The organism is Aerolutibacter ruishenii (assembly GCF_007830115.1).
GTDB classification, from domain to species: domain Bacteria; phylum Pseudomonadota; class Gammaproteobacteria; order Xanthomonadales; family Xanthomonadaceae; genus Aerolutibacter; species Aerolutibacter ruishenii.
Window position 1 is genome coordinate 395066 of record NZ_VLKP01000001.1, and the last position, 57671, is coordinate 452736.

Annotated in this window: 50 protein-coding genes and 1 tRNA gene (2 of these 51 running past the window's edge); 11 read left to right on the forward strand and 40 right to left on the reverse strand. The window is 68.6% G+C overall.

Features of this window, described 5'->3' with window-relative positions; all coding sequences use genetic code 11:
• A protein-coding gene (locus IP93_RS01895) for an Lrp/AsnC family transcriptional regulator (protein WP_144811374.1) crosses the window boundary here: on the forward strand, positions 1-276 show its 3' portion. Its footprint begins 216 nt before the window's first position; 276 of the gene's 492 nt are visible here — the last part of the coding sequence; the start codon falls outside the window, past its left edge; the stop codon is at positions 274-276.
• Positions 277-339: 63 nt separating this feature from the next.
• Here IP93_RS01895 and IP93_RS01900 read toward each other — a convergent pair whose 3' ends face one another.
• Positions 340-1602, reverse strand: coding sequence for a serine hydrolase domain-containing protein (locus IP93_RS01900; protein ID WP_144811375.1), 1263 nt, complete (start codon positions 1600-1602; stop codon positions 340-342).
• Positions 1603-1727: 125 nt separating this feature from the next.
• Between IP93_RS01900 and IP93_RS01905 the strand changes: the two genes are divergently transcribed.
• Positions 1728-2894, forward strand: coding sequence for a lysyl oxidase family protein (locus tag IP93_RS01905; RefSeq protein ID WP_158636249.1), 1167 nt, complete (start codon positions 1728-1730; stop codon positions 2892-2894).
• Between the two features lie 135 nt (positions 2895-3029).
• Positions 3030-3446 carry a hypothetical protein gene (locus IP93_RS01910; protein ID WP_144811379.1) on the forward strand — a complete coding sequence of 139 codons (417 nt, stop codon included), beginning with the start codon at positions 3030-3032 and terminating at the stop codon, positions 3444-3446.
• A 32-nt stretch (positions 3447-3478) separates the two neighbouring features.
• Here the strand turns inward: IP93_RS01910 and IP93_RS01915 are convergent, their stop codons facing one another.
• The 13 genes from IP93_RS01915 to IP93_RS01975 all read right to left on the reverse strand — a co-directional run bounded on the left by IP93_RS01915 (position 3479) and on the right by IP93_RS01975 (position 19078).
• Complete coding sequence (locus tag IP93_RS01915; protein WP_144811380.1) at positions 3479-4354, reverse strand: helix-turn-helix transcriptional regulator; 876 nt, start codon at positions 4352-4354, stop codon at positions 3479-3481.
• 321 nt (positions 4355-4675) lie between these two features.
• Positions 4676-6853 carry a carboxy terminal-processing peptidase gene (locus IP93_RS01920; protein ID WP_144811382.1) on the reverse strand — a complete coding sequence of 726 codons (2178 nt, stop codon included), beginning with the start codon at positions 6851-6853 and terminating at the stop codon, positions 4676-4678.
• 249 nt (positions 6854-7102) lie between these two features.
• Positions 7103-8113, reverse strand: coding sequence for a lipoyl synthase (gene lipA / locus IP93_RS01925; protein ID WP_144811384.1), 1011 nt, complete (start codon positions 8111-8113; stop codon positions 7103-7105).
• 138 nt (positions 8114-8251) lie between these two features.
• Positions 8252-8944 carry a lipoyl(octanoyl) transferase LipB gene (lipB, locus tag IP93_RS01930; RefSeq protein ID WP_144811527.1) on the reverse strand — a complete coding sequence of 231 codons (693 nt, stop codon included), beginning with the start codon at positions 8942-8944 and terminating at the stop codon, positions 8252-8254.
• 20 nt (positions 8945-8964) lie between these two features.
• Positions 8965-9243, reverse strand: coding sequence for a DUF493 family protein (locus tag IP93_RS01935; RefSeq protein ID WP_144811385.1), 279 nt, complete (start codon positions 9241-9243; stop codon positions 8965-8967).
• A 136-nt stretch (positions 9244-9379) separates the two neighbouring features.
• The gene (locus tag IP93_RS01940) at positions 9380-10603 is read right to left on the reverse strand and encodes a D-alanyl-D-alanine carboxypeptidase family protein (RefSeq protein WP_144811529.1); all 1224 of its coding nucleotides are present in this window, start codon (positions 10601-10603) and stop codon (positions 9380-9382) included.
• An 81-nt stretch (positions 10604-10684) separates the two neighbouring features.
• Entirely contained in the window at positions 10685-11926 is a 1242-nt protein-coding gene (locus IP93_RS01945) for a septal ring lytic transglycosylase RlpA family protein (RefSeq protein WP_144811387.1), read from the reverse strand.
• Positions 11923-13074 carry a lytic murein transglycosylase B gene (mltB, locus tag IP93_RS01950; protein WP_144811389.1) on the reverse strand — a complete coding sequence of 384 codons (1152 nt, stop codon included), beginning with the start codon at positions 13072-13074 and terminating at the stop codon, positions 11923-11925. The genes IP93_RS01945 and mltB overlap by 4 nt, the downstream gene beginning before the upstream one ends.
• A 101-nt stretch (positions 13075-13175) precedes the next feature.
• Complete coding sequence (gene rodA / locus IP93_RS01955; RefSeq protein WP_144811390.1) at positions 13176-14288, reverse strand: rod shape-determining protein RodA; 1113 nt, start codon at positions 14286-14288, stop codon at positions 13176-13178.
• Entirely contained in the window at positions 14285-16258 is a 1974-nt protein-coding gene (gene mrdA, locus IP93_RS01960) for a penicillin-binding protein 2 (RefSeq protein WP_144811392.1), read from the reverse strand. The genes rodA and mrdA overlap by 4 nt, the downstream gene beginning before the upstream one ends.
• 3 nt (positions 16259-16261) lie before the next feature.
• Positions 16262-16747: a rod shape-determining protein MreD gene (mreD, locus tag IP93_RS01965; protein WP_144811395.1), complete on the reverse strand. Its 486-nt coding sequence runs from the start codon at positions 16745-16747 to the stop codon at positions 16262-16264.
• Positions 16744-17895: a rod shape-determining protein MreC gene (gene mreC / locus IP93_RS01970; protein ID WP_242006687.1), complete on the reverse strand. Its 1152-nt coding sequence runs from the start codon at positions 17893-17895 to the stop codon at positions 16744-16746. Before mreC ends, mreD begins: the two co-directional genes overlap by 4 nt.
• Before the next feature lie 136 nt (positions 17896-18031).
• The gene (locus IP93_RS01975) at positions 18032-19078 is read right to left on the reverse strand and encodes a rod shape-determining protein (RefSeq protein WP_144811399.1); all 1047 of its coding nucleotides are present in this window, start codon (positions 19076-19078) and stop codon (positions 18032-18034) included.
• A gap of 346 nt (positions 19079-19424) precedes the next feature.
• On the opposite strand from IP93_RS01975, the gene IP93_RS01980 reads away from it, so the two are divergent.
• Positions 19425-20357: a carbohydrate kinase family protein gene (locus IP93_RS01980; protein ID WP_144811400.1), complete on the forward strand. Its 933-nt coding sequence runs from the start codon at positions 19425-19427 to the stop codon at positions 20355-20357.
• 131 nt (positions 20358-20488) lie between these two features.
• On the opposite strand, the gene IP93_RS01985 is transcribed toward IP93_RS01980, so the two are convergent.
• From IP93_RS01985 to IP93_RS02075, 19 genes are all read right to left on the reverse strand, one after another.
• The gene (locus IP93_RS01985; RefSeq protein ID WP_144811402.1) at positions 20489-21220 is read right to left on the reverse strand and encodes a hypothetical protein; all 732 of its coding nucleotides are present in this window, start codon (positions 21218-21220) and stop codon (positions 20489-20491) included.
• Complete coding sequence (locus tag IP93_RS01990) at positions 21217-22194, reverse strand: alpha/beta fold hydrolase (protein ID WP_144811404.1); 978 nt, start codon at positions 22192-22194, stop codon at positions 21217-21219. The genes IP93_RS01985 and IP93_RS01990 overlap by 4 nt, the downstream gene beginning before the upstream one ends.
• 3 nt (positions 22195-22197) lie before the next feature.
• A complete protein-coding gene (locus tag IP93_RS01995; RefSeq protein WP_144811405.1) occupies positions 22198-24135 on the reverse strand; it encodes a M1 family metallopeptidase in 1938 nt (645 codons plus the stop codon).
• Positions 24136-24303: 168 nt separating this feature from the next.
• Positions 24304-25092, reverse strand: a complete 789-nt coding sequence (gene ubiE, locus IP93_RS02000; RefSeq protein ID WP_144811407.1) for a bifunctional demethylmenaquinone methyltransferase/2-methoxy-6-polyprenyl-1,4-benzoquinol methylase UbiE — start codon at positions 25090-25092, stop codon at positions 24304-24306.
• Between the two features lie 124 nt (positions 25093-25216).
• A complete protein-coding gene (locus IP93_RS02005; protein WP_144811409.1) occupies positions 25217-26980 on the reverse strand; it encodes a S8 family serine peptidase in 1764 nt (587 codons plus the stop codon).
• Positions 26981-27142: 162 nt separating this feature from the next.
• Positions 27143-28882, reverse strand: a complete 1740-nt coding sequence (locus tag IP93_RS02010) for a S8 family serine peptidase (protein WP_144811411.1) — start codon at positions 28880-28882, stop codon at positions 27143-27145.
• A gap of 206 nt (positions 28883-29088) precedes the next feature.
• Positions 29089-30591, reverse strand: a complete 1503-nt coding sequence (locus tag IP93_RS02015; protein ID WP_199747035.1) for a S8 family serine peptidase — start codon at positions 30589-30591, stop codon at positions 29089-29091.
• Positions 30592-30727: 136 nt separating this feature from the next.
• Positions 30728-32098, reverse strand: coding sequence for an ATP-dependent protease ATPase subunit HslU (gene hslU, locus IP93_RS02020; RefSeq protein WP_242006689.1), 1371 nt, complete (start codon positions 32096-32098; stop codon positions 30728-30730).
• Positions 32099-32100: 2 nt separating this feature from the next.
• Positions 32101-32652 carry an ATP-dependent protease subunit HslV gene (gene hslV, locus IP93_RS02025; RefSeq protein WP_144811412.1) on the reverse strand — a complete coding sequence of 184 codons (552 nt, stop codon included), beginning with the start codon at positions 32650-32652 and terminating at the stop codon, positions 32101-32103.
• 342 nt (positions 32653-32994) lie between these two features.
• Positions 32995-33879: a tyrosine recombinase XerC gene (xerC, locus tag IP93_RS02030; RefSeq protein WP_144811414.1), complete on the reverse strand. Its 885-nt coding sequence runs from the start codon at positions 33877-33879 to the stop codon at positions 32995-32997.
• A 102-nt stretch (positions 33880-33981) separates the two neighbouring features.
• The gene (locus IP93_RS02035; protein WP_144811415.1) at positions 33982-34656 is read right to left on the reverse strand and encodes a DUF484 family protein; all 675 of its coding nucleotides are present in this window, start codon (positions 34654-34656) and stop codon (positions 33982-33984) included.
• Positions 34653-35510 carry a diaminopimelate epimerase gene (gene dapF / locus IP93_RS02040; RefSeq protein WP_144811534.1) on the reverse strand — a complete coding sequence of 286 codons (858 nt, stop codon included), beginning with the start codon at positions 35508-35510 and terminating at the stop codon, positions 34653-34655. The genes IP93_RS02035 and dapF overlap by 4 nt, the downstream gene beginning before the upstream one ends.
• Before the next feature lies 1 nt (position 35511).
• Positions 35512-35766 (reverse strand): LPS translocon maturation chaperone LptM, encoded by a 255-nt coding sequence (lptM, locus tag IP93_RS02045; RefSeq protein ID WP_144811417.1) that lies wholly within the window; start codon positions 35764-35766, stop codon positions 35512-35514.
• Positions 35767-35814: 48 nt separating this feature from the next.
• The gene (locus tag IP93_RS02050) at positions 35815-36207 is read right to left on the reverse strand and encodes a YbaN family protein (protein WP_144811418.1); all 393 of its coding nucleotides are present in this window, start codon (positions 36205-36207) and stop codon (positions 35815-35817) included.
• Positions 36208-36265: 58 nt separating this feature from the next.
• A complete protein-coding gene (locus IP93_RS02055; RefSeq protein WP_199747036.1) occupies positions 36266-38473 on the reverse strand; it encodes a S9 family peptidase in 2208 nt (735 codons plus the stop codon).
• A gap of 84 nt (positions 38474-38557) precedes the next feature.
• Positions 38558-40687, reverse strand: a complete 2130-nt coding sequence (locus tag IP93_RS02060; RefSeq protein WP_144811420.1) for a prolyl oligopeptidase family serine peptidase — start codon at positions 40685-40687, stop codon at positions 38558-38560.
• A gap of 109 nt (positions 40688-40796) precedes the next feature.
• Positions 40797-41162: a hypothetical protein gene (locus tag IP93_RS02065; protein WP_242006691.1), complete on the reverse strand. Its 366-nt coding sequence runs from the start codon at positions 41160-41162 to the stop codon at positions 40797-40799.
• 62 nt (positions 41163-41224) lie between these two features.
• A complete protein-coding gene (locus IP93_RS02070) occupies positions 41225-42088 on the reverse strand; it encodes a patatin-like phospholipase family protein (RefSeq protein ID WP_158636250.1) in 864 nt (287 codons plus the stop codon).
• Between the two features lie 55 nt (positions 42089-42143).
• Positions 42144-43112, reverse strand: a complete 969-nt coding sequence (locus IP93_RS02075) for a helix-turn-helix transcriptional regulator (RefSeq protein WP_144811423.1) — start codon at positions 43110-43112, stop codon at positions 42144-42146.
• Positions 43113-43245: 133 nt separating this feature from the next.
• Between IP93_RS02075 and IP93_RS02080 the strand changes: the two genes are divergently transcribed.
• The 6 genes from IP93_RS02080 (at position 43246) to IP93_RS02110 (ending at position 49864) form a co-directional block, all read left to right on the forward strand.
• The gene (locus IP93_RS02080; RefSeq protein WP_144811425.1) at positions 43246-43869 is read left to right on the forward strand and encodes a hypothetical protein; all 624 of its coding nucleotides are present in this window, start codon (positions 43246-43248) and stop codon (positions 43867-43869) included.
• 43 nt (positions 43870-43912) lie between these two features.
• The gene (locus tag IP93_RS15735) at positions 43913-47056 is read left to right on the forward strand and encodes a molybdopterin oxidoreductase family protein (protein WP_199747037.1); all 3144 of its coding nucleotides are present in this window, start codon (positions 43913-43915) and stop codon (positions 47054-47056) included.
• On the forward strand, positions 47053-47280 hold the full coding sequence (locus tag IP93_RS02095; RefSeq protein ID WP_144811426.1) for a hypothetical protein: 228 nt from the start codon (positions 47053-47055) through the stop codon (positions 47278-47280). The genes IP93_RS15735 and IP93_RS02095 overlap by 4 nt, the downstream gene beginning before the upstream one ends.
• Complete coding sequence (locus tag IP93_RS02100; RefSeq protein ID WP_144811428.1) at positions 47277-48050, forward strand: 4Fe-4S dicluster domain-containing protein; 774 nt, start codon at positions 47277-47279, stop codon at positions 48048-48050. Before IP93_RS02095 ends, IP93_RS02100 begins: the two co-directional genes overlap by 4 nt.
• 66 nt (positions 48051-48116) lie before the next feature.
• Positions 48117-49073 carry a dimethyl sulfoxide reductase anchor subunit family protein gene (locus IP93_RS02105; protein ID WP_144811429.1) on the forward strand — a complete coding sequence of 319 codons (957 nt, stop codon included), beginning with the start codon at positions 48117-48119 and terminating at the stop codon, positions 49071-49073.
• Between the two features lie 137 nt (positions 49074-49210).
• Entirely contained in the window at positions 49211-49864 is a 654-nt protein-coding gene (locus IP93_RS02110) for a DUF481 domain-containing protein (protein ID WP_144811431.1), read from the forward strand.
• Between the two features lie 7 nt (positions 49865-49871).
• Here IP93_RS02110 and hemC read toward each other — a convergent pair whose 3' ends face one another.
• From hemC to IP93_RS02130, 4 genes are all read right to left on the reverse strand, one after another.
• The gene (gene hemC / locus IP93_RS02115) at positions 49872-50789 is read right to left on the reverse strand and encodes a hydroxymethylbilane synthase (RefSeq protein WP_144811432.1); all 918 of its coding nucleotides are present in this window, start codon (positions 50787-50789) and stop codon (positions 49872-49874) included.
• 109 nt (positions 50790-50898) lie between these two features.
• Positions 50899-51627 (reverse strand): LytR/AlgR family response regulator transcription factor, encoded by a 729-nt coding sequence (locus tag IP93_RS02120; protein WP_144811434.1) that lies wholly within the window; start codon positions 51625-51627, stop codon positions 50899-50901.
• 11 nt (positions 51628-51638) lie between these two features.
• Complete coding sequence (locus IP93_RS02125) at positions 51639-52631, reverse strand: sensor histidine kinase (protein ID WP_144811541.1); 993 nt, start codon at positions 52629-52631, stop codon at positions 51639-51641.
• A gap of 72 nt (positions 52632-52703) precedes the next feature.
• Positions 52704-53390 carry an alpha/beta hydrolase gene (locus IP93_RS02130; RefSeq protein ID WP_144811435.1) on the reverse strand — a complete coding sequence of 229 codons (687 nt, stop codon included), beginning with the start codon at positions 53388-53390 and terminating at the stop codon, positions 52704-52706.
• 102 nt (positions 53391-53492) lie between these two features.
• Between IP93_RS02130 and IP93_RS02135 the strand changes: the two genes are divergently transcribed.
• A complete protein-coding gene (locus IP93_RS02135; RefSeq protein WP_144811437.1) occupies positions 53493-55754 on the forward strand; it encodes a methyl-accepting chemotaxis protein in 2262 nt (753 codons plus the stop codon).
• 56 nt (positions 55755-55810) lie between these two features.
• Here the strand turns inward: IP93_RS02135 and IP93_RS02140 are convergent.
• The 3 genes from IP93_RS02140 to rpoD all read right to left on the reverse strand — a co-directional run.
• Positions 55811-55883, reverse strand: a tRNA-Ile gene (locus IP93_RS02140).
• A 22-nt stretch (positions 55884-55905) separates the two neighbouring features.
• The gene (locus IP93_RS02145) at positions 55906-57474 is read right to left on the reverse strand and encodes a sensor domain-containing diguanylate cyclase (protein WP_158636251.1); all 1569 of its coding nucleotides are present in this window, start codon (positions 57472-57474) and stop codon (positions 55906-55908) included.
• Between the two features lie 154 nt (positions 57475-57628).
• On the reverse strand, positions 57629-57671 hold the final stretch of the coding sequence (gene rpoD / locus IP93_RS02150) for an RNA polymerase sigma factor RpoD (protein WP_144811440.1). The gene runs 1814 nt beyond the window's last position; the window shows 43 of its 1857 coding nt (coding positions 1815-1857); the start codon falls outside the window, past its right edge; the stop codon is at positions 57629-57631.

Genomic DNA, 57671 nt, shown 5'->3' on the forward strand with positions numbered 1-57671 from the left:
CTGGTGGCGATGGAGCGCGAGGGCGCCAAGCGCCATGCCGCGTTCACCGCGCGCATGCGCGCCGCCCCCGAAGTGCAGCAATGCTATGTGCTGGCCGGCGACTGGGACTACCTGGTGATCCTGGCCACCACCAGCCTGGCGCACTGCCGCGAGGTGGCCGAGCGGCTGTTCGTGGACGAAGGCACCATCCGCCGTTACGAAACGCGGATGGTGTTCGACGTGGTCAAGGCGGGGTTGCAGTTGCCGACGCGAGTGGCGGGGCGGCGGCGCAGGTGAGCGCAGGATACGTCCGCCGGGCGTCGAGGCACCGCCCCCTGTCGACCCGCCCGCAAGTTCCGGCTAAAGGTCGTTGGACAGCAAGTCGTGTCCGGTGGTCGCCCGCACCACCCGCTGGTGGACGAAAGCCCCACTGCCGCCATTGGTCAGCACCACGATGCCGCGGCCTCGTTGCGCATCGCCGATCGTGAAATTCCTGAAGATGCCGCCGTTGCTGCCCGCGTGGTGGAACACCGGGCCGTAATGGGTCTCCTCGATGTTCCAGCCCAGGCCTTTCTCCGTCCATCGACCGGGGAGCTTGATCTGTGCCGTGAGCATGGCCTGGCGCGAGGCCTCGGTGATCTCCCACGTTGCCCGCTGCCTGCGCGTCATCATCAGGGCCAGGAACGTCGCGTAGTCCCGCGCGGTGGTACGCAGGCTCGCTGCTGCATTGGCGAGGATATCGCCCGGCCACGTCACCAGCCCGGCCGGACCAAGCGCCAGCACCTCGGGCAGCGCGCGCTCGGCATCCTCGTATTTCCACGTAGACAGTGGCTTGCCCCAACGGTCGGCGACCTGTTGGGCGACGCTCCACTGCTCGCGGAACATCTGCCGGAGCATGCCAGCACCCGCCTGGTCGTGTGCACGATGGCCGTACACCGATCGCGCGCCCAGGTCCGGATTCCAGGTGTAGCTGCTGTCCTCCATCCCAGCCGGAACGAACAGATGCGCCTGCATCGATTCGTCCAGGCTCTGGCCGGTGACCGCTTCCACCGCCAGCTGCAGCCAGAAAAAGGCCTCGCCGGAATAGTCGATCCGGGTACCGGGCTTGACCCTGGGCACCAGCTTCTCCGTCATCGGTGACGTGCGCCAGTTCGGCAGCCCGCTGGTATGACGCAGCACATCGCGCGGAGTGACCAGCGCAACCCACGGATGGTCGGCCAGGTACTCAGGGCGCCGGTATTGCACCAGTGGGCGATCCAGGTCGATCAACCCCCGGTCCGCCAACTGCATGACCAGATAGGCGAACACCGGCTTGCTCAGCGAGGCATCCTCGAACACCGTCCGCTCATCCACTGGTGTGCCGGTCAGCGCGTTGGTTACGCCGAAACCGCGACTCCACGCCACAACTCCGTCATCGACCACGGCGATGCCGATACCGGGAACGGCGAATGCCTGCATGATTCCAGGCAGTTGGGCGAGGAACTCGTCACCGGGGATCCAAGAGCTTTCCGCCGTATTGCAGGGTGTCGCCAGCACGCGGCCCCAAGGCAGCGCACCCAATGCCCCAAGCTCAGCAGCGCGGGTAATGAAACGGCGGCGGCCTGGCACGGGACGGAACGGCATGACTGCATTGGATAGGCTTATGCCGGTTACATCAAGTGCATGGGGTCTTTCCTGGTTGACCAGGTCATTGCGGAACTGGACTTCGCCCGGCGTCGCAGTTGCCGATGCGGGTGGCTGGTCGAAGGATGAAGGAGCTCCAGCGTTGTCGCACACGAATACATGACGGCCGCGCCGCGGATTCCGCAACTTCCCCTTTTGAGGAATTGCCGGCGTTGGCCAGCCCTGACAACTTCGGTGGCCAGGAACCTGCCGTCGTCGTTGGAGGTGTTGCCATGAACCCGCATCCTCTTCGCATGCGCGCACCCTGGCGGGCAGCGGCCATCATCGCTCTGGCGTCAGGTGCCGGCGCCGTCGCTGCGCAGACGGCCATGCCCCCGAACCTGGTTCCACGTGGGGCCGGGGCCATCACGTTGACGACCGATTCCGGCAGCCGTTCCACGCTGCGATTCAGCACCACCAGCTGGAACGCCGGTGTCGGACCGCTGGAGCTTGCCGCCGGCGACGTTGAAACCGGCTCGGGCAAACTGCAGGTGTACCAGGTCGTGTACCAGACCAGCGGCCCTCCGGACCTGCGCTTCGCGGGCGCCTTCGAGTACCACCCCGCGCACGAGCACATGCACTTCAACGACTTCGCGCTGTACACGCTGCAGCCGGTCAATGCCCCTGGCGGATCGTCGCGAACCGGCGTCAAGACGACGTTCTGCGTGATGGACACGACTCCGATCAACCTGGGATTGCCAGGCGCTCCCGGGCGCGCGTTCTACACGCAATGCGGGCGCGACCTGCAAGGAATTTCGGTCGGGTGGGGCGATACCTACGGCGCCCACCTCGCCGGACAGGAGATCGACTTCACCGGCAATGCCGACGGCATCTACCAACTGAAAATCGAAGTGGATCCCAAGAAGGTGCTGCTCGAGACCAATGAAAACGACAACGTGTCGTGCGTGCTGCTCAGCATCAGGAAGCCGAGCACCGCCACCGTGCTCGACAGCAGTGGCCAATGCTCATCGGTCGCATCGATCACCCCGAGTTCGACGCGCACGGGCACCACCGTACAGGTCGCCATCACCGGATACGGATTCGCTCCGGGCATGGGCGTCACCTTTGACGGCGGCACCGGTCCCCGGCCAGTGGCCAGCAACGTGCAACTGGCCTCGGACACTGAAACGGTAGATCTGATCACGGCGACTGTGACGGTGCCGTACAAGAAACAGCCCGGCAAGCGTCCAGTATGGAGCGTGCGTGTCGGCGGCGGCGGTGTCCTGGCCAACGCGTTCACGGTCACCCCGTAGCAGACCAACCACTTTGGCGATTCCGGCTGTGGCACCGTGCGGCCGGGATCGGATAGACACACGGGCATCGAGTCATGGCAAGCGCGCCCAACGGGATCCGACGCCGGATCAACAAAACCAGGAAAGGAGAGTGAAATGATTGGCCTGACCAAGAAGTCACTGACAATTGCTGCACTGGGTCTGAGCGGGGCACTGGCGGCAGGTGTCGTCTGTGCCGGCGAGACAAAGCCGCCACCGGAAAAACTGCTGCTGTGCCATAACATCGGCGGGCCACGGGACCTGGGCGCCAACTGTGAAGCCACCGGCAACTGCTCGGTCGCCCTGGAAGGCGGTGGTTCAATCATCCTGACCGCGAACCAGTTCCTTGGGATCGTGATCGGCGCCAGTGACACGGCCGCCGCCGCCCATCTCGCCCATGGCGATGGCTGGGTCGAGGAGCTCTTCGATCCGCCGTTGCACCTGGCATCGGTCATCGGTCCGCATCAAGCATCCAATGTTGACTGCCTTGCGACGCGGGAAACGACCACGCAGGAACCCGAACCCGGCAACTGACCGGGCCGCGGTTGAATGAGCGGGGCCTGCCACTACTGACGAGGGCAGGCCCCCTCGACTGGGCTGGATCGCGAAGACAATGACGACTTGAGGATGACCTGGGCACGACGGCGCACGCCCAGCTTGGCGAAGACGCTCTTCAGGTGCTTCTTGACCGTGTCTTCCATGACCCCGAGCTCGCGCGCAATCTCCTTGTTGCTGCACCCCCGACGCAATCGCGCAACGACCTGGAGTTCCCTCCGCGTCAGCGTGGCCATGGCGTTGGGACTGGCTGGAACGACTGATTCGTCCGCGCAAGCGAGCCCCAAGGGCCAGCTCGGATCGCTGATGACCTTGGCCATCAACCAGCGCGACAGCCACAGTTCCCCCCTGCTGACGGCATGGACCGCCTTGAGGCGGATAGCTGGCGGACTTGTCGCCGGCAGGAGCCCGTGGAACCGGTGGCGCAGCACGCCGGTGACCGCGTGATGACACGCGTGCTCCACCACGAGCAGCACGCGCACATGAGGATTGCAGTGCATCCATCGCAGCGACACGGCGTCAAGACGGTCCAGCAACGCCCTGTCGAGCAGCAGCACCTGGGGATGATGCTGTTTCAGGCAGGTCAACAAGCGAGTCGCGTCGGCGACCGCCTCACCCTTGATCTCGATGTCGAACTCGTTCTCCAAACCAGACCTCCACGCCAAGGCCATGGCCTTGTGCGCGAAGGCGATCATTACCGTGATCGATGCCGGTGCCTCCGCGAACTCTGCTGGATGGAACGGTACCGAATTAGCGGCTTCGCCCGACCACACGCCACGTTCCTGTTCTGCATGCATCGTCATTGTCCTGTTGTGCGCTGCGTCTGGTGAAGCCGCGCGCGTGCACGAACCAACCACACGACAAACGCCGGAATCGACGTCAGCCAAGCGGAAGGATGTGCGCTGCCGAACCTGGCCGGCGGAGCCTGCGAGTTCCCTCACGCTTAACAACGCGCGTTGCAGTGACGGTCGGACTGCATCCCCCGGTTGGGTGACCTGGCGTCACTTGTTGCCCGGGGCTGCCGACGCGTGCGGCCGGCATGCCGCACCATCGCCGCGCGCGGGCCGGAAGGGTACAGCTCCTCGCGAAAGTGCGGTTCCAATTCGAGGAGCGCATACCCCCAAATGAAAAAGGCGGCCCCAAGGCCGCCAATCTCTCTTCCGACAAGCTTCACCCAAGCTCGGCCAGGCCGCCAGCCACAGGCTCGCTCAATCCGCCCAATGCCCCCGCACGTTCGCCGTCGGCAGCACCACCGCCGACAGCTTGTCGTCGCCGTTGAGCAGCCGCACCGCATCGGCCAGGATCGCCGCCGACTCGCGCAGCAGCGGATCCGGGCGGCTTTCGGCCAGCTTCTCGCGCGCGGCATCCTTGGCGATGTCGCGCTCGCTGGCAGCCAAACCGTCGTCCGCCACGTCGTCGGCCAGCGGATCCAGTGCCAGGCCCAGGGCCTTGCGCTGCTCCTGGCGCTGTTTGCGCTTGGCCTCGTTGCGGTCACGCTCGGCGCGGCGCTCGGCCTCGTTGAGCGACACGGTTTTCCTGGCGCGCTCGGCCTTGAACTGCGCCACGTCCTCGGACCACCACTGGTACTCCTTGCTATCGGCCACGCGCTTGTCGTGCAGCACGCGCAGCTTGGGCAGCAGCGGTTCGAAGTTGCCGTAACGGGTGTGCGGCACCGCGGCGATGCGCGTCCACGGCAGCGCGTTGTCGTAGGTACTCTCGCCAAACTCGCTGGCGTCCACCGACGCCGGGAACGCGATGTCCGGCTCCACGCCCTTGTGCTGGGTCGAGCTGCCGTTGACGCGGAAGAACTGGGCGATCGTCAGCTTGACCTGGCCAAAGCGCGCGGTCTCATTGGCCGGCCAGCGGTCCAGGTCCACCAGGTTCTGCACGGTGCCCTTGCCGAAGGTGGTCTCGCCGATGACCAGGCCGCGCCCATAGTCCTGCATCGCGCCTGCGAAGATCTCCGACGCCGACGCCGAGCCGCGGTTGATCAGCACCGCCAGCGGGCCTTCCCACGCGATGCCGGCATCGCTGTCGGACTCCACGCTCACCCGGCCGCCAGATTCGCGCACCTGCACCACCGGTCCACGGTCGATGAACAGGCCGGTCAACTCGATCGCCTCGGTCAGCGAGCCGCCGCCGTTGTTGCGCAGATCCAGCACCACGCCATCGACCTTCTCGCCCCTCAGCCTGACCAGCAGCTTGGCCACGTCACGGGTGGCCGAGGCGTAGTCGCCATTGTTGCGGCGACGGCCTTCGAAGTCCTGGTAGAAGCCCGGCAGCTTGATCACGCCGACGCGCTTGGCCGGCGCCTGGCCCGCCGCGGGGATGGTGATGACCTCGGACTTGGCGGCCTGGTCTTCCAGCCGCACCTTGTCGCGCACCAGCACCACGCGCACCGGCTGGCTGTCCAGGTCGGCTTCGGTCGGGATCACGTCCAGGCGCACCTTGGTGCCCTTCTTGCCGCGGATCTTGGCGACCACGTCGTCGATGCGCCAGCCGATCACGTCGTCCATCGGCCCGCTATCGCCCTGGCCCACGCCGACGATGCGGTCACCGGCCTTGAGCTTGCCCGACTTGCCGGCCGGGCCGCCGACCACGATCTCGCGGATCGCGACCACGTCATCCTGCCTCTGCAGCACCGCGCCGATGCCCTCCAGCGACAACGACATCGACAGGTTGAAGTTGTCGGCCGAACGCGGGGTGAAGTAATCGGTGTGCGGATCGACCGAGTTGGCGTAGCTGTTGACGTAGGTCTGGAAGATGTCCTCGCCCTTCAACTCGGCGATGCCCTTGCCCAGGTTCTCGTAACGCTTGTCCAGCGTCTTGCGGATCTCGTCGGGTTTCTTGCCGGCCAGCTTCAGCCGCAGCCAGTCGTTGCGCACCGACTGCTTCCACAGCGCGTCCAGCGCGGCCTTGTCGGCGGCCCACGGCGCATCCTCGCGGTCGTAGGCGAAGCTGTCGTTGCCGGTGAAATCGAAGATGTCCTGCTTCAACAACGCGCGCGCATGGGCCACGCGTGCGTCGACGCGCTGGCGATACACCGCGAACATCGCATAGGCCGGCGCCATGTCGCCACGCTTGAAGCCATCATCCAGCCTGGTCTTGTAGGCATCGAACTTGCCGATGTCCTGTGCGGTGAAAAACTGCTTGCCCGGGTCCAGCGCTTCCAGGTAGCGCTTGTACATGTCGGCCGACAGCGCGTCGTCCAGCGCCTTGGGCCGGTAGGCGTAGCGGCTGTCGGACAGCAGCCCGTACACCAGCTTGGCGGCGGTGGCCTGGTCGGCGGTGGGAGCGGTCGGCAGCGCGGTGCTGCTGTCGGCACGGGCCACCAGCACCAGGGGCGTGGCCAGCAACAATGCGAGCAGGGTCTTCTTGGCAGTCATCGGCAAGCTTCTATGGCCGCTGGCGGCCGGAACCTGGGTGGGGGAAGGCATGTCTAGGATGGTCCACGCTGTGACCACCCCACAGTGCCGAAAGTTGCGATCGGTGTCATCCGACCTTGCCTCAAAAACCAACGCCCCGGAACGCTTGGGGCGGCCGGTGGGGAGTGGAGGTTCAGGTTGGTGCCGGCAACGATCCACCCGGCATACCCCCTGTCACGCCCCCTGCAGCGGACTGCCCGGCGGTGGCCATCATGCGGTGGCGACACCCGCCTCCTTGGCCGAGCGGTCCGCGTGGTACGACGAGCGCACCAGCGGCCCGGACGCCACGTGGCTGAAGCCCAGCTCGTAGCCGTAGACCTCCAGCGCCTTGTACTCGTCCGGGGTCCAGTAGCGCAGCACGGGGTGGTGGTGCGCCGACGGCTGGAGGTACTGGCCGATGGTGACCATGTCCACATCGTGCGCGCGCAGGTCGCGTAACGTGGCCTGCACCTGCTCCATGGTCTCGCCCAGGCCCAGCATGATGCCGCTCTTGGTGGTCACGTCCGGGTGCTGCGCCTTGAACTTCTGCAGCAGGGTCAGCGACCACTGGTAGTCCGCGCCCGGGCGCACGTTGCGGTACAGGTCGGGCACGGTCTCGATGTTGTGGTTGAACACGTCCGGCGGATTCACGGCCAGTATCTCCAGCGCGCGCTCCATGCGGCCCTTGCCGCGGAAGTCGGGCGTGAGGATCTCGATTTTGGTGCTGGGGGTGAACTCGCGGATCGCGGTGATGCAGTCGACGAAGTGGCCGGCGCCGCCGTCGCGCAGGTCGTCGCGGTCCACGCTGGTGACCACCACGTACTTCAGGCCCATGTCCTTCACCGTCTGCGCCAGCTTCAGCGGCTCGGCGGCATCGGGCGGCTTCGGGCGGCCGTGGGCCACATCGCAGAAGCTGCAGCGGCGGGTGCAGACCTCGCCCAGGATCATGAACGTGGCGGTGCCGTGGCCGAAGCACTCGTGGATGTTGGGGCAGCTGGCCTCCTCGCACACGGTGACCAGGCGGTTCTCGCGCAGCTTTTCCTTGAGCTTCTGCACCGAGTTGCCCGAGGGAATGCGCACGCGGATCCATGAGGGCTTGCGCAGCACCGGCGCGTCGGCGAACTGCACCGGCGAGCGGTTGATCTTGTCGCCGGCCAGCTGCTTCACGCCCGGTTCGAGCGATGCGGGGGCGTCACCGCCCACGACTGCGAGCGGGATGGACTTGGGCGAGGTGTCGGTCATTGCTGCTGCGGTGTCTCTGCGGATGGCCGCGAGGCGCGGCCGGGGCGGATGGCCGCGCAAGGCGTGGCCGGGGCGGAGGCCACGAGGGGCATGGCCGGGCCGGGCGCGTCCGCCGGTCGGGGCGCGCTCGCGAAGGGGTCAGCCGAACGACGGCGGCGCGGCGGGTTGGACCGTCAGCCCGAACAATCGGGCGATGTGGCCGACCAGCACCGGCTTGACCGCGTCCAAGCCGGACGGGCCGCCCAAGTCTACCATTGACGTCACCGCCATCCCCGCGTAGCCGCAGGGGTTGATCCGCCGGAACGGTTCCAGGTCCATGGCGATGTTGAACGCCAGCCCGTGGAAGGTGCGACCGTTGCGCACGCGGATGCCCAGTGCGCCGATCTTGGCCCCGTTCACGTACACGCCGGGGGCCCCGTCCAGGCGGCGGGCCTCGATGTTCCAGTCGGCCAGGGTGTCGATGATGGCCTGCTCGATGCGGCAGACGTACTCCTTCACCCCGACCTTGAGCCGTTTCAGGTCCAGCAGCGGGTACAGCACGATCTGGCCGGGGCCGTGGTAGGTGACCTGGCCGCCGCGGTCCACGTGGATCACCGGGATGTCGCCGGGCATCAGCACGTGCTCGGGCTTGCCGGCCTGGCCGAGGGTGAACACCGGGTCGTGCTCGACCAGCCACAGCTCGTCCGGGGTGTCGGCGGTGCGGGCATCGGTGAAGGCCTGCATGGCGCGCCACACCGGCTCGTAGGGCTGGCGGCCGAGGTCGCACAGGCGTGCGACTGGTATGGCGCCCTCGCCCGCTTCCACCGGAAGGGCCAGCGCGCAGGCGACCATCCCGGGGACGGACGCCTCGTTCACAGCGTCCACTTCACTTCCGGGTGGTCGCGCAGCAACTGGTGGGCGCGGTCGTACTCTTCGCGGCTGTCCACGGTGAAGCTGATCCGCACCGAGACGTAGCGGCCGTTGCTGGAGTGCTTCCAGGTCACGGTTTCCTGCACGACGTCCACGCCGGCGTCCATCAGCAGGTTGGGCAGCACGGTCTCCAGGTCCTTTTCGGCGGCGCCCATGGCGCTGACTTCGAAGGTGCCGGGGAACTGGAAGCCGTGGTCGGGGTTGTCGGATTTGATTTCCATGGCGGGATTATGGGTGCGGGGGGCGTTAATCCCAAGGCAAGGGCGGTGGCTGTGCGGCACGGAGGCGGAGGGCGGGGGCAGAAACGACAAAGCCGGCTTTCGCCGGCTTCGTCTGGAGCAACGGGTGTTCGGTGCCTCAGTCGGCGTACCACCACATCAGCAGTTCGTGCCACAGGCGCTTGAAGAAGCCGGCCTGCTCGACGGCGTTGAGCGCCACCAGCGGGCGCTGGGCCACGACCTTGCCGTCCAGCAGGACCTTCACGGTGCCGATGGCCTGGCCCTTCCTGATCGGGGCCACCAGCGACTTGGGCACGTCCATGGTCGGCTTGAGCTGGTCGTACTTGCCGCGCGGGATGGTCACCAGCATGGGTTCGGCCACGCCCAGCTGCACTTCGTTGACCTGGCCCTTCCAGACCTTCTGCTGGGCGACCTGCTTGCCGGCGTCGTACAGCTTGTGGGTCTCGTAGAAACGGAAGCCCCAGTTGAGCAGGGCCAGGCTGTCGCTGGCGCGCTGTGCTTCGGAGGTGGAGCCCATCACCACCGAGATCAGGCGCTGGTCGCCGCGCTTGGCCGAGGCCATCAGGCAGTAGCCGGCACCCGAGGTATGGCCGGTCTTGATGCCGTCGACGGTGCTGTCGCGCCACAGCAGCAGGTTGCGGTTGGGCTGGGTGATCGGACCAACGGTGAACTCCTTGATCTTGTTGTAGGAGTACGCCTTGGGAAAGTCGTGGATCAGCGCGCGGCCGAGCATGGCCAGGTCGCGGGCGGTGGACACGTGGCCCTCGGCCGGCAGGCCATGCGGGTTCACGAAGTGGCTGTCCTTCATGCCGATGCGCTTGGCATACATGTTCATCAGCTGGGCGAAGGCGTCGGTGCTGCCGGCCACGTGCTCGGCCAGCGCGATGGCGGCGTCGTTGCCCGACTGCACCACCATGCCCTTCTCCATCTGCTCCAGCGGCGCGGTCTTGTTGACCTCGAAGCCGGAGTAGCTGCCGTCGGTGCCCGCGCCGCCCTGGCGCCAGGCGTTCTCCGACATCATCACCTGGTCGGTTTCCTTGACCTTGCCGCCGGCGATCTCGGCGGCGATGACGTAGCTGGTCATCACCTTGGTGATGCTGGCCGGCTCGAGCGGGGTGTCGTAGTTCTCACCCGCGAGTACGTTGCCGCTGACGGCATCGACCAGGATCCAGGCCGTGCCGGTGATCGCCGGCGGCGGCGGCACGGGCAGGTCGCCGCTCAGCGCGCGTGCCGGCGCCGGGCCGGGCGTGGACGGTGCCTGCTGGGCCACGGCCAGGCCGACGGCGAAGGTGGCGAGGGCCGCCACCGCGAACCCCCGCAGGGCGTTCACGCCAGTGGTCATGCGGTCACGGGGGGAGAAGCGGACTTTCATCGTTGAACGGCTCCGGAGGGCCGGGGGCATCCGGCCAGGTGAACAGGAATTCTAGTCGTGCACGAACTGCGGCTGGCCAAAGCCCAGGCCGACCAGGCGGCTGCTGAGCTCGGAGGCGGCGCTGGCCGCCAGCGGGCCCACCCGCAGGCGCCACACGTTGCGCCCGCTGGCGCTGCCGTCATGCAGGCGGGCATCGGCGATGCCGGCACCGCGCAGCAGGTCCAGCGCGCGGTCGGCGTTGCCCCGCGTGGCGAAGCTGGCCACCTGCAATGTCACCGTGCCGGTCGATGGCGCGGCGGCGGCAACCGCCTTGGCCACCTGGGCCGGTGACGGCGCAGCCGGCGTGGCTGCGGCCGGGGTCGCTTGCGCGGCGACATCGGAAACGGCGGCGACGGCTTCGGTGCCGCCCTTGCCGGCGCCAGTGCCAGTGCCGCCGTCGGATTTCGTCGTCACGGCGCGCGGCTTGCCGGTGGCCACGGTCAGGCGACGCGACGTCATCCACGCATCGAACTCGTTGGCCGTCATCGGCTTGCCATCCTGGCGCATGTCGAAGCGCTGCTCGGTGCCGCCCGCCGCCACCAGCCGGTCCATCGCGCTGGACCGGTTTCCACGGGACGGTGCGCTGGCCAGGCGGGTGTCGCCGTCGGGGGTCAGCGCACGCACTTCCACCCGGCCGGTGCCGCGCTGGGTGATGCCCAGCTTGACCGCCGCGGCATAGCTCAGGTCGATGATGCGGCCGGCATGGAACGGACCGCGGTCATTGACGCGCACCACCACCGACTTGCCGTTGTCGAGGTTGGTGACACGGGCAAAGCTGGGCAGCGGCAGCGACTTGTGCGCGGCGGTGAAGGCGTACATGTCGTACACCTCCAGGTTGGACGTGCGGCGGCCATGGAACTTCTGGCCGTAGTACGACGCGGTACCTTCCTCCACGTAACCACCGGCTTCTTCCAGCACGCGGTACTGCTTGCCCAGCACGGTGTAGGTGGAACGGTTGCCGGCACGCGAGCGCGGCTCATCCACCACATCCGGCTCGGGGATGGCATCCACGTCGGGCACATGGTCGGGGGTGGTGTCGGCCACCCCCGGCTTGTACAGGCCACCGGCCACGTAATCGCCACGCGTGCCGGGGTCTTCCTGGGCGGGTGCGTAGGGCGAGACCTTCTTCGGCGGCGCGTGGTGACGACCCGCGGCAGGTGCCGTGGCGGTAGCGACCGGGGGCGACGACTTCTTCGGTGCGCTGGCACAGGCGACCAGGCCCAACGCCATCGCGACGGCGAGCAGCCACCTCATGCGCCCGGTTGCCCTTCGACCGCGACGGCGAGCGGGTTCTCACGCCCGGCCACCGCTTCGGACAGCTGGTACACCGCCATCGCGTAGTGCTTGGAGATGTTGTAGCGGGTGATGGCGTGGAAGTTGCGGAAGCCGAACCAGTATTCCGGCCCGCTGACGCCGTCGAACTTCAGCACGGTGGCGGCCTTCACGCCCGGCACGTCCACCAGCGGGCGGAAGCCGCGTGCGGCCAGCTCGGCCATCGGAATCACCGGCTCCAGCGATTCCGGCTCGATGTCGCGGGCATTCCCGGCCCGGTTGGCGCGCACGGTAACCGGTGCGCCGCGCACCCAGCCGCCCTTCTTCACGAAATAGTTGGCGATGGAGGCAAACACGTCGTCTGTGCTGCCGAACAGGTCGCGCTTGCCGTCACCATTGCCGTCCACCGCATACTCGCGGTAGCTGGACGGCATGAACTGGCCCCAGCCCATCGCGCCGGCGTAGCTGCCGGTCAGCGTGGTGATGTCCAGCCCGGTTTCCTTGCCCAGCGCGAACAACTGCGCCAGTTCGCCGCGGAAGAACGCCTCGCGGCGGTTCTCGCGGTCGGCCTTGGCCGGGTCGCCGCTGCGCGGGTAGGCGAAGGCCAGCGTGTACAGCGCGTCCACCACCGGGTACTTGCCCATGTTGGCGCCGAAACTGGTTTCCACGCCGATGATCGAGACGATGATCTCGGCCGGCACGCCGTACTGCGCCTGCACCCGCGCCAGCGCGTCACCGTGGGTGGCGAGGAACGCCTTGCCGCCGTCGATGCGCGCCTGGGTGATGAAGATGGGGCGGTAGTCGCGCCAGGGCTTGGTCTCGGCCGGGCGCGACATCGCGGCGATGATCGGCTCGCGGATCCGCGCGCTTGCCAGCACCGACTCGATGTACGCCGCATCCACGCCGTACTTGGCGGCAGTGTCACGCACGAACGCCGCCCTGGCCTCGGCCAGCGGCATCGCCGGCAGCGGAGGCGGCAGGGGGTCGGTGCCGGGGGTTGCGGTGGCGGGCACCGCGGATGGGGCGGACCGGGTGGCGCCCGGGGTCGACGGCACCTGCGTGGCACAGGCCGCCAGCACGAGCGGGAGCACGCAGAGCGCGGTCCGCCGGGTGAGGTCGGTTCTACTCATCGCGGCGAGGGTAACACGCGAAAGTTGGGGCAAAAAACCACGAAAATTGACGCTCCTGAATGCGCCAGTCAGGTTCGCGGCCGACTGCGTCGCGGCGCACCTCACCGTCCGTGCACTGGCCGGTGCGCGCGCACCGCCATCACCACGCCCAGCCCGGCCAGCAACGACACCGCTGAAGTACCGCCATAACTGAGCAACGGCATCGGCACGCCCACCACGGGCAGCAGGCCGGAAATCATGCCGCCGTTGACGATCACGTACACGCAGAACGCCAGCCCCAGCGACCCCGCCAGCAGGCGCGAGTAGCCGTCACGGGCGTCGGCGGCAATCCACAGGCAGCGCCCCACCACGAACAGGTACAGCGCCAGCACCGTGGCCACCCCGACCCAGCCGAACTCCTCGCTGAGCACGGCGAAGATGAAGTCGGTGGTGTGCTCGGGGATGTAGTTCAGGTGCGACTGGCTGCCCTCGCCCCAGCCCTTGCCGGTGAGTCCGCCGCCGCCGATGGCGATCTTGGACTGGATGATGTTCCAGCCGGTGCCCAGCGGGTCGGACTCAGGATCCAGGAAGGTGAGGATCCGGTCCTTCTGGTACGGGCGCAGCAACCAGAACCACGCCACCGGCGCGATCGCCGCGGCCCCGCCGAATGCCAGACCGAACCACCACCACGGCAACCCCGCCAGGTACAGGGCGAAGGCGCCGCTGCTGGCCACCAGCATGGCGGTACCGAAGTCAGGCTGCTTGAGGATCAGCAGCGTGGGCACGGCGATGATCACGCCCGCGACCAGTACCGTGCTGAACCGCGGCGGCAGCGGCTGGCTGTTGAGGTACCACGCCACCATCATCGGCAGGCTCAGCTTGAGCAGTTCGGCGGGCTGGAAATAGAACACGCCCAGGTTGATCCAGTGGTTGCCGTGCTTGCCCTCGCCCACCACCAGCACCAGCAGCAGCGGGATCAGGGTCAGCGCGTATACCGGGGGCGTCCAGTTGCGCAGCTGGTTGGGTGGCACGCGCGACAACGCCCACATCGCGACCAGGCCTACCGCGAAGCGCGCACCCTGCGCCACCACCAGCGTGGTCGAACCGCCGCCGGCGCTGTACAGCACGGCCAGGCCAATGGCCATCAGCGCCAGCAGCGCGGCCATCAGCGGTGCATCCAGGGTACGCAGGAAGTGCACGGCCAAGCCGTAAAGCCAACGCAGGATGGCGCTCATCGGCGAGGCTCCGGGGTCGGGGTAGCGGCCGCGGGCGGCGCTTGGGACGGCGTCGCCGTCGATCCAGGCGTCACTGGTGCGGCTGCGGCGCCCGGGCGGCTGGCCGCGCTGGGCGCAGGCGGCTCGGGCATCTTGCCCAGCAACCACGCATCGAAGATCTTGCGCGCGATCGGCGCGGCGGTACTGCCGCCGTAGCCGCCATGCTCGACCACCACCGCCACCGCGATCTTCGGGTTGTCGGCCGGCGCGTAGCCCACGAACAGCGCCTGGTGGCGCAGGTGGTACGGCAGGTTGTGCGGGTTCAAGCTGGCGCTGCCCTTGCGGCTGATCTTCTGCGCAGTGCCAGTCTTGCCGGCCATCATGTACGGCGCACCCCGACCCATCGCCGCGCCCGTGCCACCGCCGTGGATGGTGGCGATCATGCCTTCCTGCACCGCCCGCAGGTGTGCGGCATTGTCGGTGATGCGCTTCGGCGTCGGCTGCGGCAACGGGGTCCACGGCGCCTCGAACCCGTCGCGGCGCTGCGCCACCAGGTGCGGCCGGCGCAGGTCGCCGCCATTGGCGATCGCCGCGGTGCTCTGCGCCAGTTGCAGCGCAGTCGCGATCCAGTAGCCCTGGCCGATGCCGGCGATCACGGTCTCGCCCGGGTACCAGTTCTCCTTGGAACGCTTCGCCTTCCACTCCGGCGAAGGCACCACCCCCGCATTCTCACCCGCCAGGTCGATGCCGGTGGGCTGCCCGAAGCCGTACTTGTACATGTAGTCGGCAAAGGTGCGGATGCCCATTTCGTAGGCAAGCTTGTAGTAGTAGTAATTCACCGACGCCGAGATCGACTTGCGCAGGTCGGTCCAGCCTGCACCACCGTGCGCGTCGCGATAACCGCGGCGCTGGCCGGGGATGTGGAATTCGCCGGTGGAGAACACCTTGTCCTCCGGCGTGCGCAGGCCGCTGTCCAGCCCGGCCAGCGCCACCATCGGCTTGATGGTGGAGCCCGGCGGGCCACCGCCCAGCACGTTGCGGTTGAACAGCGGGCGCGAGGGGTTGTCCATCAGCGCGCGGTAGTCGGCGTGCGAGATGCCGTTGACGAACAGGTTGGGGTCGTAGCCCGGCAAGCTGACCATGCCCAGCACCTCGCCGGTGGACGGCTCGATCGCCACCGCCGAACCGTCCATGTCACCGAAGGCGTACACCATGGCCTGCTGCAGGTCCAGGTCCACGCCCAGCCGCAGATCGGTGCCGGTCACCGCCGGTACCCGCCCCACCAGCCCCATCGGCCGGCCATCGACGTTGGTCTCGATCTTCTCGTAGCCGATGCGGCCACGCAGTGCTTCGTCGTAATAGCGCTCCAGCCCGGTCTTGCCGATGTGGCTGAAGGCGGCATTGGCCTCGCCCAGTACCTGCGCATCCTTGGCGTCGACGCGGGCGACGTAGCCGATCACGTGCCCGAACAGGTCGCCATGCAGGTAGCGGCGGTTGAGGTAGGAGACCAGTTCCACACCCGGGAAACGCCACTGGTCGACCGAGAACGCGGCGGCCTCTTCCTCGGTCAGGCGCAGCTTGATCGTCACCGGCTTGAAGCCGCGGGCGGCGCTGCGTCCTTCCTCGTAACGCTTGATGTCCTCCTCGCTCAGCGCCACCACCTTGGCCAGCGCCGGCAGCCACTGCTTCGCGTCGCCGGCCTCGCGGGGGGTGACATCCAAGCGGAAGGCGGGCACGTTGTCGGCCAGCAGGCGGCCCTTGCGGTCGTAGATCAGTCCGCGCCCGGGCACCACTGGCTGCAGCTTGATGCGGTTGGCCTCCGAGCGCGTGGCGTATTCGTCGTGCTGCCATACCTGCAGGCGGAAGTACCACATCGCCAGCCCGCCCAGCGCCAGCACCACGCAGGCGAACGCCAGCGCCGCTCGCCGACGGAACTGCTCGGCTTCAGCCGCACTGTTCTTGATGATGCGGCGCCCGCGCCGTGGGCCCATGGCTCAGCCCTTCCGCCACCGGCCGTACCGCGCCGCGTCCAGCACCAGGAACACCATCGGCCACAACAGCATGCCCCCCAAGGGCGCAAGCCAGAACATCGCCGGCAGCGCCTTCAGGCCCAGCATGAGGTGGATGGCCGCGGCGACGATGCGGTCGTTGAACAGCAGGCCGCCAATCGCCAGTGCCTGCTGCGAGATCGGAAAGAAGCGCAACCGCGCGCGGAAGCGCTGGAGGATGAACCCCATCACCACCAGCCGCAGGGCCTGCTCGCCAAGCAACGTGCCAAACGCCAGATCGGCCAGCAGGCCCACGCCGAACACCACGCCCAGCCCGACCCGGTCGGGCTCCTCGATCAGCCAGTACGCCAGCACCAGCGCCAGCCAGTACGGACGCAGCGGCTGCAGCGCTGGCGGCAGCGGCAGCAGGCCCAGCAGCAACGCGACGACGATGCTCAGCGGCAGCACCCAATGGGTCAGCGTGCGGCTCATCGGCGGACTGCCTCGTCGGTGGCCGGCGGTGTAGTGGAAGGTGTAGTGGAAGGTGTAGTGGAAGGTGTAGTGGAAGGTGTAGTGGAAGGTGTAGTGGAAGGTGTAGTGGAGGGTGTCGCTTCGGGTTGTGTTCCGGGCTGCGTTGCGCGCGGCCTTGCGCTCGAAAGCGTGGGCGAAGCCGTCGGGATCGCCGCAGGCGTGTTGGCCGCATTGCCGGTGACCGTGCCTGCAGCTGGCGGCCGTCGGGGGTAGCGCACCTGCGCGGCCGTCGGTTCGGACACGGTCGGTGATGGAGGCGCGGCCGTCGGTGTCGCCCCGCCCACGCGCTCGCCGCCTTCCGGCGCAACGGGTGCAACGGGTGCCGCGGCAATCGGCGGCGCGGCACGCAACAGCAGCACGTCGCGGCCGCGGTCGAGCTGCGCCGCCGGGCGCACGTCGCCCTGCAGGTAGGCACGGCTCTCGTCCGGACGCAGGTCGACGATGGTGCCGACCAGGAACCCCGCCGGAAAGCGTCCGCCCAGGCCCGAGGTGATCAGTTCGTCACCGGTTTTCACGTCGCTGGACGTGGGAATGTTGCCCAGGCGCAGGCGCCCGACTTCGCCGCTGCCGTACGCGACCAGCCGCACGCCGTTGCGCACCACCGCCACCGGCACCGCATGCGCCGGGTCGGTGATCAGCAACACGGTCGACTGGTAGGGTTTGGTTTCGATGACCTGGCCCAGCAGGCCCCCGGCGTCGATCACGCTCTGGCCGATGCGCACGCCGTCGGCGCTGCCGGCGCGCACCACGAGCCGCTGCCGGGTGGGATCGAGGTCGATGTCCAGGATCGGGGCCAACTGCACGTCGACGCCGCTGGTCTGGGCCGCGTCCAGCAGGCCGCGCAGGCGCTCGTTGTCCGCGGCCACGGTGCGCAGTCGCGCCATGCGCGCCTGGCTGAGCAGCAGTTCCTGGCGCAGGTGCTGGTTTTCCTCGGTCAGCTGGCCGAGCGTGCCGGCATCATCCTGCACCCGGCGCATGGCCTGTCCGGGCCAACCAGCCACCGCCCACAGCGGCTGCACGACCACCGAAAACTGCCGGCGGGCCTCGTGCAACCATCCGCCCCGGTGGTCGAGCACGATCAGGGCCACCGCCAGCCCCAGATAGATCATCAGCCGCAGCGAATCGGCGATATCACCGGGGCGTGGGGGCGTGGGAGGACCGGCGTAGGGCGGCACGTCAGCGGATCAGGTCACGGGTTGGGAGGAACGACAGGATCGCGCCACGCGCGCGGTAACGCGGGGCGGCTCAGTCCGGCGCGAAGAACTCGTTGCCATGCATGTCCACCAGTTCCAGCGCGCGACCGCCGCCACGGGCCACGCAGGTCAGCGGATCGTCCGCCACCTGCACGTGCAGGCCGGTTTCCTCGCTGATCAGGCGGTCCAGGTCGCGCAGCAGCGCACCACCGCCGGTCAGCACGATGCCGCGCTCGGCCACGTCCGCGCCCAGTTCCGGCGGGGTCTGCTCCAGCGCCAGCTTGATCGCGGTGACAATGCCGGCCAGCGGCTCGCGCAAAGCTTCCAGCACCTCGTTGTTGCTGATGGTGATCATCTTCGGTACGCCCTCGGCGAGGTTGCGCCCGGTGACCTCCATCGTGCGGTTTTCCTTCTGCGGGTAGGCGCAACCCAGCTCCAGCTTGATCCGCTCCGACGTCGCCTCGCCGATCAGGGTGCCGTAGGTGCGGCGCACGTAATTGATGATCGACTCGTCGAAACGGTCGCCACCGATGCGCACCGACGCCGAGTACACGATGCCGTTGAGCGCGATCACCGCCACCTCGGTGGTGCCGCCGCCGATGTCCACGACCATCGAGCCGCGGGCCTCGGTCACCGGCATGCCGGCGCCAATGGCGGCCGCCATCGGTTCCTCGATCAGGTACACCTCGCGCGCGCCGGCCTCCTCGGCCGATTCCTTGATCGCGCGACGCTCCACCTGGGTGCTGCCGCAGGGCACGCACACCAGCACGCGCGGGCTGGGGCGCAGGAAGCGGCTCTTGTGCACCTTGCGGATGAAGTACTTGAGCATTTCCTCGGTGTAGGTGAAGTCGGCGATGACGCCGTCCTTCATCGGCCGGATGGTGGTGATGTGGCCGGGGGTGCGGCCGAGCATCTGCTTGGCCTCCGAGCCGACCGCCGCCACCGAGCGCGTGCCGCCGATCAGGCGGTCCTGGCGGACGGCGACCACCGAGGGTTCGTTCAGGACGATGCCCTGTCCGCGGACATAGATGAGGGTGTTGGCCGTGCCCAGGTCGATGGACAGGTCATTGGAGAACATGCCGCGAAACTTCTTGAACATCGGGGAACAGGCCGTCTTGAGGGGGTGCGGGGGCAAGTGGTCTAGACTAGCAACAGCCCCCCTGCCGGGCAAGGAAAATCAGGGGTTTGCGGGCGTTTTGGTGGCTGGTGGGGGAACCCGCGTTGGCCGGGCATTCAACCACCGTCCGGGATGCGACCCCGGTCACGAAGCGGTCGTGCGCGGCTTCCGCCCGATCCCGGCGGCTGCCACGCCGCGCTTTCGACTGGCCCGACAGCGGGCCACCGGCTACCCTACGCGCCGTACGGCGACGTCCGTCCCTTCCAACATCCCGCCGCAACCGTCCGTCCGGCGGGCGGCCTGCCCCCTCAACAGGAGCTTTCCGCCCATGTCGGCACTGATCTGCGGCTCGCTGGCCTACGACACCATCATGGTGTTCCCCGACCAGTTCAAGAACCACATCCTCCCGGACAAGGTGCACATCCTCAACGTGTCCTTCCTGGTGCCGCGGATGCGCCGCGAGTTCGGTGGTTGCGCCGGCAACATCGCCTACAACCTCAAGCTGCTGGGCGGCGATCCGGTGCCGATGGCGACCGTGGGCCAGGACTTCGGTCCGTACCGCGAATGGTTCACCGAACAGGGCATTACCCTGGACCGGGTCAAGGTGATCGACGAGCTGTTCACCCCGCAGGCGTTCATCACCACCGACCACGACAACAACCAGATCACCGCGTTCCACCCGGGCGCGATGATGCGCTCGTACGAGAACCACGTGAAGGACGTGCCGGGCGTGACCTTCGGCATCGTCAGCCCCGATGGCTACGAAGGCATGCTGCAGAACGCGAAGCAGTTCGCCGAGGCGGGCATTCCCTTCATCTTCGATCCGGGCCAGGCGATGCCGCTGTTCAACGGCGGGGAGCTGCGCCACTTCATCGAGCTGGCCGACTACGTCACCGTCAACGACTACGAGTCCAACCTGCTGCAGGAGCGCACCGGCTGGAGCGAGAAGGACATCGTGCAGCGGGTGAAGGCGTACATCTGCACGCGTGGGCCGCAGGGTGCGGAGATCCACACCGCCCAGGAAACGTTCAACGTGCCGCCGGCGCACGAGCGTCGCGTCACCGATCCCACCGGCTGCGGCGATGCGTTCCGCGCGGGGCTGATCTTCGGCATCGAGAAGGGCTATGACTGGATGACCATCGGCCGCATCGGCAACCTGATGGGCGCGCTGAAGGTTGAGCATCCGGGGACGCAGAACCAGCGCTTCGATTACGAGGAGTTTGCCGAGCAGTTCAAGCAGCAGTTCGGGTACGCGCTGTAGTTTTTTTGCTGCGGGACGGGCTGATGATGGCGCTGGCATTGCTCCAGCGCTCCGTCCGCGCAGGACTGCGCGGACGGAGGGTCGAAGCAATACCCATGCGCGCACGCTCCACGCGACCGCGCATCACCCCATCACTGCGGCCACTTGGGCAGTGAGGTGGTGTCCAGCGCAGCCACTTCAAACACCGCCGTGCGCGTGCCTCCAGCCTTCACCGGAAACTCGATCTCGACCACCTTCGCATCGCGCACCAGCTTCCACAGCGTCCTCTCGTCCTCGATGAACATCGCGATGGCCTCGTCGGTCTTGGGTCGCGTGGCGGCCATCGCCTTGGGCGCGGCGTCATCGGCCTTCACCTTGACCTTGCAACCGGCGTAGCAGTTGAAGTCACCCGTCTCCAGTACCAGGTAGCTGCTGGTGCCCCACTCCGGGTGGTCGCGGAAGATCAGCCGCACCGGCTTGGCGCCGCTGCCATCGGTGTCCACCGGCTCCTGCGAGTAGATCGACGCGGACAGCTGGCTGCCCTTGCCCACCGGCTCGTTGCCATAGGACCACAACGAGGCCAGGCGACGCTGTTCGCGCGCTTCGGTGGCCTTGGTGATGGCGTCGGCGTGACGTTCCTTGATCCGTGCGGCGGCGGTGCTGTCGGGGTACTTGTCGATCAGCACGTCGCCATGTGCCTTGGCCAGCTCCCAGTTGTGGCGACCGTATTCGGCGTCGAACTGCCTGGCCGCATCGTCGGCGGCCTGCTCCATCGCGGCCTTCTGGCGCGCGGCGATGGCGGCCGGATCCTCGGCGGGCTTGCATGCGCCCAACGCGAGCGCGACGGCCAGCGGCAGGGCGAGGCGGAGCTTGGCGGATTTCATCGGGGTGTTCCTCGTTCGATCAGAGCGACCACCGCTTCGGCGACCGCATCGGGTTGTTCCATCAGCGACATGTGGCCGCAGCCGTCCAGCAGCACCTTGCGCGCCTGCGGCATGCGCGCGGCGTACAGGTCGAGTGCGCTGGGGTCGATCACCGCATCCTGGCGGCACCACAGCAGCAGTGCCGGCTGGCGGATGTGCGCGGCCTCCTCACCCGGCAGGAAGCGTTCCTCGCTGCGGCCGATCCTGTCGAGCACATGCTGTTCGAAGGCCGCCTCGCGCACGCGCCGGGCAACATAGATGCCATCGGCCGGCCACGGGATCCAGGGCCTGGCGGCCGCGTCGAAGAACACGGTGTCGAGGTAACGCTGCATGGTGGCCACGTCGTGCACCGCGAACGGATTGTGCCCCGCCAGCACATCCCGGCCGAACTGGTTGTCGGCGAAGCGGATGCCGGCGGCGTTGAGCAGACCGACGCGATCGACCAGCGCCGGATGTCGCGCCGCGACCAGGGCGGCGATGCCGCCACCCATCGAGTGGCCCAGCAGCACGGTCTGCCGACCGGGTTGGCGCGCGACCGCCGTGATGAAGGCGGCCACGCGTTCGGACTCCGCCACGAACCCGTAGTCCGCACCGGGCTGGCGACTGCTGGCGCCCCAACCCGCGAGGTCGGGAATCACCAGCCGGTAGTGTCCACGCAAACGTTCGGCCAGCGGGTACCAGTTCTCCTTGCTGCCGGTGAAGCCATGCAGCATCACCACGGTAGCCGCGCCGGGCGGTGCGTCATCGTTGAACGCGTACACCCAGCGATGGCCCGCAACGTCAACCGAATCCTGCTGCAATCCGGCGCCAATGCGCTGGCGGGCGAAGTCCGCGCGCAGCACCACCTCCGGATCACGCGCGACCCAGATCGCGCCGCCCAGCAACAACGCGGCCGCCACCAGGGCAGCCGCGATGAGGGCCTTGCGCCAGCGCATGGCTTACTTTGCCGGCGCCTGCTTGGCCTTGGCGATCACCGACTCCACCGAGACGGTGGTGATCGGGTGGTAGCCCGGCTTGGCCTTGGCGAAGGTTTCCTCGGCCAGCTTCAGGCCTTCGGGCGTCTTCACCAGCGCGCTGTAGGTCGGCATGATCAGCTTGCGGCGGCCGATCTTCTGCAGGAATGCGCTGATCGCGGCATCGGCCTGGTGGTAGCCGCTGCGCACCGCCAGCGGGTACCAGCGCTGCGCGATCTCGCCGTTGGGCGTGCCGGTGAAGTGGTAGGCGGCATCCAGCGCGGCCAGCTGCCCGGTCTTGAGCGTTTCCGGCATGCCTTCGATGAAGTGCACCCACTCCTGGGTGATCCATTTGCCGGTCAGCGCCTTGTCCGGCAGCGTGCCGTTGTCCAGCCACGCCTTGCGCGCGGCATCGACGGCGTCAAAGCGCGGCGACACGGTCTTCGGCGCGAAGTCGGGGATGCCCGGCTCGTACACCCACTGCTCGACTTCCTGCATCGTCACCTTGCCCGGGTGCTTCTCGATCAGGTTGGCCTTGAGGTAGTCGACGAACTTCGCGGTCGGGATCGACTGGAAGGCGAAGTGGTCGAAGTAACCCTTCAGGAACGGATCGAACACGTCGCGACCGAAGCGCTGCTCCAGGAACTGCAGGAACCACGCGCCCTTGGTGTACTGCTGCGAGGTCAGCGAGTCGTCCGGGTTCTGGATCGTGCCCGGCTTGAGCGCCAGCACGGTGGTCTCCGGCTTGGCGTCCTTGAACTCCGCCGCCAGCTCGTTGCGCGCGATCACGCTCTCCATGTCGGCCTGCTCCTTGCCGAACAGGTCCTCGATGATGCGGTTCTCCACGTAGCTGGTGAAGCCTTCGTTGAGCCACGCGTCCTTGGAGCTGGAGAAGGTGACCAGGTTGCCCGACCAGCTGTGCGCCAGTTCGTGCGCGATCAGCGACACCAGGGTCTTGTCGCCGGTGATCACGGTGGGCGTGGCGAAGGTCAGGCGCGGGTTCTCCATGCCGCCGTACGGGAACGACGGCGGCAGCACCAGGATGTCGTAGCGGCCCCAGCGGTAAGGGCCGTACAGGCGTTCGGCGGTGTCGATCATGCGGCCGGTGTCGGCGAACTCGGCGGCGGCCTTCGGCGCCATCGACGGCTCGGCCCACACGCCGGCCGTGTCGGTGATCGGCTTGAACACCAGGTCGCCGGCGGCAATGGCCAGCAGGTACGACGGGATCGGCTGCGGCATGGTGAAGCTGTAGTCGCCGTCACGCGCGGCCTTGGGGTCGTTGTCGGCGCTCATCAGCACCATCACGTCCTTGGGCGCGGTCACGTGCGCGGTGTAGGTGAAGCGCACGCGCGGCGTGTCCTGCAGCGGCACCCACGAACGCGCGTGGATCTGCTGCGACTGGCTGAACATGAAGGGCGTCTTCTTGCCCTCGGTCATCGCCGGGGTCAGCCACTGCAGGCCGGACGCGTCGGGCGAGGTGGTGTAGGTCACGCGGATGCGCGGATTGCGCTGCGGCGCCTCGATGGTCAGCTTGCTGCCGAGCAGCTCATCAGCCGGTGCAAAACTGAACTTGAGGTCCTCCCACTTGCCGTCGGCGCGCTCGCCCACGACCTTCTCGACGGTGATCGCACGGCTGTCCAGCACCAGTTGGGTGGCGTTCTTGTCCAGCCAGTCCAGGGTGTAGGTGGCGCTGCCCGACAGCGTCTTCGCATCGAAGTCGACCTTCAGCTCCAGCGCGAGGTCCTTGGTGCGGACCTTGTCCGGCTCGGCGTAGGACTGTTCGTCGGTTTCGGCGGTAGCGTTCACGGCGGCCTGCTGGGCGGCGGCGGGCTGGGCATCGGCGCTGGAGGCCGGCGTGGATTCGCGCGAGCAGCCGGCGGCGAGCACGGCGGCCAGGCACAGGGTCAGGATCGAAGGACGCATGAAGGGACCACGGTTGCGGGTAAGCCTCCGAGTGTACCGCCGGTGGCTGCATGGATGCGCCTGCCGCCCGCGCCAGACCTGGCTAAGCCCCGGGTACCGCCTTTGGCCAGGGGCTGTCCGTGCCCCGCCATACGCACGCGTCCAGCGCGCCCGGGAGGCGCCGCCCCCTCAGGCCTTGTAGCCGGTATGGATGGCCACGATGCCGGCGCTGAGGTTCCTGTAGTCGCATCGCGCGAAGCCCGCTGCCTGCATCATCGCCTTCAACTCGTCCTGCGGCGGATGTTTGCGGATGCTCTCGGCCAGATACTGGTAGCTGTCGCGGTCACCGGCAAACAGCGTGCCCAGCCGCGGCAGCACGTTGAACGAGTGGAAGTCGTAGATCGGCTTGAACCAGTCGGCCTTGACCTCGGAGAACTCCAGCACGCGTGCCTGCCCACCAGGCTTGAGCACGCGGAACATCTCGCGCAGCGCCGCGTCCTTGTCGGTGACGTTGCGCAGGCCGAAGGCAATCGTGACCAGGTCGAAGCTGGCATCGGGGAACGGCAACTTCTCGGCATTCATCTGCACGTATTCGAAGCCGCCGACCTTGCCCTGGTCGGTCATGCGGTCGCGGCCCACGCGCAGCATCGCGCCGTTGATGTCGCCCAGCACGATGCTGCCGCTGTCGCCCACGCGGTCGCGCAGCAGCAGGGCGATGTCACCGGTGCCGCCGGCCAGGTCCAGCACGCGGTCACCGCGGCGCACCTGCGCGGTGCCGACGAAGTAGCGCTTCCAGATGCGGTGGATGCCCAGCGACATCAGGTCGTTCATCAGGTCGTACTTGCCCGCCACCGAGGAGAATACCTCGGCCACCAGCTTCTGCTTCTCGGCGACGGGCACGTCGCGGTAGCCGAAGTGGGTGGTGTCCGGGCGCGGGGCGGTGGACGGGGTCCGGGGCGGGGTCTGGGCGTCGCTCATGCGGGGATTATCGCACCCTTGGCAGGCCTGGCCAGCACTCTTTCGCACGCGGGCTGGGTCGGGTGCACCATGATGAGCAAAGGGCCCGCGAGCGGGCCCTTTGTCTTGCCGTTGATGCAGCGACTCAATAGCTGACCGACGCATTGCCCGAGCAGGTGGCGGTCCCGGCGTTGCAGACCTTGTACGTCAGGGTGCCGCGCCCCTTGATCTTGATCGCGTCGAGGTAACTGCCGGTGTTGTTCACGCCCGTACCCACCTTGGCGTTATCGCGATAGACGTCGACCGCCGCGCCGCCGCCGCTCCACGCCAGGCCCACCTGCAGACGACCCTTGACCGTGCCGTTGCTGGTGCCGGTCAGCCCGGCGGGTGCCGCGGGGGGCGTACCGCCGGCACCACCCAGCAACTTCTCGGCGGCATCGAACGCCTGCACCAGGCCGTAGCCGAACTCGACGTCGCGACCGGGCGTGCCGAGGTCGCGTGCGGTCGAGGTCAGCGCATCACGCACTTGCTGGCTGGTCGCGCCCGGCTTGGCGCTCCACACCAGTGCGGCCACGCCAGCCACGTGCGGCGTCGCCATGGACGTGCCGTCCAGATAGGCATATTCGCTGACGTTGGTCTGCGGCACCGTGGTCACGTTGGCGGTCTGGCCGAGGGCGTTGGCGCGCAGTGCCAGGCCATCGCTCTGCAGCAGCGTGACCGCCGGGATGGTCGACGTCACGCCGGTGCCCAGGGTGGCCGCGAGCACGCCGTCGACGTTGTTGTAGATCAGCGCGGCGCGGCCGCCACCGGCAGTGACGTTGGCAACCTTGTCCGCGAAGCTGATGTCGCCGCGCTCGCACAGCACCACCTTGCCGGCCCAGCTGCCTGCAGCGGCGCAGCGACCACCATCGACCAGCACGTCGCTGGCGCTGCCCTGCACGGTGCCGGTGATGGCATTGACCGCGTATGTCGCGCCGTTGACCAGCAGGTCCGCGTCACGCGTCGGGTAGGTGCTGTACACGCCAACACCCGGGGCCGCCACTTCCACCGCCGTGTTGTACTGCGAGAACGATGCGTGCGCGTCGTTCTGGTCCGTCGCGGCCACCGACATCACCGCCGCGTACGACGCCGGGTAGCTCATCGTGGTGTTGCCGTCATTGCCGGCGGCGGCAACGCTCAGTACGCCCTGGTTGTACAGGTTGGTGAACGCATTGCTTTCCGTGGTGCTGGGCAGCGAGCCGCCCAGGCTCATGTTGATCACCCTGGCGCCGGCGCGCTGGCACTCGTCGGCGGCGGCGATCAGGTTGGAGACGTAGCTGAAGCGCTTGCAGGTGGGGCCGTCGAAGTACTTGACGATGTGCAGCGACAACTTGCCGGGGCTGACGCCGACCACGCCGCGGTCGTTGCTGGCGGCGGCAATGGTGCCCGCCACATGGGTGCCGTGGCCGCAGGTGTCGTTGTTCCAGCCGGCCGGATAGCCGGACAGGGCGACACCGGCAAAATCCTCGTGCGCGGCGTTGATGCCCGAGTCGATCACGCAGACCTTGATGCCGGTACCGTCGGCGCCCACCGCCACGGTCTCCGGCGCCTGCACCTTGGCGATGCCGTAGGGCACGGTCTGTGCGAGCGCATAACGCGGCGCATCGACTTCCACGTATTCGATGTTGGGGTTGTTGCGCAGCCCCTGCAGGGCCTGCGCCGGCACGGTCACCGAGATCACGCGGTGCTTGTCCAGGCGGCGGTGCACCTTGCCGCCCGCGCCCTGCAACGCGGCTTCCGCGTGCGCGGCGGCACCCGGCTTGAACTTGACCAGCACCCGGTTCGGGTCCGGCTGTTCGGCATGGGTGGCGGCGGATGACAGCAGGACAAGCGTGGCGGCGAGCGCCTGGACAAGCGGTTGTAGCGTCATTTCTGGCTTCCGGAGGTGACTGGACACCTGGAATCCAACGCCGCCGACGCGTGCCCCCCCTACCCACCTACCCCGGCCGCCGCCTTCCACCACACGCTGGCGTCCGGCGGACACGACAAGGGCCCGACGTGCGGGCCCTTGTACGTACACCACGCGAGGGACTCAGAAGCTTACGGTCACCTGGCCGCTGCAGGCGCTGGCCGAACCGCCATTGCACACCTGGAAAGTGTACGAGCCCCGCGCACGCACCGACTGCGCCCACGTGCCGGTGTTGGCGATGCCCGCCGCCACCACGCTGCCATCGCGGCGCACGTCGACCGTGCTGCCGCCGCTGCTCCAGGTCAGGGTGATGGTGGACTTGTTCCTGGCCACCGGCCCCTTGCTTGCGGCCAGACCGGTCGGCGCCGCTGCGCCACCGCCCAGCAACGCTGCAGTGGCGTCGAAGGCCTGTACCAGGCCATAACCGAAGTTGTTGTCACGGCCTGCCGCGCCCAGGTCGAGCGCGGTGGATTCCAGCGCCGTGCGCACGTCGGCGTTGCTGGCGGCCGGCTTGGCGCTCCAGACCAGGGCCGCCACGCCGGAAACGTGCGGGGTCGCCATCGAGGTGCCGTCCAGGTAGGCATAGCCGCTGGTGTTGCTCACCGGCACGGTGCTGACGTTGGCGTTCTGGCCCAGCGCGCCCGTCACCAGCGACTGTCCGTCCTCCTGGCTCATGCTCACCGCGGGAATCGTGGAGCTGCCGCTGAGCGTGCCGGAGAAGCCGCCGGGGGCGTTGTTGTAGACCACCGCCGCCGCACCGCCGCCGCTGGTCACGTTGGTCACTTTCTGCGCGAAGCTGATCACGCCGCGCTCGCACAGCACGACTTTGCCGGCCCAGCTGCCCACGCTGTCGCACAGGCCGCCGTTGACCAGCGCGCCGGCCGCAGTGGCCTGCACGGTGCCTTCGATGGCCGCCACCAGGTAGCTGCTGGCACCCACGGTGACATCGGCACTCTTGAACGGATAGGTGCTGAGTACCGACACACCGGGCGCGGCAATGTCGACCGCGTTGTTGTACTGCGAGAACGAGGCCTTGGCGTTGGTGCTGTCGGTGGCCGCCACCGACATCACGCTGGCATACGAGGCCGGGTAGCTGAAGGTGGAGTTGCCGTCATTGCCGGCCGCCGCGATGCTGAGGATGCCAGCGCTGTTGAGGCTCGCGAACGCGTTGTTCTCGGTGGCGCTGGAGGTGCGGCCGCCCAGGCTCATGCTGATGATCTTCGCGCCCGCCGACTGGCAGCGGTTGGCCGCGTCCACCAGCGTGGAGCTGTAGCTCCAGTCGCAGGCCGCGCCATCGAACACCTTGACGATATGCAGGCTGACCTTGGCCGGGCTCACCCCGACCACGCCGACGCTGTTGTTGGCGGCGGCAATCGTGCCCGCGACATGCGTGCCATGCCCGCAGCTATCGTTGTTCCAGCCGCTGGGGTAGCCGGTCATGCTGATGCCGGCGAATTCCTCGTGGTTGGCATTGATGCCCGAGTCGATCACGCACACCTTGATGCCGGTGCCATCGGCGCCGGTGGCCACGGTCTCGGGCGCCTGCACGCGGGTGATGCCCCACGGCGTGGTCTGCGCCGACGGATACCGCGGCGCGTCAGCCTCGATGTATTCGATGTTGGGATTGTTGCGCAGGCCCTGCAGGGCCAGTGGCGGCACGGTGGCGGCAAACGCACGCAGGCGGTCGAACCGGTAGTGGGTGCGTGCTCCCGCGGCCTTGAGCGCAGCCTCGGCGGCGGCGCCCGTGCCGGGCTTGTACTTCACCCAGACCCGGTTGGGATCGGGCTGGGCGGCAAGCGCGGTGGCGGACAGGGTAAACGCAAGGGCGGCGGCGAGTGCCGCAACAAGCTTCTGCTGCTTCATGTGTGGTCCCCGAAAGTGTGGAACGGACGTTCACGCAGTTCACGCACCTCCCCCTTCGGCACGCACGCCCGAAGCTAGACCCGGCGGTGTTAATCCCCCGTAAAGCGTTTGGCAACCCGCGCCGAAAAACAAGGAGGGCCCGCCGTAGCGGGCCCTCCTCGACCAGACGACCAGCCCGGCACCTGGCCGGGCATGTCGCCCTGCACTTACTTGGGAAGCGCCTGCATCGCGTTGAACGCGCGGACCAGGCCGTAGCCGTAGTACACATCGCGACCGGCCGCGCCCAGGTCCAGCGCGGTGCTGGTCATGGCATTGCGCACCTGCTGGTTGGTAGCCGCCGGGTTGGCGCTCCACACGATCGCGGCCACGCCGGACACATGCGGGGTAGCCATCGAGGTGCCATCCAGATAGGCATAGCCGCTGGCGTTGTTCTGCTGGACGGTGCTGACGCTTGCAGTCTGGCCCAGCGCGGCGCCGACCAGGGCCAGGCCATCTTCCTGGCTCATGCTGATCGCCGGAATGGTGGAGGTCACGCCATCGCCCAGCGTGCCGGAGAAGCTGCCGGCCACGTTGTTGTACACCGCCGCCGCCACGCCGCCACCGGCGGTGACGTTGTTCACCTTGTCGATAAAGCTGATGTCACCACGCTCGCACAGCACGACCTTGCCCGCCCAGCTGCCTGGGCTGGTGCAACGGCCGCCGTGCACCATCGCGCCACTGGTCGCGAACTGGCCGGAACCGGTGATCGCCGAGACGATGAAGCTCTCGCCGACGGCCGACATGGTCGCGGAGATGAAGGGATAGGTGCTGAGCACGCTGACGCCCGGCGCGGCGAGTTCCACCTGGCTGGTGTACTGCGAGAACGAGGCGCGCACGTTGCTGGCGTCCACTGCGGCAACCGAGACCACGCTGCTGTACGAAGCCGGGTAGCTGTGGCGGTTGTTGCCGTCGTTGCCCGCCGCGGCGATGCTCAGCACGCCCTTGTTGTAGAGGTTGTTGAAGCCGGTTTCCTCGGTGCGGCTCTTGGTGCTGCCGCCCAGGCTCATGTTGATGACCTTGGCGCCCGCGGCCTGGCAGCGGTTGGCCGCGTCCACCACCGACGAAGCGTAGCTCCAGCCGCAGGCGGCGCCATCGAACACCTTCACGATGTGCAGCGACACCTTGCCCGGGCTCACGCCCACCACGCCGGTGGTGTTGTTGGCGGCGGCAATCGTGCCCGCGACGTGCGTGCCGTGGCCGCAGCTGTCGGTGTTCCAGCTCTGGCCCGGCGATGCATAGCCGGTCATGCTGATGCCGGCGAAGTCCTCATGGTTGGCATTGATGCCCGAATCGATCACGCAGACCTTGATGCCGGTGCCGTCAGCACCCGCGGCCCAGGTCTGCGGCGCCTGCACGTTGTCGATGCCGTACGGCGTGACCTGGCCGCTGAGGTAGCGCGGCGCGTCCTGCTCGATGTACTCGATGTGCGGGCTGTTGCGCAGGCCTTCGAGCGCCTGCGGCGGCAGCGTGGCCGCGAACACGTCGGCCTGGGCCACCTTCATGTGCACGCGGCCGCCCGCGGCCTTCAATGCATGCTCGACCACCGCCTGGGTGCCCGGCTTGAACTTGACCATCACGCGATTGGGATCCGGCTTGGCGGCAAAGGCGGCAGCGGACATGGTCAGGACCATCGCGGCGCCCAGGGCGGCCGCGAGCTTGCTATGAGTCATCTGTTTTCCCCGAAGAACTGTAGTTGGTTTTGGATGCGCGCCCAAAGCTTCCTGCCGGACGCGACGCCGAAACGTAACACAGCTCGGCCAGCGGTCATGTTGCGCCGCGCCATGGCGACGCAACATGCCTGGAGGGTCACAGAATGTAACGGCTCAGGTCGGGGTCCTGGACCAGTTCGCCCAGGTGCGCATCGACATACGCGCGGTCGATGGTGACGCTCTGTCCATCCCGGTCGGGGGCTTCGTAGCTCAACGTATCGAGCAGGCGCTCGAGCACGGTGTGCAGGCGGCGCGCGCCGATGTTCTCCTGGCGCTCGTTCACCTGCGCCGCGATCTCGGCCAGGCGCTCGACCGCGTCGGCGGTGAACGCCAGGTCCACGCCTTCGGTGCGCAGCAACTCCACGTACTGCGTGGTCAGCGCCGCCTTGGGCTCGGTGAGGATGCGCACGAAATCGTCCTTGCTCAGCGCGCCCAGCTCCACCCGGATCGGAAAGCGGCCCTGCAGCTCGGGGATCAGGTCGCTGGGCTTGGCCAGGTGGAACGCACCGCTGGCGATGAACAGGATGTGGTCGGTCTTCACCGGCCCGTACTTGGTGCTGACCGTGGAGCCTTCCACCAGCGGCAGCAGGTCGCGTTGCACGCCCTCGCGGCTGACATCGCCGCCGGTCGCGCCGGGCTGGCTGCGCTTGGCCACCTTGTCGATCTCGTCGATGAACACGATGCCATGCTGCTCGCAGGCCTCGATGGCGGCGGCACGGATATCGTCCTCGTTGACCAGCTTGCCTGCCTCCTCTTCGACCAACAGGGTACGCGCAGCCTTGATCGTCAGCTTCTTCCTGCTGGTCTTGTTGCCAGCCACCTGCGAGAACATCTGCCGCAGCTGCTGGCCCATTTCCTCCATGCCCGGCGGCGCCATGATGTCCACGCCGATGTTGACCGCGGCGTCGACCTCGATCTCGCGCTCGTCCAGCGCGCCGCTGCGCAGCTGCTTGCGCAGCTTGATCCGCGTCTCCGACTCCTGCGCCGACGGCTCGGCCTGCGCGGCCTGCGGGTCGAAGCCGATGCCGGCACTGCGGCGCGGCAGCAGCGCGTCGAGGATGCGATCCTCGGCACGTTCTTCCGCCTGGGTGCGCACGTGTACCTTGGCCTGTTCGCGGTACAGCTTGACCGCGGTGTCGGCCAGGTCGCGCACGATCTGCTCCACGTCCTTGCCGACGTAGCCGACCTCGGTGAAGCGCGTGGCCTCCACCTTCACGAACGGCGCGTTGGCCAGCGTGGCCAGGCGCCGCGCGATCTCGGTCTTGCCCACGCCGGTGGGGCCGATCATCAGGATGTTCTTCGGCATCACTTCATTGCGCAGTTCCGGCGCCAGCTGCATGCGGCGCCAGCGGTTGCGCAGCGCGATGGCGACCGCACGCTTGGCCTGCTGCTGGCCCACGATGTGGCGGTCGAGCTCCTGCACGATCTCGCGCGGGGTCATGGTGGCGCTCGTGGTGTCGGGTTTCATGCTCACAGTTCCTCCACCACCACGTTGCGGTTGGTGTAGATGCAGACATCGCCGGCAATGCCGATCGCCTCGGTGGCGATGGTGCGGGCGTCCAGTTCGGTGTGCGCCATCAGCGCGCGCGCGGCGGACAGCGCGTACATGCCACCGGAGCCGATGGCGATGATGCCGTCCTCGGGTTCGATCACGTCGCCGGTGCCGCTGATGATCAGCGAGGTCTCGCGGTCGGCCACCGCGAGCAGCGCTTCGAGCTTGCCGAGGCGGCGCTCGGTGCGCCAGTCCTTGGCCAGTTCGACGGCGGCGCGGGTCAGCTGGCCGTGCTTCTCCAGCTTGGCCTCGAACAGTTCGAACAGGGTGAAGGCATCGGCGGCGGCGCCTGCGAAACCGGCAATCACCTGGCTGTCGCGGCCGAGGCGACGCACCTTGCGCGCGTTGCCCTTCATCACGGTGGCGCCGAGGGTCACCTGGCCGTCGCCGGCCACGGCCACGCGACCGTTGCGGCGCACCGAGACAATCGTGGTGGCGTGGAAGACGTTTGGATTCTGGCTCGGGTCCATGTGGACCTTTCCTTGGGGGGGGGAATCCCATGGATGGGGATGGGGGCTGCTCCCCTCAAGGGTAGGCGCCACGTGTTGGATTCAGCCTGGGCGATGTCGTTGATCACCTTCCATGGCAAACACCGGGGCGCCCTGCTCCCGCCCGGCACGCTTCCGCGATCGAAGAAGAAGCGCTTCCGGGATATTCACACTCGCCGCACTTGTCGTTGTTGCCACATCGCCCTCACCCCATCCAAGGCGGATCGGTGATTCCGATTCAACCGAGCGAGTATCGGGGAGCGAATTGAATCGGAATCACCGATCCGCCGCCCTACCACGCCACGAATGAAGGCAACAGCGCCCTCAACCCTTCCGCTTGGCCCGCGGATGCGCCGCGTCATACACCTTGGCCAGGTGCTGGTAGTCCAGGTGCGTATAGATCTGCGTGGTGGCGATGTCGGCGTGGCCAAGCAACTCCTGCACGCCGCGCAGGTCGCCGGAAGACTCGAGGATATGGCTGGCGAAGCTGTGGCGCAGCAAATGCGGGTGCACGCGCTTGAAGAGCCCCTGGCGCTGCGCGAGTTGACGCAGGCGCAGTTGCACGGCACGTGGGGTGATCGGGCCACCACCGCGACCGGGGAACACCGGCGCGTCGCTACCCGCACCCGTGGAGGCGCGCCATTCGTGCAATGCATTGCGCGCGAACGAACCCAGCGGCACGCTGCGCTGCTTGCTGCCCTTGCCCAGCACGGTCACCAACCCGTCGGCCAGGTCGAGATCACGCCAGCGCAATGCGCACAGTTCGCTCAAACGCAAGCCGGAGGAGTAGAACAGCTCCAGCAACGCACGGTCGCGCAGGCCCAGCGGCACATCGGTGGGCACTTCGACCAGCGCCTTCACCTCGTCCGGGTCCAGCACCTGCGGTAGCTTGCGCGGCGCCTTCGGGGCGCGGATCGCGGCCGCCGGGCTGGCGGCAAGACGCCCCTGGCGCACGTGCCAACCGTAGAAGCTGCGGCACGCCGACAGGCGTCGCTGCAGGCTCTTGGCCGACAGGCCGCGACGGTGCTCGGCGGCCACGAACGCACGCAGTTGCTCCGGCTCCAGGGCCAGCACATCGAGGCCCTGTGCTTCGCTCCACTGCGCCAACGCGTCCAGGTCGCGCCGATAGGCATCGGTGGTATGGGCGGACATGCGCCGCTCCACCGTCAGGTACGCAAGGAAGGCTTCAATCGGCGCCGGTACCGTCATGTCGGTCCCGCCCCACTACCGCCCAGCGCCCAGTCACTGCGCGGACAACGCTGCAAGCAGCCCCGCATGGCCGCTACGCGGAGCCGTGCCATGGATTTCACGTCAGCTTGCATACCTCGCCAGCGCCGTGGTCAGCGACTCGCCCATCATGCGCAGGAACAGCGTGCCCATTCCTGGAAAGAACCGGTTGGGATCGCGGCTGCCCACCGCCACCAGGCCCACGCCCGGCAATGGCAGCAGCGCGGTCGACTGCACTTCGTCGGCGCGCATGCCGTAGAGCACGGTGTGCTTTTCGGGCTGCAGGCGGCCACACAGGGGTTCACCGGTGACCAGACAGTCGCGGAACGTGTGCAGGCCCGCGTCCTCCACCGGCACTACCTGCAACCAGTCTGCTTCTTCCAACCCGGCGACGGGCTTGAACAACACCACGCGCACCAGGTCGCCGTTGAAATCCTCCGCCAGAGACGCGGCCATCGCGCGCAGCGTGTCGGCCGCGTTGCCCTGGCGCATCAACGCCAACGTCAGCTGGTGCGTGCGCACGCTCAGGCGCTCGTTCTCCTGCGCGTTGCCGAACAGTTCGTGCAGGCGCCGCGTGAGCTCGCGGTTCTTGTCGCGCAGCACTTCCAGCTGGTAACTGGCCAGCGACGCGGCCGGACCTTCGTCACGCGGCACCACCAGGCTGATCGCCAGGTCGGGGAACTGCCGCAGGAAGCCCGGATGGCGTCGCAGCCACGCCGCGACTTCGTGGGCACCCAGCTTCTCAACGGTATCGGTCATGGCGTGGCGTACTCGGTCAGTTGGCCTTCGAACACGAAGGCGGTGGGGCCGGCCATCGCCAGCGGTGCGTCATACTCGGGCCAGCGGATGCGCAGTTCACCGCCGGGCAGCGCGACGACCACGTCGCGCGCGATGCGGCCACGGCGCATCAGCACCGCGGCGGCCGCACAGGCCCCGCTGCCGCACGCCAGCGTTTCGCCAGCGCCGCGCTCGTACACACGCAGGCGGATTCGGTCGAAGGCCTCGACCTGGGCGAAGCCGATATTGGCCGATTCAGGGAAAGCCGGCTGCGCCTGCAGCGCGGGGCCGAGCGTGGCCACATCAGCGGTAGCGGTGTCGGGCACTTCCAGCACCGCGTGCGGATTTCCCATCGACACCGCACCGAAGAACTGCAATGCGCCACCCACTTCCAACGCATACGTTTCCTGCGCCTGGTCAAAGCCCCGCAGCGGCACGTGCGACGGCTCGAAATCCGGCACGCCCATCACGACTTCGAAGCGGCCTTCGCCCAGGTCGGTGACGGCATGCGTGCCCACCGGGCTGTCGAGCAGGAACTGGCCTCCCTTGGGTGCGGCGCCATCGCGCACCAGCCACGCGGCGATGCAGCGCGCACCATTGCCGCATTGCTGCGACGGGCTGGCATCGGAATTCCAGATGCGGTAGCTCGCCACCGAACCGGCGGCGCGTGGTGGTTCGACGGTGAGGATCTGGTCGCAACCCACGCCGCGGTGGCGGTCACCGAACAGCCGGCACAGCGCCGCATCCGGCGCGGGCGTACCGTCACGCAGGTCGATCACCACGAAGTCGTTGCCGGCGCCGTGCATCTTGGCGAAACGCCGGCCGGTGGCAGGCATTTCAGCCATCGCCTTCCCGCTTGGGTGCAATGGGCGCGGGCGTGCCAGGCACCGGCTCGGCCGGCGCTGGTTCGGCCGGTACCGGGTCGGCCGGCGGCGCGTCGGGGGCCGGCTGTGCGCCCGCCTCCACCGGCGGCTCCGCGGGCACCGTCTGGTCCGGCACCGGTGCCTGCGGCAGCACCAGCGGGCCCTTGTTGCCACAGCCGGCCAGCGGCAGCGACAACGCGATCATCAGGATGGCGGTCTTGAGCTTCATCCGCGCAGTGTAGCGCGCCCCTGCCACGGCTCAACGCCGCCGCGGCGGTCAGGGTTCAGGCCGCATCCACAGCCAGAGCGCCACCACGGCCATCACCGCACTGCCCAGCGCCGCCATCCACCACGCCGGTGCGGTGGCGAACATGATCAGGGCCGCGAGGATCATCATGCCGATGGCCAGCCGCTTGGCGCGGCGGCTGACCGCGCCGCTGCGTTCCCAGTCGCGGATCATCGGCCCGAACTGGCGATGCGCGTGCAGCCAGGCATGCAGGCGCTTCGACCCCCGCGCGGCGGCGAACGCGGACAACAGCACGAACGGCACGGTGGGCAGGCCCGGCACCACGATGCCGACCAGCCCGAGGCCCAGGGCACCGTAGGCCAGCACCAGCCAGGCCCAGCGGAAGCGGCCGAGGTGCCCGTCGTTTGGCAGTGGGTCACTCATGGGGGAAGTATGCGGCAGCACGAAGAAAGCCGCCGCCTCCTGCCCCATGGCGGCCCCGTCAGTGCGACCCGGACACCGCCGGCTTCACGCCCAGCTGGTCAAGCAGGAACGCATACATCTCCGACAGTTCGCGATAGCGGCGGAACCGTCCCGACTTGCCGCCATGCCCCGCATCCATGTTGGTGCGGAACAGCACCGGCAACCTGGACGTGTTCAGGTCACGCAGCCGCGCCACGTACTTGGCCGGCTCCCAGTACTGCACCTGCGAATCCCACAGCCCGGTACCGACGAACATCGCCGGGTACGCCTGCGCCTTCAGGTTGTCGTACGGCGAGTACGACAGCATGTAGGCGTAGTAGTCGGCCTTCTCCGGGTTGCCCCACTCGTCGTACTCGTTGGTGGTCAGCGGGATCGACGCGTCCAGCATGGTCGTCACCACGTCCACGAACGGCACCTGAGACAGGATCACCCGGTACCTGTCCGGGGCCATGTTGCTGATCGCGCCCATCAGCAGGCCGCCGGCGCTGCCGCCGTAGGCCGCCACCCGGTCCTTCGCCGCATAGCCTTCCTTGACCAGGAAGTCGGTGACATCGATGAAGTCGGTGAAGGTGTTCTTCTTGTGGAACAGCTTGCCGTCGTCGTACCACTTGCGGCCCATTTCCTGGCCACCGCGGATGTGGGCGATGGCGTAGACCACGCCGCGGTCGAGCAGGCTCACCACCGGCAGGTTGAAGCCCGGGTCGATGGAGTTGCCGTAGCTGCCGTAGGCGTACTGCAGCAGCGCGGCCGTACCGTTTTTCTGGAAGCCGTTGCGGTACACCAGCGACACCGGCACCCGGGTGCCGTCCTTCGCCGTGGCCCACACGCGCTCGGTGGTGTACCAGGCCGGGTCGTAACCCAGCACCGGCTGCTGCTTGAGCGTGCGGCGCTCGCCGGTCTTCGTATTGACCTCATAGGTGGTCGCCGGCGTGGTCAGCGAGGTGTAGGTGTAGCGCAGCCAGTCGGTGGCGTGCTCGGCGTTGGTCGACAGGCCCATGCTGTAGGCCGGCTCGTCCACGCTCACGTATTCGTCCTTGCCACCGGGCTTGAGCAGTCGCAGGCGCTCCAGTCCGTTGCTGCGCTCGCTGATGGCGCTGAAGCCGTCGAACAGTTCAAAGCCTTCGATGAACACGTCGTCGCGGTGGCCGATCCACTCCTGCCACTGCGCACGCGACGTCGCGTTGCTCGGCGCGGTCATCAGCTTGAAGTTGGACGCCGGCTTGCCGTCCGCGCCAGGCGCGTTGGTGCGGATCACCCAACGGCCACCGTGGTGCTCGGCCTGGTATTCCACATCGCGCTGGCGCGGGGCGAGCACGGCGAAGGTCTCGGGGTTGGCGGCCGGTGCGCAGCGCGACTCGCTGGACACGGTGCTCTCCACGCCGATGCAGATGTACTGGTCGTCGCGGGTACGGCCGATGCCCATGTAGAAGCTGTCGTCGTGCTCTTCGTACACCAGCACGTCCTGCGCGGCCGGGGTGCCGAGCACGTGTTTCTTCACCCACACGGTCAGCAGGGTCTCGGGGTCATTCTCGACATAGAACAGGGTCTTGTTGTCGTCGGCCCACACCAGGTTGGGCGAGACGCCGCTGATGGTGTCGGCATACACCTCGCCGGTGTCGAGGTTCTTGATTCGGATGGTGTACTGGCGGCGACCGACGGCATCCTCGGCCCAGGCCAGCAGGCGGTTGTCCTGGCTGACCTCGAAATCACCGACGCTGAAGTAGTCCTTGCCCTTGGCCATGGCGTTGACGTCGAGCAGCACCTGCTCGTCGGCATCGGGGGTCTCGCTGGCCTTGAGCACGGTGGCGGCGTTGGCGCCGGCGGCGTCCTTGCGGCGCGCGTGGATCGGGTAATCCTGGCCGGTGGCGAAACGGCTGTAGTACCACCAGCCACGCTCGCGGTACGGCACCGAACTGTCGTCCTGCTTGATGCGGCCGACGATCTCGTCGTACAGCGCGTTCTCCAGCGGCTTGAGCGGCGCCATCACCGTGTCGACGTAGGCGTTCTCGGCGTTGAGGTACGCCAGCATCTCCGGGTTCTTGCGCTTGTCGTCGCGCAGCCAGTAGTACTCGTCGTTGCGCTGCGCGCCGTGCGGGGCCTTGACGACATGCGGCTTCCTGGCGGCGTCGGGTGCGGTGGGCAGATCGGTACGACCGGCGGCGCCGGCGAGGCTGGGAGTGGTGGTCATGAGCAGCGTGGCCGCCAGGATCAGGGAAGTGGATTTCATGGAATGGGGTCCGTCCTTGTCAAAAGCAACGGGCGCCCTGAGGAGCGCCCGCTGCGGTGTCACGTCAAGGCCTCACGGCAGCGGTCACTCGGACAGCTGGTTCCAGAGGAAGGTGTAGGCCAGCGCGCTCATGTGCGCGGCCTGCGCGTTGTTGGCCGCGCCGCCGTGGCCGCCTTCGATGTTCTCGTAGTAGCGCACGTCCTTGCCGGCTTCCGACATCAGCGCGTGCATCTTGCGCGCGTGGCCCGGGTGCACGCGGTCGTCGCGGGTGGAGGTGGTGAACAGGGTGGCCGGGTAATCACGCTTCTTGTCGAACAGGTGGTACGGCGAGAAGGTCTGGATGAACTCCCAGTCGGCGGTGTCGGGATTGCCGTACTCGGCCATCCACGACGCACCGGCCAGCAGGTGGCTGTAGCGCTTCATGTCCAGCAGCGGCACCTGTACCACCACCGCGCCAAACAGCTCGGGGTACTGGGTCAGCATGTTGCCGGTAAGCAGGCCGCCGTTGCTGCCGCCCTGGATGCCCAGGTGTTTGGCGGAGGTGATCTTCTTGGCGACCAGGTCGCGGGCGACCGCGGCGAAGTCCTCGTAGGCCTTGTGACGGTTGGCCTTGAGCGCGGCCTGGTGCCAGCGCGGGCCGTACTCGCCGCCGCCGCGGATGTTGGCGACCACGTACACGCCGCCCTTCTCCAGCCAGCCCTTGCCGGCATTGGCGTTGTAGCTCGGGGTCAGTGCGATCTCGAAACCGCCGTAGCCGTACAGCAGGGTCGGTGTCTTGCCGTCCAGCGTCAGGCCCTTGGGCTTGACCATGAAGTACGGGATCTTGGTGCCGTCCTTGCTGGTGGCGAAGTGCTGCTCGACCACGTGCCTGCTGCCGTCGAAGAACACCGGGTTGGTCTTCAGCACCTCGGGCTGCTGGCCCAGCTGCGCCAGCGACAGCGAGGTCGGGGTCAGGTAGTCGGTGGCGGTCATCCACACGGCGTTGCTTTCATCGGCGTCCACAGCGCCGACGGCCACGGTGCCGATGGTCGGCGCGCCCACCATCGGCGCGCTGTTCCACGCGGCGCCGTGCACGGCGTCGGCAGCCGGCGGGGTGAGCACGCTGATGCGGTTCTTCACGTCCTCGAGCACGTTGACGACGAGGTGGTCCTTGGTCCAGCTGTAGCTGGCCAGCGAAGTGCGCTCGTTCGGCGCGAACAGCGTGGTGAACACGCGCTGGCCGGCCATGAAGTCATCGAACCTGGTGGCGATCAAGCTGCCGGCGGCGTAGGCCTGGCCGCCCGCGTTGTAGGGCTCGCGCAGCTCCAGCAGCAGCCACTGCTTGTGCACGCCCTTGTTGGCAGAGTTGGGCGCGTCGATCTTCGTCAGCTTGCCGTCCTTGCCGCGCAGGTAGAGCTCGTCGTTGTAGAACGCCAGGGTGCGGCTGACGAAATCGCGCTCGAAGCCGACGGTGTCGTCGTGCATGCCGGCGATGTACATGTCATCGGCCTTGCCCTCGTACACCACGGTCGCGGCGGTCATCGGCGTGCCGCGCTTCCACTGCTTGACCACGCGCGGGTACCCCGACGAGGTCATCGAACCGGTACCGAAGTCGGTGAAGACGTAGACGTTATCCTGGTCGATCCAGCCGAGGCCGCCCTTGGCCTCGGGCCGGAAGAAACCGTCCTTGATCCAGGTCTTGCTGGTGAGGTCGAACTCGCGGGTGACGTCGGCATCGGCGCCTCCGCGCGACAGCGCAACCAGGCAGCGCTCGTAGGCGGGCTTGAGGCACTGCGCGCCATGCCACACCCAGTTCTCGCCTTCGGCCTTGTTCAGGGCGTCCAGGTCGAGCACGGTTTCCCACTGGGGCTCGGGCTTGCGGTATTCGTCCAGCGTGGTGCGGCGCCACAGGCCGCGCTGATGCTGCGCGTCCTTCCAGAAGTTGTAGTAATACGGCCCGATCTTCTCCACGCCCGGGATCTTGGCAGTGGAATCGAGGATGGCGCGGATGTCGGATTCCAGCTGTTTGAAGGCGGGCGTGCTGGCCAGTTCGGCCTCGGACTTGGCGTTCTGCTGCTTGACCCAGGTGAGGGCGCGTTCGCCTTCGACGTCTTCCAGCCAGGCGTAGGGGTCGGTCATCGTGGTCTCCTTGGCGTGGGCGACTCCCACGGTGGCGACAGCAGCGAAGCCGGCGGCGGCGACCAGGTGCTGGCAAGCCTTCGACAGTGGCGTCATGGGTGCTCCGGTACGGGCGAGGTAAACCTTGGACGCTAGCACACCGGTCGTCCCGGTCCGCGTGGCCAAAGTCATGCCCGGATCACGTGCGATGGGCGGGCTGGATCGCTCAGGCCGTCTGTGCGCGGGCCGCTTGGCTACGGCCGCCTGGGCACGGGCCGCTGGCGCGCCCGGCCGGCCGGGCGCGGCGGCGGGCCTGGGGCAGACTGCGTCGACGACGCGGTCGTGCAATGGCGGCGGCCGGCTCACGACCGCCCCATGGCAGGCGGAAACCACGCGTGGCCCACAGGGCGACCAGCGGCATGCCCAGCAGCCACATCGGCAACCAGCCGACGCTTGCCACCGAGCCGCGTGCGGCCGGCAACAGCAGCACCAGCACGGCGCCGACGGCCAGCAGCAGCTTCAGCGCCTCGTCCAGGCGCGGGTCGGGGGTGGTGGTGGACGAGGCGGCAACGGCTTCGATCGGACGGGTCATGGCGGCACTCCGGTGCGGGTTGCCGACAGGGTGCGATGCCGCCATCTCACCGGTTGCGACGTTCAGTAGCCCGCGGCGTCGAGGGCCCTGGTGGCCTCGGTGCGGCCGATCTCGATCATCTCGGCCACGCGCCAGAACTCGTAGATCTCGCACGCATCGCGCGGGATCCGCATTTCCACACCCGGCGGGTCCAACGCCAGCTGCACGCGCGCCAGTTGCGCCTGCATGGTGTCGAAAGACTGCGCCATCAATTCGGTGAAGCCCAGCCTGGGGTGGGCACCGACGGTGTCTTTCACCTGCCGGAACTGGCGCGGCGGCCACCAGCTTCGCGACACCGGCTCCGCAGACTCCCCGGCGGCATCGGCCGCGGCCTGCCGCGCGGTGCCCGAAGGCGGGCCGTTGAGGTCGATCGCGATGATGGTATCGGCATCGGCCATGCGCATCGCCGTCATCGGCAAGGGCGCCAGCAGGCCACCGTCCACCATTTCACGGCCATTGATCACCATCGGGGTGAACACACCGGGGATCGCGAACGATGCGCGCACCGCGTCCCACATGTCGCCCTGGCGGAACCACACTTCGCGCTGGCGGACCAGGTCGACCGCCACCGCGGTGAAATCGATGGTGAGATCCTCGAACCGCGGCGAACCGCACACTTCGCGCAGGGCCGCCATCAGCCGATCGCCGGTGAACAGCGCCGCACGGCCCCAGCCCGGGTCGAGCAGGCGCAGCATCGTGTTGCGATCCATGCTGAGCAACCAGTCGCGATAATCGGCAAGGCGGCCGGAAGCGTGCAGGCCGCCGACCAGCGCACCGATCGACGTGCCGGCGATGGCGACGATCTCCAGCCCGCGCGCCTGGATCACTTCGAGCGCACCGATCTGCGCTAGCCCGCGCGCACCGCCTGAACCCAGCACGAGCGCCACCCGCTTACCGCCTGCCTGACCCTTCCCGTTGCCGCCCACGACCGCCATCGCCGGATCAGCCCGTGTAATTGCCGATCGCCAGCTGCAACAGGGCATGCGCCTGTTCGCGCAGCACCGCCGGCTCCACGATCTCCGCATCGGCGCCGTAGTGCATCACGTCCATCAGCAACTCGCGGCCGGCGCTGTAGGGCACCTTCAGCTCGTAGCGGCCATCGGCGAGGAACCGGCCCTGCTGCTGCGAGTGCCAGTGCTCGTCGGCCACCCAGCGCGCGGCCTTGGCACTGAACACGATCGTGGCCCAGCCCTTGGGCGTACCGGAAAAAATCCCGTAGCTGGATGCCAGGTGCTGGTTGAGCTCGTCCTCGGGCAGGTCGCGCGCGGCGGCATCGCCCACCCGCGCGTTGCCGATGCGGTCGACCGAGAAGCTGCGCAGGGCCTCGCGATCATGGTCCCAGGCATCCAGGTACCAGTTGTCGCGATAGTGGGTCAGGCGTTGCGGCGACACCGTGCGGCGCGTGGTCTCGTCGGTGGAGCGCGCGCGGTATTCGAAGGTCAGCTGCTTGCGGTCCAGCACCGCGGTGGCGACGTTGCGGAAGGCGTGCTCGTCCAGCCGGCGGGTGCGGTGCGGGATCACGCGCACACGCTCGACCGGAATGCGGCGGCCGCCGGCGTGTTCATCCAGCAGCTTCTCGATGCGGTGCTGCAGCGGCGCCAGCGCATTCGACAGCACGCCACCGCCGCTGCGCACCAGGAGCTGCTGCGCGGCCAGAAGCGAATGCAGTTCTTCCGAGCTCAGCCACAGGCCGGGCAGTTCGAAGCGGTCGTTGTCGCTGTGGTCGTAGCGGAAGCCGGCCTCGCCGTTGCCCACCAGTGGCGCCATCAGGCTGTCGCGCAGGTAGGCCAGGTCGCGGTACACGGTGGCGCGCGAGCACTCCAGCTCGTCCTGCAACCGCTGCACCGTCACCGGGTAGCGCGCGGCGGACAGGATGCGGTGCAGGGCGTGGATGCGTTCGATGCGTTCCATGACGGGCCGGACGGGATGGCAGGCGCCTAGGATGGCACAGGCAGGCTACAGTCGGCCGCGACGGCTCGCACTATCGCGTAACCGGCGCTTAACCCGGGCACGCGGATACTGCCGGCCGGCCTGGAGGGCAAGGATGCATTCGACACGCGAAACGCGCTGGGAGCGCGGCATGGCCACGCTGCTGGCATTGGCCTTGAATGGCTGGGCCGTCTGGGCCCTGGCGACCGCCATGCAGCCGACGCCCGCACCGGAAGCCGCGCCGGCGGTGTTGCAGGTTGCATGGGTGCGACAACGCGAACCCGGAGCGCTCGTCCACGCACCCGCGCCGCCGCAACGGCTGGCCAGCGCACGGCCGACACAGGAGCACCCGCCAACGCACGGCACACAACCCTTGCCGGCTCCGCCGCCGGCCAAGCATTCCGATCCGACCCTGCCCACCCCGGTGCGTCCACTGTCGGCGGTGTACGTCGCCCAGCTACGCCAGGCCATGCATGCGGAAGGCAATGGAATTGATTTCCACGATCCGTTGGCAGATCGCCCTGCCCAGGTCCCGGGCCAGGCCGCCAACCGCTTCCGCATGCGCACGCCAATGAGCCCGGCGCGCGCGGTAGCGATGGTCGGCATGCTGTTCGGTGGCAGCGATCCCGCCGAGCCGTGCCGCAGCAACCGCGCCCGCATCGCCGGCCTGGGCACGGCCGGCAACAGCGAACGGCTGCAGCAGGAGCTGGATTTCGAACGGCGCTGGTGCCGACCCTGACCCACCGTGGTGTCGGCCGGACACCACGGGCACAATGCATGCCATGCATTTGCCCAAGCAACCGGACATCGACACCTCGCCTTCACCCGGCGACGAGGTCAAGACCACCACCTGCTACATGTGCGCCTGCCGCTGCGGCATCAAGGTGTGGCTGCGCGACGGCCGCGTGCGCTACATCCAGGGCAACCCCGAGCACCCGGTCAACCAGGGCGTGCTGTGCGCCAAGGGCTCGGCCGGGATCATGCAGCACTACTCGCCGGCACGGCTGGACAAGCCGCTGCTGCGCGTGGGCGAACGCGGCAGCGGCGAGTTCCGCGAGATCGAGTGGGATGAGGCGCTGGCCATCGCCACTTCATGGCTGGCACCGATCCGCGAGCGCAATCCCGATGAACTCGCGTTCTTCACCGGCCGCGACCAGTCGCAGGCACTGACCGGCTGGTGGGCGCAGCAGTTCGGCACGGTCAACTACGCCGCGCATGGCGGCTTCTGCTCGGTCAACATGGCTGCTGGCGGGCTGTACACGCTGGGCGGCAGTTTCTGGGAGTTCGGCGAACCCGACTGGGAACACAGCCGCTACCTGATGCTGTGGGGCGTGGCCGAGGACCACGACTCCAACCCGATCAAACTCGGCCTGGGCAAGCTCAAGGCACGCGGGGCGAAGATCGTGGCGATCAACCCGGTGCGCAGCGGCTACGGTGCGATCGCCGACGAGTGGGTGGGCATCCGCCCGGGCACCGACGGCCTGTTCGCCTTCGCGCTGATCCATGAACTGCTGAAGGCCGACCGCATCGACCTCGAATATCTGGTGCGCTACACCAACGCGCACTGGCTGGTGGTGCGCAATCCGGGCGGGGCCGACGACGGCCTGTTCGCGCGCGATGGCGAAGGCCGTCCGTTGTGCTGGCAGCGGGCGGGCGCGACAAGCGATGCCGCGCATGCGTCCCGCATGGAGAGCGATGGGTACGCCGTACCTGCTGACAGGATCGACATCCAGCCCAAGGTCGTCGGTGAGGTGACCCTGGCCGACGGCCGCCGCGCCGTGCCGGTGTTCCACCTCGTCGCCGAGCGCTACCTCGACCCGCAGTACGCGCCGGATGCGGTGAGCGAACGCTGCGGCATTCCCGCCGACACCATCCGCCGCATCGCGCGCGAACTGGCCGAAGCCGCCTTCGAACACGAAGTACGCCTGCCCATCGCCTGGACCGACGCGTGGGGTCGCGAGCACGCGGAGATGGTCGGCCGGCCGGTATCGCTGCATGCCATGCGCGGCATCAGCGCGCACAGCAACGGTTTCCACACCTGCCGCGCGCTGCACCTGCTGCAGCTGCTGCTGGGTGCGGTCGATACGCCCGGTTCGTTCCGCTATCAGCCGCCCTACCCCAAGCCCATCCCGCCGCCCAACCGCCCGGGCCGGGCGCGCCAGGCCAACGGCGCGCTGGATGCCGCGCCGCTGGGCTTCGTGCACGCGCCCGAGGACCTGGTCGTGGACGACGACGGCGCGCCGCGGCGCATCGACCACGCGTTCTCCTGGGCCTACCCGCTGTCCTCGCACGGGATGATGCACACGGTGATCCGCAACGCGTGGGCGGGCGACCCGTACCGCATCGACACGCTGCTGATGTTCATGGCCAACATGGGCTGGAACTCGGCGATGAACACCAGCGAGACCATCGGCTGGCTCACCGACAAGGACGAAAGCGGCGAGTACCGCATCCCGCGCATCATCTACGCCGATGCCTACGCCAGCGAAACGGTGGCCTATGCCGACCTGGTACTGCCCGACACCACCTACCTGGAGCGATTCGACGCGATCAGCCTGCTCGACCGCCCGATTTCCGACGCCGATGGCGCAGCCGATGCGATCCGCCACCCGGTGCTGGACCCGGCACTGGGGGGAAGCGCGCATGCCGATGACGCGAACGGCGGGGGCAACGGGGGCATTCGCGCCGGGAAGGGCGGAGCCGGTAGTGGCGTCGATGGCGACGGCCGACCCACGGACGGTGCGGCACACCGCCAACGCGACGTCCGTGGTTTCCAGAGCGTGTTGCTCGACCTTGGCGCGCGCCTTGGCCTACCCGGCATGGTCAACGAGGACGGTTCACCCAGGTACCGCGACTACGCCGACTACATCGTGCGCCACGAACGCGCCCCGGGCGTGGGCCTGCTCGCCGGCTGGCGCGGCGCCGATGGCACGCTCCAGGCCAAGGGCGCCCCGAATCCCGAGCAGTTGCAGCGCTACATCGAGCACGGCGGCTTCTGGCGCAGCGAGATCCCGGAGCACGCGCGCTATTTCAAGATGGCCAACCGCGGCTACCTGGAGTGGGCGCAGCGCATGGGCTTCCTCGGCCACGCCGAGCCGATCGCGTTGCAGCTGTACTCCGAGACCCTGCAGAAGTTCCGGCTGGCCGCGCAGGGTCACGGCACGCCGCAGCCGCCAGAGGCGCATCGCGCGCGCGTCGCCACCTATTTCGATCCGCTGCCGATCTGGTACGAGCCGTTCGAGGGCGTGCAGACAGGAAGCAGCTCCCCGAGCAGCGTCGATGCCATGCGCCAACCGGGGCACGGCGCAAACGACGGGCACGACGGCAGCGGCACGGGCGGCGACATCGCGGGCGGCGAGATCGCGCGCGGCAACGCCGCGACGGCGCATCCCTTCCCGCTCAGCGCCGTGACCCAACGACCGATGTTCATGTACCACGCCTGGGGCTCGCAGAACGCATGGCTGCGGCAGATCGCCACGCGCAACATGCTGTATCTGCACCCGGATACCGGCGCGCGCCACGGCATCGCCGACGATGACTGGATCACGGTGACCTCGCACCACGGCACCATCACCGTGCAGGCCAGGCTGGCGGGCAACGTGCAGCCCGACACGGTATGGACGTGGAACGCCATCGGCAAACGCAAGGGGGCGTGGCGGCTGGCGCAGGATGCGACGGAGTCGCGCCGGGGGTTCCTGCTCAACCACCTGATCAGCGACGTCACCCCGCGCGGCGACTACGCCAACGCCGACCCGGTCACCGGCCAGGCGGCATGGTTCGATCTGCGCGTGCGGATCGCCAGGGCGGCACCGACCGACGAGACCGCACCCCAGTTCGCGCCACTGCCCTACGGCGAGGCCAGCGAACGTCCGCTGCGCTACGGCGCTGCCTTCCGCAAGGCCTCCGCGGCCGGAGACAAACGATGAACGATGGACGCCGCTTCGCCGGCTGGCTGTGCGTGGCACTCGGATTTGCGGTCAACGTGCTGGTGGGCCATGGGGTGCTCGGCCCCATCACCGTGTCCACCACCGACGCGCCCGCTTCACTGGCGGCGATGCTGTTCGGCCTGCTGCCCACGGTGCTGGGCGCGCTGGCGCTGTTCGTGCTGGGCCTGTGGCTGCTCAAGGGCAGCCGGCGGGGTTCGCGATGACCGCGCTGCCACCACCGTCGAAGAAGAAGCTGGGGCTGGTGATCGACCTGGACACCTGCGTGGGCTGCCACGCCTGCGCGGTGAGCTGCAAGGAATGGAACGCCGGCGGCTTTGCCGCGCCGCTCACCGACGAACAGCCCTATGGCAAGGCCCCTTCCGGCGTGTGGTTCAACCGCGTGCACAGTTACGAGCTCGCGGCGACTTCGCCCTGCGGGACCTCGCCCTCGCTGGCCAGCGAAGCGGCGCAACCGGCCATGACCCTGCACTTCCCGCGTTCGTGCCTGCATTGCGAACAGCCGGCGTGCGTCACCGTATGCCCGACCGGCGCCAGCTACAAGCGCGCCGAGGACGGCATCGTGCTGGTCGACGAGGACAAGTGCATCGGCTGCAAGCTGTGCTCCTGGGCGTGCCCTTACGGCGCGCGCGAGTACAGCCCGGTCGAAGGCGTGATGAAGAAATGCACGCTCTGCATCGACCGCATCTACAACGAGCACCTGGACGAAGCCGAGCGCCAGCCCGCCTGCGTGCAGGCCTGCCCCACCCGGGCGCGCCACTTCGGTGACCTGGGCGATCCCGGGTCCAGTGTCTCGAAACTGGTGGCCGAACGCGGCGGCGTGGACCTGATGCCGGAACTGGGCTACCGGCCCACCAACAAGTACCTGCCACCCCGCCCACGCCGCACCGCCGCCGTGGCGCCACCGCAGGAGACCCTGGACACGTCCCAGCTGCCTGGTGTGCTGCGTTGGCTGGACCGGGTGCTGTCGCGGTGACGCCCGCGGCCCTGCACGCAGTCGCGCCGACCGGCACCCGCCCCTTCCCACACCGTTGCTGAATCCATGCATCCCGCCTTTTCCGTCATCTTCTTCACCACGTTGTCCGGCGCCGGCTATGGCCTGTGGGTCTGGCTGGGGCTGCGGCTCGCGCTTGGCGGCGTGTCACGGGCCGACGCCGGCCCCTGGCTGGCCGCGCTGATGCTGGGCGGCGTGCTGGTCAGCGCCGGCCTGCTGGCCTCGCTCGGCCACCTGGGCAAGCCCGGACGGGCGTGGCGCGCACTGTCGCAATGGCGCAGCTCGTGGCTTTCGCGCGAAGGCGTGGCCGCCTTGGCGACCTTCGTGCCGGCCGGCGTGCTGTTGCTGCTGCTGGGCGCGCGCCAACTCGATCCTGCCGGCCACGGACTGGCCCACGTGCCCGGTGGGTGGCTGTCGCTGACCGCCGCGCTGCTGATCGTCGGCAGCCTGGCCACCGTGGCCAGCACGGCGATGATCTACGCCTCGCTCAAGCCGATCCCCGCCTGGCGGCAGGCACTGGTCCTGCCCGGCTACCTCGGCTTCGCGCTGCTCACCGGCAGCCTGCTGGACCAGACCGTGCTGGCGTGGTCCGGCCGGCCCGCTGCCGGCGGCTGGGCGGCGCTCGCGATGGCCGTCGCCATGGCGTGGCTGAAGCTGGCCTACTGGCGCGCGATCGACACCACGCCGCTGCCGGTCAGTCGCGGAGACGCCCTCGGCCTGCCCGCGCGCGCGCCCAGCGTATTCGAGCGCCCGCACACAGAGGCCAACTACGTCACCCGTGAAATGGGCTTCGTGCTGGCCCGCAAACACGGCCACCGCCTGCGCGTGCTGGCGGTGGCGCTGTTTGGTGCAGTGCCGGTGCTGTGCCTGCTGCTGGCGCAGTCCGCGCCCGCCGCTACGGCCGTCGGCCTGGCGCTGGCCACGTTGTCCGCGCTGCTGGGCGTTGCAGTCGAGCGCTGGCTGTTCTTTGCCCAGGCCCGGCATGTGGTGAGCCTGTATTACTGAAACCCGGGTGTGGGCGGTGCCGTTTGCCCCGTTCCGGTCGTGAATGCCCCGCGAGGCCGCTTGCCGCGAACCGGTGGCGAAGGCCGCCCTGACCCGGTTTTGGCATAATCCAGATTCCTCCATCTCGTTGCCCGAGCATGCCTGGTGCCGTTGGACTGGCCCTGTTGCTGGGTCCGTTCGTATCCATCCCCACGCCCGTGTACGGCGGCGAGCCCGCGCTGATGGCGCTCGCCAGCAACCCCGCGCATCTGCGCCTGCCCTGCTATTCCACGCAGTGCGGCGACGGTGGTTGGCGGCGGGCGGGCGACCCGCACGCGGTACCGCTGGAAACGGCCTTGCGGCGCCCGCCCAGCCTGCCGGGCAGTCGCAGCCGCGCGTCGCTGAGCCCCCCGGCCACGCGCCGCCACCCCTCCAGCCACTACGCCAGCCATTTCCGCGTGGGCACCACCTACGGCTACGACGCGCTCCGCGATGGCGATACCCGGGTAGGACTGAACTTCGGCGCTGGCTACCGCCTGGCTGCGCTGCACGACGATGGCGTTCGCCACGCCGGCCCGGTGTTCCGTGGCGAACTGCATGTCGGCCAGCGCCTGGGCGAGCGTGCACAGTGGACCCAGCGCATCCAGGTCGAGGCCGGTCGCGAGGACACCTTCGTCAAACAGTCGATCGGACTGGACGTGGCGCTGTGGCCGGAGTGGACGCTGGAAACCGATGCGGTGATCCGCCACCGGCCCGACAGCGACGCCATGCAGACCGCCGAGGGCTGGCTGGGGATTCGTCGGCGGTTCTGAGCGCGCGTCAGGTCGCGGCGTTGATCAGGTCGCGCGCGCCCTGTGCCAGCAAGGCCTGCGCCACTTCGTCACCCAACCGGGCCGGCGCACCGGCGACGCCTTCGCCGCGTGCACGCACCACGGTGCCGTCGGACGCCGAGCCGACCGCGCCCGCCAGCACCAGACGATCGCCCTCAAGCGTGGCAAACGCGGCCACCGGCACATGGCAACTGCCGTGCAGCGCCAGGTTCATCGCCCGCTCGGCCGACACGCAGGTCCGGGTGGGCGCATGGTCGAGCACCGCGCACAGCGCCTGCACCGCGGCATCGTCGTCGCGGGTCTCGATGGCGATGGCACCCTGCGCGGGCGCGGGCAGCCACTGCGGTGCGTCCAGCCGCGTCCGGATGCGCGATTCGAAGCCCAGTCGCGCCAGCCCGGCGCAGGCCAGCACGATGGCGTCGTAGTCACCGGCATCGAGTTTGGCCAGGCGCGTGTTGACGTTGCCGCGCAGGTCAAGCAACCGCAGGTCCGGGCGCAGCGCCCGCAGTTGGGCCTGGCGGCGCAGCGACGAGGTGCCCACGCGCGCGCCGTGCGGCAGCGCCGCGATATCGGCGAAGTGGTTGCTGACGAAGGCGTCGGCGTGATCCGCGCGCTCCAGGATGGCGGGCAGGGCGAAGCCCGGCTCCAGTTCCATCGGCACGTCCTTGAGCGAGTGCACCGCGCAGTCGGCCTCGCCACGCTGCATGGCCAACTCCAACTCCTTCAGGAACAGGCCCTTGCCACCAATGGCCGCCAGCGAGCGGTCCAGCACCTCGTCGCCGCGGGTGCTCATGGGCACCAGCACCACCTCCAGGCCCGGGTGGGCGGCGCGCAGGCGGGCGGCGACATGCTCGCTCTGCCACAGGGCGAGCGGGCTCTTGCGGGTGGCGATGCGCAGGGTCTTCATCCGTCTATTATCGGCGATCCTGACAACCGCGGCGCGAAGAACGGCACCGGGGCGGCAACGCTCCGCGCCCGATGGGCTTCGCTGCCGGTCGTCCGGCCCGCGAGGCCCGTTACAAGTGCTTCAACGTCTCGCGCAGCTGGGCCACGCAGCGGCGACTGACCTCCAGCGGCTGGCGGCCGTGGCGCAGCACGGCCTGGGTGTGGCCGTCGGGCGCGCGGCGCAGTTCGGTGATCTCGTGGCGGGCCACCAGGCAGTTGCGGTGGATGCGCACGAAGCGCTCGCCGAACTCCTCCTCCAGCGACTTCAGCGACTCCTCGATCAGGTCCTCGCCGCGGGCGTGGTGCACCACCACGTACTTCTCCTCGGCCTGCAGGTAGCGCACGTCCTCGATCGGGATCAGGCGCAGGCTGCCGCGCAGGCGCGCGCACAGATGGCTGCGCCGGCGCCCCTCGCCCGACGGCACTGATTGCTGCCGGCCCGCGGCAAACGTGCGCACGCGCTGCAGCGCCGCGGCCAGCCGCTCCGGCCGCACCGGCTTGACCAGGTAGTCGATGGCCTCGGCCTCGAACGCTGACAAGGCGTGTGCGTCGTATGCGGTGCAGAACACCACCGCCGGGCGCGGCTCGAACGCCGCCAGGTGGCGCGCGGCCTCCAGCCCGTCGATGCCGGGCATGGCGATGTCCAGCAGCACCAGGTCGGGATTGAGCTCGGCGCAGGCGTGCAGCGCCTGCTGGCCGTCGGCCGCCTCGGCCACCACTTCGATGTCGCTCATGTCCGCCAGCAGGCCGCGCAAGCGCTCGCGGGCCAGTGGTTCGTCGTCGGCGATGATCACCCGCATCGGCATCCCCTTCATCCGGTGCGTGCCTCGCCCCCCAGCGGCACGCGCAGTTCGCACAGATAGTAGTCCGCATCCCAGCGCGCGGTCATCCGCGCCCGGGGGCCATGGTGGTAACGCAGCCGCTGGCCGATGTTGGCCTGCGCGTGCTGCGTGCCGTTGCCGTCACGCTCGCGGGGCGATGGCGCCGGGTTACGCACCCGCAGCACCAGCTCCTGCCCTTCCACCGACAGGGCCACCTCCACCGCGCCGCCCTCCGGCAGCCGCGAGATGCCATGCAGCACCGCGTTCTCCAGCAATGGCTGCAGCACCAGCCGCGGCATGGCGAAATCCCACGGCAGCGGCTCGTCGCGGTACCAGTCCACGTGCAGGCGGTCGCCCAGGCGCAGCTGCTCGATCGACAGGTAGCGCTCGGCCAGTTCCACCTCTTCGGCCAGCGTGGAATCGCCGCGGTTGGCGCCCAGTGCCGCGCGGAACAGGTCCGACAGGTCCAGCACCGCGCGTTCGGCCACCTCCGGGTTGCTGCGCACCAGCCCCGCGATGGTGTTCATGCTGTTGAACAGGAAGTGCGGCTTGATCCGCGCCTGCAGCGCCTCGACCTCGGCGCGCGCGCTGGCGCGCACCTGCGCCTGCCAGCCATCGTTGACGTACAGGTAGCGCAGCACCACCGCCGCGATCAGCATGGTGATGGCGGCCGCGCCCCAGGCGAAGCGCGCCAGGGTGACCGCAGGCGGCACCAGGTCGTAGCCCAGGCTGCTGTCGATCACGTGCACCATCGAAGCGCCGACCGCGGCCACCACGCCGGCGCCCAGCAGCGCCAGCGTTGCCCCCAACGGCCTTGGCAGCCGCGAGAGCGTGCTTCGCGACACGCACAGAAGTACCGACGCGGTCAGCGCCAGCCATAACGCGAAGCCACTGGCGGTGACAAAACGTTCCACGTCCCAGCGCACGCCACCGTCCGGTGACAACGCCGCCACCACCACCACCAGCTCCGCCACGCCCAGCATCACCGCCAACCGCGGCAGCCGGCACAGGTCCGGCAGCCAGGGTTCGCACTCGCTGCCGGGGCGGGTCACCGATCAGGCGCCTGCGAACCGCCGCGTGAGCCAGTCGCCCAGGTCGCGGATCTGTTCGGCGCAGACCTGGTGCGCCATCGGGTAGGTGTGCCAGTCGATGTCGAAGCCGCGCTGCTGCAACAACCCGGCGCTGTAGTGCCCCGCCTGCACCGGCACCACGGGGTCCTGCGTGCCGTGGGCCATGAATACCGGCTGGGCGGTCGCCTCGGTGCGCATGAACTCATCCGCTTTCTGCGCCGAAGGCAGGTAGGTCGACAGCGCCACCAGTCCCGCCAGCGGCTGCGTGGTGCGCAGGCCCCACGCGAGGGTGATCGCGCCGCCCTGCGAAAAACCGGCCAGCACGATGCGGGCGCGCGGGATCCCGCGCTCGACCTCGCGCGCGACCAGCGCTTCCACCTGCATGATCGATTCGGCCACGCCTGCCTCGTCGGCACGGCTGACCAGGTCGAAGTCCTTGATGTCATACCAGGCCCGCATGCGCGCGCCGTTGTTGATGGTCACCGCGCGCACCGGTGCGTGCGGGAACACGAAGCGGATCGCCGGCCACCCTTGCCGCAACAACTCGGGCACGATCGGCTCGAAGTCATTCCCGTCCGCACCCAGTCCATGCAGCCAGATCACCGACCACGTCGGCGAGGGCCCGGTTTCGCGTTCAACGGTTTCCAGCAGATGAGAGGCGAGGCTGTCCATGGCACGCATTGTGGCGGGCGCCCCAGTGGCGCGCCAGTCTGTCATACAGGCTGAATGATTCTCCGGGATGCTACTGGCCGGCCCGAAAACGGATAGATGGTAATGAAGGACCGGTTGTCGTTCCGCGCGCGCCTCGCCCTTGGCCTTGGCCTGATGGCGCTGCTGCTGGCCACGGTGTGCGCGGGCGCCCTGCTGGCGACATCGCGCATGCAGTTGCGCCTGGACCACATCGCCCGGCAGACCCTGCCCCAGGTGCAGCACCTGCATGCGCTGGACATGGCCGCGGCCCGCATCGCCCGTGAGTTGGAGGCTGCCGCCGCCGCACCTGCCGCGGCGGACGCCGCCGCCCGGATGGAGCAGGCCCTGCCCGGCTGGCTGGACGCGCGGACGTCGCAGGCCGCCCTGGCGCGCGTCGTCGTCACCGAGGAGCAGCGCGCCTCCCTGCGGGCCCTCGCCGACATGCAACAGAAGGCCGACAAGGCGGCCGAGCAGATGGCCGCCACGCTGGCGGCAGGCGACCGGGAGTACGCGCAGGTGCGCTATGCCGAAGCGGTCGAGCCCGCCCTGACGTCGTGGCGCCAACTGCTCGAGATCCAGGTCGGCGAGCGCCAGCAACAGGTGCAATGGGCGGCCCTCGACGCCCAGCGCGAGGCGCGGCACCAGAGCTGGGCGCTGGCCCTTGCCGGTGGCGCCGGGCTCCTGCTGGCGCTGGCCGTGGGGGCGGCGCTGCTGCATACCGCCCGCCGGCTGCTGGGGGGCGATCCGAGCGAAGCGGCTGCGATCGCGCTGCGGGTATCGGCAGGGGACCTGGACACGGCGCTCACCGCGGACACGCGGCATCCGCGCAGCGTGCTCGCCCAGTTGGCCAACATGCAGGCCCTGCTCCGGGAGCGACGCGACGCCGACATCGCGACGCGCGCGCAACTGCAGGCAATGGCAAACGAAAGTGCCACCATCCGCGACGCGCTGGACCACGCGGCGGCCCCGACGGCGGTGTTCGATGCGGCGGGGCAGCCGCTGTTCCTCAACCGCAGCATGCGGCTGGCGCTGGCCGGCTTTGCCAGCCACTTGCCGCCCGACATGGACGAAGACGCCGGCACCACGGCCGACTGGCCGGGACCGTTACGCGCGATCCTCGACGCGGCGGACGCGGACACCCATGAAGTCCTCGTGGCCGGACGCTTCCTGCTGGTGTCCTGCGCCCCGGTTCTGGATGCCAACGGCGCCGTCGCGGGACGCGTGCTGCACTGGATCGACCGGACCACCGACATCGAGGCCGGGCGCGAAATCGCCGCCGTCGTCGCCCACGCCGCGCAAGGCGACCTTTCGCACCGGGTGTCGACCGAGCATCACCAGGGCGTCCTGCGGGACGCCGGCGCCGCCCTGAACCGCTTGCTGGACGCCACGGCCAGCAGCCACGGCGAACTGGAGCGGCTGCTGGACGCGTTGGCGCGCGGCGACCTGCTCGCCCGCAGCGGCGCCCCGCTCGCCGGCGTCTTCGGGCGGCTGCAGACACAGGCGAATGCGACATTCTCCGGGTTGTCGGCCCTGGTCGGCCACCTGCAGTACGCCAGCGACACCATCAACGCGGCGTCGACCACCCTGGCCACAGGCAACGCGGAACTGTCGCGGCGCACTGGCCAGCACGCGGTTGGCCTGCGCGAGGCGGTGGCCGCCACCACCTCGCTCACCCAGGGCCTGCGCCAAAGCAGCGACGCCGCACAGCATGCCTCCGAGCAGGCCGCGCGCGCCCACCAGGCCTCCGGCCACGCTGGCGAGGAAGTGGCTGGCGTGACCCGGGCCATGGACTCCATCCAGGCCGGCACGCGGCGCATCGAGGGATTCGTCGACACCGTCGACGCCATCGCCTTCCAGACGCGACTGGTGTCGCTCAACGCGGCCATTGAAGCCGCGCATGCCGGCCCCCGCGGCCGCGGCTTTGCCGCAGTCGCCGCCGAGGTGCGCTCGCTGGCCACCCGCACCACCGAGGCCGCACGCGAGATCACCGCCTTGGTCCGCGAAGCCCATGCCGCGGCGACCGAGGGCGCCCAGCGCGCACGCAGCGCCACCGATGCCATGCACGCCATCGATGTCGCCGCTGCCCGGGTCAATGCCCTGATGACCGAAATCGCCACCAGTGCGCAGACGCAGTACGACGACGTCAACGCGGTCAACGGCGTGCTCGAGGTGCTGGATGACGGCACCCGGTTGAACTCACGGCTGGTCGAGGATGCCGCGGGCACCGCTGCACGGCTGCGCGAACAGGCGGACTCGCTGGGCGGCTTGCTGGTGCGCTTCCGGACGGAGAACGGGGACGCGGACGAGGCGGTCAACGAGGACGTCGAGGAGCGCGGGGCCGCGTGAGCGCGGACCGCTTCCGCTCGGCCGACGAGGGGTGCTCCGCCGCGTGAAGCGGGATATGGGCCCACCAGGACTCGAACCTGGAACCAAGGGATTATGAGTCCCCTGCTCTAACCATTGAGCTATAGGCCCGTCGCGGCGAGCCCATTGTAAGTCAGGCCAATGCGACCCTGGCACCGCCCTCGTGCTTGGCGCGGTACAAGGCCTGGTCGGCGCGCCGCACCAGCGAAGCCGCGCTGTCGACCGCCTCACCCGCCTGCGCGATGCCCACGCTGGCGCCCAATGCCACATGGCCGTCTTCGGTCGACACGCGGATCACGTCGACGGCCGACACGATGTCGTTGGCCAGGCGCAGCGCCTCATCAACGCGGATCCCCGGCAGCAGCACGATGAACTCGTCACCGCCCCAGCGCACGAACACCGCGCGCGGTGGCAGCAGTTCGCGCACCGCCTCGGTCACCACGCGCAGGCAACGGTCGCCAATCTCGTGCCCATGCCGGTCGTTGACCTGCTTGAAGCGGTCCATGTCGACAAAAAGCACCGACAGGGGCACATGGCGCTGGTGCCAGGCCTGCCACATGTGGGCCAAGCGCGCCTCGCCCTCGCGACGGTTGAGGGTGGCGGTCAGCGGGTCATGCGAAGCCAGGCGCAAGGCCAGGTCGCGCTCCTGGCGCAGTTCCAGTGCGCGCTGCACCGCCGCCAGTCCCAGCACCAGCGACTGAAAGGCGATCGCCGGGGCGGCACCGAACAATGTCCAGGGCGATGGATCGACCCAGCCCCATGTCACTGCCGTGCGGATCGCGCTCAAAGTGCCATAGGGCAGCCACGCCAACGCGAACAACCACGTCCCCGGTGCACGGCGCTGCAGCTGGCGCACCAGAACCCACAACATCAGTGGCGGCACCAACGAGAACGTCCACGAGGCCAGCAACCCCGGCCAGCGCGCACCGCCTGAGCCGGGAAGCACGAAACAAAGCGCCACCACCAGCAACGCCGTGGCCAACACCCGGATGGTCCGTGCCGCGAGGCGGTCGCCGGTGGCGAGCCCCAGGAAGCCGTGCATGAACCCCAGCAGCGCCGCGTTGCCCAGCGCCAGCAGCAGGCCGCTCGGACTCCCGGGCCAGCGCCAATCGGCCAAACCGCTGACCCACAGGTATCCCAGGCCGGTGGCGAAGACCAGCCAGCTCGACAATGCCGCCATCGCACCCACGTACAGCAGGTACATGCGATCGCGCAGGTTGAGCCAGAACATCAGGTTGGCCAGCAGCATCACCGCCAGCACCGTGAGGCACGTGGCGAGCACCGCCACGAACTTCGACTCCATCGCCATCACGCCCTCGGTCGAGGACACGTCCACGTCCAGAAACAGGCGGCCGCCATGCTCGATTCGCAGATATACCGGGCGCCCATCCGCCGCCGGGTCCAACGGCCACGCAAAGGCATGCAGCGCGCGGTGGTCCGGGTTCGGCTGGAAGAAGCCGTCGTGGTGGTGGTGCCATCCGGTGGCCCCCTGCGGCAACCACACATCGATGGAGCGCATCGGCAGACGCGCCAGCGTCACCCAGCGCTGGCTGCCGGCTTGTGGGCCAGGATCAAGCCGCAGCCACCGCACCCGCCCCCCCGCAGGGAACATCATCTGGTTCGGTAGCGGTTCGCTCCAGCGCAAGCCCGGTGCGCCCGCCAACGCCAGCTCCGCGGGAATGTCGTCGGACCCGAGCAGCATGTGCAGCTGCGGAGTCGCGGCCTGCGAGGGCGTCAAACACGCCCACGCGGCCAGAAACAGGAGCAGGCACGCGTACCAGCCGCGCGCCCAAGGGCGTTGCGCCACCCCCCGTCGATGGTCTCCCATTCCGCCCCCCCGGACGCCGGGCCCGCCGTCAATCGATGTCGAGGAAGCTCCGCAGCTGCTCCGAGCGGCTC

Bases quoted from the DNA above. Each gene is read 5' to 3' on its own strand.
- IP93_RS01985 (WP_144811402.1), bottom strand. From the start codon at position 21,220: ATGAAATCCGCCAAGCTCCGCCTCGCCCTGCCGCTGGCCGTCGCGCTC.
- IP93_RS02145 (WP_158636251.1), bottom strand. From the start codon at position 57,474: ATGCTGCTCGGGTCCGACGACATTCCCGCGGAGCTGGCGTTGGCGGGC.
- mreD (WP_144811395.1), bottom strand. From the start codon at position 16,747: ATGAGCCGCACGCTGACCCATTGGGTGCTGCCGCTGAGCATCGTCGTC.
- IP93_RS01920 (WP_144811382.1), bottom strand. From the start codon at position 6,853: ATGACTGCCAAGAAGACCCTGCTCGCATTGTTGCTGGCCACGCCCCTG.
- IP93_RS02080 (WP_144811425.1), top strand. From the start codon at position 43,246: ATGCATTCGACACGCGAAACGCGCTGGGAGCGCGGCATGGCCACGCTG.
- hemC (WP_144811432.1), bottom strand. From the start codon at position 50,789: ATGAAGACCCTGCGCATCGCCACCCGCAAGAGCCCGCTCGCCCTGTGG.
- IP93_RS02055 (WP_199747036.1), bottom strand. From the start codon at position 38,473: ATGAAATCCACTTCCCTGATCCTGGCGGCCACGCTGCTCATGACCACC.
- IP93_RS02060 (WP_144811420.1), bottom strand. From the start codon at position 40,687: ATGACGCCACTGTCGAAGGCTTGCCAGCACCTGGTCGCCGCCGCCGGC.
- IP93_RS01910 (WP_144811379.1), top strand. From the start codon at position 3,030: ATGATTGGCCTGACCAAGAAGTCACTGACAATTGCTGCACTGGGTCTG.
- IP93_RS02135 (WP_144811437.1), top strand. From the start codon at position 53,493: ATGAAGGACCGGTTGTCGTTCCGCGCGCGCCTCGCCCTTGGCCTTGGC.
- IP93_RS02065 (WP_242006691.1), bottom strand. From the start codon at position 41,162: ATGACCCGTCCGATCGAAGCCGTTGCCGCCTCGTCCACCACCACCCCC.
- IP93_RS01995 (WP_144811405.1), bottom strand. From the start codon at position 24,135: ATGCGTCCTTCGATCCTGACCCTGTGCCTGGCCGCCGTGCTCGCCGCC.
- mltB (WP_144811389.1), bottom strand. From the start codon at position 13,074: ATGAGTAGAACCGACCTCACCCGGCGGACCGCGCTCTGCGTGCTCCCG.
- lipB (WP_144811527.1), bottom strand. From the start codon at position 8,944: ATGGTCGCCTGCGCGCTGGCCCTTCCGGTGGAAGCGGGCGAGGGCGCC.
- rodA (WP_144811390.1), bottom strand. From the start codon at position 14,288: ATGAGCGCCATCCTGCGTTGGCTTTACGGCTTGGCCGTGCACTTCCTG.
- IP93_RS01935 (WP_144811385.1), bottom strand. From the start codon at position 9,243: ATGGAAATCAAATCCGACAACCCCGACCACGGCTTCCAGTTCCCCGGC.
- IP93_RS02010 (WP_144811411.1), bottom strand. From the start codon at position 28,882: ATGAAGCAGCAGAAGCTTGTTGCGGCACTCGCCGCCGCCCTTGCGTTT.
- IP93_RS01900 (WP_144811375.1), bottom strand. From the start codon at position 1,602: ATGCCGTTCCGTCCCGTGCCAGGCCGCCGCCGTTTCATTACCCGCGCT.
- IP93_RS01905 (WP_158636249.1), top strand. From the start codon at position 1,728: ATGAAGGAGCTCCAGCGTTGTCGCACACGAATACATGACGGCCGCGCC.
- xerC (WP_144811414.1), bottom strand. From the start codon at position 33,879: ATGACGGTACCGGCGCCGATTGAAGCCTTCCTTGCGTACCTGACGGTG.
- IP93_RS01940 (WP_144811529.1), bottom strand. From the start codon at position 10,603: ATGACCACTGGCGTGAACGCCCTGCGGGGGTTCGCGGTGGCGGCCCTC.
- ubiE (WP_144811407.1), bottom strand. From the start codon at position 25,092: ATGAGCGACGCCCAGACCCCGCCCCGGACCCCGTCCACCGCCCCGCGC.
- IP93_RS02095 (WP_144811426.1), top strand. From the start codon at position 47,053: ATGAACGATGGACGCCGCTTCGCCGGCTGGCTGTGCGTGGCACTCGGA.
- IP93_RS02005 (WP_144811409.1), bottom strand. From the start codon at position 26,980: ATGACGCTACAACCGCTTGTCCAGGCGCTCGCCGCCACGCTTGTCCTG.
- hslV (WP_144811412.1), bottom strand. From the start codon at position 32,652: ATGGACCCGAGCCAGAATCCAAACGTCTTCCACGCCACCACGATTGTC.
- mrdA (WP_144811392.1), bottom strand. From the start codon at position 16,258: ATGGGCCCACGGCGCGGGCGCCGCATCATCAAGAACAGTGCGGCTGAA.
- hslU (WP_242006689.1), bottom strand. From the start codon at position 32,098: ATGAAACCCGACACCACGAGCGCCACCATGACCCCGCGCGAGATCGTG.
- IP93_RS01945 (WP_144811387.1), bottom strand. From the start codon at position 11,926: ATGAGGTGGCTGCTCGCCGTCGCGATGGCGTTGGGCCTGGTCGCCTGT.
- lptM (WP_144811417.1), bottom strand. From the start codon at position 35,766: ATGAAGCTCAAGACCGCCATCCTGATGATCGCGTTGTCGCTGCCGCTG.
- dapF (WP_144811534.1), bottom strand. From the start codon at position 35,510: ATGCCTGCCACCGGCCGGCGTTTCGCCAAGATGCACGGCGCCGGCAAC.
- IP93_RS02100 (WP_144811428.1), top strand. From the start codon at position 47,277: ATGACCGCGCTGCCACCACCGTCGAAGAAGAAGCTGGGGCTGGTGATC.
- lipA (WP_144811384.1), bottom strand. From the start codon at position 8,113: ATGACCGACACCTCGCCCAAGTCCATCCCGCTCGCAGTCGTGGGCGGT.
- IP93_RS02050 (WP_144811418.1), bottom strand. From the start codon at position 36,207: ATGAGTGACCCACTGCCAAACGACGGGCACCTCGGCCGCTTCCGCTGG.
- IP93_RS02075 (WP_144811423.1), bottom strand. From the start codon at position 43,112: ATGGAACGCATCGAACGCATCCACGCCCTGCACCGCATCCTGTCCGCC.
- IP93_RS01975 (WP_144811399.1), bottom strand. From the start codon at position 19,078: ATGTTCAAGAAGTTTCGCGGCATGTTCTCCAATGACCTGTCCATCGAC.
- mreC (WP_242006687.1), bottom strand. From the start codon at position 17,895: ATGATCTATCTGGGGCTGGCGGTGGCCCTGATCGTGCTCGACCACCGG.
- IP93_RS02015 (WP_199747035.1), bottom strand. From the start codon at position 30,591: ATGACTCATAGCAAGCTCGCGGCCGCCCTGGGCGCCGCGATGGTCCTG.
- IP93_RS02125 (WP_144811541.1), bottom strand. From the start codon at position 52,631: ATGCTGGGCGTGGCGGAGCTGGTGGTGGTGGTGGCGGCGTTGTCACCG.
- IP93_RS02120 (WP_144811434.1), bottom strand. From the start codon at position 51,627: ATGCGGGTGATCATCGCCGACGACGAACCACTGGCCCGCGAGCGCTTG.
- IP93_RS01980 (WP_144811400.1), top strand. From the start codon at position 19,425: ATGTCGGCACTGATCTGCGGCTCGCTGGCCTACGACACCATCATGGTG.
- IP93_RS15735 (WP_199747037.1), top strand. From the start codon at position 43,913: ATGCATTTGCCCAAGCAACCGGACATCGACACCTCGCCTTCACCCGGC.
- IP93_RS02035 (WP_144811415.1), bottom strand. From the start codon at position 34,656: ATGACCGATACCGTTGAGAAGCTGGGTGCCCACGAAGTCGCGGCGTGG.
- IP93_RS01990 (WP_144811404.1), bottom strand. From the start codon at position 22,194: ATGCGCTGGCGCAAGGCCCTCATCGCGGCTGCCCTGGTGGCGGCCGCG.
- IP93_RS02110 (WP_144811431.1), top strand. From the start codon at position 49,211: ATGCCTGGTGCCGTTGGACTGGCCCTGTTGCTGGGTCCGTTCGTATCC.
- IP93_RS02105 (WP_144811429.1), top strand. From the start codon at position 48,117: ATGCATCCCGCCTTTTCCGTCATCTTCTTCACCACGTTGTCCGGCGCC.
- IP93_RS02130 (WP_144811435.1), bottom strand. From the start codon at position 53,390: ATGGACAGCCTCGCCTCTCATCTGCTGGAAACCGTTGAACGCGAAACC.